Origin of the sequence: Nocardioides sp. Soil796 (assembly GCF_001429525.1) — a bacterium.
GTDB lineage: Bacteria > Actinomycetota > Actinomycetes > Propionibacteriales > Nocardioidaceae > Nocardioides.
Genome location: NZ_LMSQ01000004.1, coordinates 1 through 56609 on the forward strand (window position 1 = coordinate 1; position 56609 = coordinate 56609).

Annotated in this window: 54 protein-coding genes and 2 pseudogenes (1 of these 56 running past the window's edge); 15 read left to right on the forward strand and 41 right to left on the reverse strand. The window is 68.7% G+C overall.

The window, feature by feature from the left end; all coding sequences use genetic code 11:
- Positions 1 to 813 (forward strand): annotated as a pseudogene (locus tag ASH02_RS02055) (hypothetical protein); the annotation flags it as partial.
- A gap of 78 nt (positions 814 to 891) precedes the next feature.
- Here ASH02_RS02055 and ASH02_RS02060 read toward each other — a convergent pair.
- From ASH02_RS02060 to ASH02_RS26860, 3 genes are all read right to left on the reverse strand, one after another.
- Positions 892 to 1926, reverse strand: a complete 1035-nt coding sequence (locus tag ASH02_RS02060) for a PDDEXK nuclease domain-containing protein (protein ID WP_057294171.1) — start codon at positions 1924 to 1926, stop codon at positions 892 to 894.
- 303 nt (positions 1927 to 2229) lie between these two features.
- The gene (locus ASH02_RS02065; protein ID WP_057294172.1) at positions 2230 to 3045 is read right to left on the reverse strand and encodes a hypothetical protein; all 816 of its coding nucleotides are present in this window, start codon (positions 3043 to 3045) and stop codon (positions 2230 to 2232) included.
- Between the two features lie 22 nt (positions 3046 to 3067).
- On the reverse strand, positions 3068 to 3370 hold the full coding sequence (locus ASH02_RS26860; protein ID WP_235538939.1) for a hypothetical protein: 303 nt from the start codon (positions 3368 to 3370) through the stop codon (positions 3068 to 3070).
- Here ASH02_RS26860 and ASH02_RS26865 point away from each other — a divergent pair.
- The gene (locus tag ASH02_RS26865; protein WP_235538940.1) at positions 3369 to 3692 is read left to right on the forward strand and encodes a hypothetical protein; all 324 of its coding nucleotides are present in this window, start codon (positions 3369 to 3371) and stop codon (positions 3690 to 3692) included. The genes ASH02_RS26860 and ASH02_RS26865 overlap by 2 nt on opposite strands.
- On the opposite strand, the gene ASH02_RS02075 is transcribed toward ASH02_RS26865, so the two are convergent.
- The 8 genes and pseudogenes from ASH02_RS02075 to ASH02_RS26580 form a co-directional block, all read right to left on the reverse strand.
- Entirely contained in the window at positions 3682 to 4629 is a 948-nt protein-coding gene (locus tag ASH02_RS02075) for a ParA family protein (protein WP_057294173.1), read from the reverse strand. The two genes, ASH02_RS26865 and ASH02_RS02075, sit on opposite strands and share 11 nt — an antisense overlap.
- A 676-nt stretch (positions 4630 to 5305) precedes the next feature.
- Complete coding sequence (locus ASH02_RS02080; RefSeq protein WP_057294174.1) at positions 5306 to 5740, reverse strand: hypothetical protein; 435 nt, start codon at positions 5738 to 5740, stop codon at positions 5306 to 5308.
- 146 nt (positions 5741 to 5886) lie between these two features.
- A complete protein-coding gene (locus ASH02_RS02085; RefSeq protein WP_057294175.1) occupies positions 5887 to 7296 on the reverse strand; it encodes a hypothetical protein in 1410 nt (469 codons plus the stop codon).
- Positions 7297 to 7410: 114 nt separating this feature from the next.
- A complete protein-coding gene (locus ASH02_RS02090; protein ID WP_200959044.1) occupies positions 7411 to 7740 on the reverse strand; it encodes a hypothetical protein in 330 nt (109 codons plus the stop codon).
- Between the two features lie 9 nt (positions 7741 to 7749).
- Positions 7750 to 7890, reverse strand: coding sequence for a hypothetical protein (locus tag ASH02_RS26575; protein WP_200959046.1), 141 nt, complete (start codon positions 7888 to 7890; stop codon positions 7750 to 7752).
- A 43-nt stretch (positions 7891 to 7933) separates the two neighbouring features.
- Complete coding sequence (locus tag ASH02_RS02095; RefSeq protein WP_056689197.1) at positions 7934 to 8275, reverse strand: hypothetical protein; 342 nt, start codon at positions 8273 to 8275, stop codon at positions 7934 to 7936.
- Positions 8276 to 8442: 167 nt separating this feature from the next.
- Positions 8443 to 12918, reverse strand: a pseudogene (locus ASH02_RS27350) (SNF2-related protein); the annotation flags it as partial.
- A 788-nt stretch (positions 12919 to 13706) separates the two neighbouring features.
- Positions 13707 to 13982, reverse strand: a complete 276-nt coding sequence (locus tag ASH02_RS26580) for a hypothetical protein (protein ID WP_200959050.1) — start codon at positions 13980 to 13982, stop codon at positions 13707 to 13709.
- Positions 13983 to 14327: 345 nt separating this feature from the next.
- On the opposite strand from ASH02_RS26580, the gene ASH02_RS02105 reads away from it, so the two are divergent.
- Entirely contained in the window at positions 14328 to 15617 is a 1290-nt protein-coding gene (locus ASH02_RS02105) for a DUF1173 domain-containing protein (RefSeq protein WP_057294176.1), read from the forward strand.
- A 383-nt stretch (positions 15618 to 16000) separates the two neighbouring features.
- Here the strand turns inward: ASH02_RS02105 and ASH02_RS02115 are convergent, their stop codons facing one another.
- From ASH02_RS02115 to ASH02_RS02130, 5 genes are all read right to left on the reverse strand, one after another.
- Positions 16001 to 16927, reverse strand: coding sequence for a hypothetical protein (locus ASH02_RS02115; protein ID WP_057294177.1), 927 nt, complete (start codon positions 16925 to 16927; stop codon positions 16001 to 16003).
- A gap of 188 nt (positions 16928 to 17115) precedes the next feature.
- On the reverse strand, positions 17116 to 17274 hold the full coding sequence (locus tag ASH02_RS25885) for a hypothetical protein (protein ID WP_156409683.1): 159 nt from the start codon (positions 17272 to 17274) through the stop codon (positions 17116 to 17118).
- 20 nt (positions 17275 to 17294) lie between these two features.
- On the reverse strand, positions 17295 to 18350 hold the full coding sequence (locus ASH02_RS02120; RefSeq protein WP_057294178.1) for a DUF4192 domain-containing protein: 1056 nt from the start codon (positions 18348 to 18350) through the stop codon (positions 17295 to 17297).
- Positions 18351 to 18429: 79 nt separating this feature from the next.
- A complete protein-coding gene (locus ASH02_RS02125) occupies positions 18430 to 19038 on the reverse strand; it encodes a hypothetical protein (protein WP_057294179.1) in 609 nt (202 codons plus the stop codon).
- Between the two features lie 19 nt (positions 19039 to 19057).
- A complete protein-coding gene (locus tag ASH02_RS02130) occupies positions 19058 to 19765 on the reverse strand; it encodes a hypothetical protein (RefSeq protein ID WP_057294180.1) in 708 nt (235 codons plus the stop codon).
- A 322-nt stretch (positions 19766 to 20087) separates the two neighbouring features.
- Between ASH02_RS02130 and ASH02_RS02135 the strand changes: the two genes are divergently transcribed.
- Positions 20088 to 20561: a hypothetical protein gene (locus tag ASH02_RS02135; RefSeq protein WP_057294181.1), complete on the forward strand. Its 474-nt coding sequence runs from the start codon at positions 20088 to 20090 to the stop codon at positions 20559 to 20561.
- 255 nt (positions 20562 to 20816) lie between these two features.
- Here ASH02_RS02135 and ASH02_RS02140 read toward each other — a convergent pair whose 3' ends face one another.
- The 5 genes from ASH02_RS02140 to ASH02_RS02165 all read right to left on the reverse strand — a co-directional run bounded on the left by ASH02_RS02140 (position 20817) and on the right by ASH02_RS02165 (position 23284).
- The gene (locus ASH02_RS02140) at positions 20817 to 21119 is read right to left on the reverse strand and encodes a hypothetical protein (RefSeq protein ID WP_057294182.1); all 303 of its coding nucleotides are present in this window, start codon (positions 21117 to 21119) and stop codon (positions 20817 to 20819) included.
- Between the two features lie 112 nt (positions 21120 to 21231).
- Positions 21232 to 21423, reverse strand: coding sequence for a hypothetical protein (locus ASH02_RS02145; RefSeq protein ID WP_057294183.1), 192 nt, complete (start codon positions 21421 to 21423; stop codon positions 21232 to 21234).
- Positions 21424 to 21995: 572 nt separating this feature from the next.
- A complete protein-coding gene (locus tag ASH02_RS02155) occupies positions 21996 to 22313 on the reverse strand; it encodes a tudor domain-containing protein (protein ID WP_057294185.1) in 318 nt (105 codons plus the stop codon).
- Complete coding sequence (locus ASH02_RS02160; protein ID WP_057294186.1) at positions 22303 to 22908, reverse strand: hypothetical protein; 606 nt, start codon at positions 22906 to 22908, stop codon at positions 22303 to 22305. The genes ASH02_RS02155 and ASH02_RS02160 overlap by 11 nt, the downstream gene beginning before the upstream one ends.
- A gap of 70 nt (positions 22909 to 22978) precedes the next feature.
- On the reverse strand, positions 22979 to 23284 hold the full coding sequence (locus tag ASH02_RS02165; RefSeq protein ID WP_057294187.1) for a GntR family transcriptional regulator: 306 nt from the start codon (positions 23282 to 23284) through the stop codon (positions 22979 to 22981).
- A gap of 105 nt (positions 23285 to 23389) precedes the next feature.
- Here ASH02_RS02165 and ASH02_RS02170 point away from each other — a divergent pair, with 105 nt between their 5' ends.
- The 7 genes from ASH02_RS02170 (at position 23390) to ASH02_RS02200 (ending at position 31912) form a co-directional block, all read left to right on the forward strand.
- Positions 23390 to 23719: a hypothetical protein gene (locus tag ASH02_RS02170; protein ID WP_057294188.1), complete on the forward strand. Its 330-nt coding sequence runs from the start codon at positions 23390 to 23392 to the stop codon at positions 23717 to 23719.
- Between the two features lie 115 nt (positions 23720 to 23834).
- Positions 23835 to 25034 carry a DNA cytosine methyltransferase gene (locus tag ASH02_RS02175; protein WP_057294189.1) on the forward strand — a complete coding sequence of 400 codons (1200 nt, stop codon included), beginning with the start codon at positions 23835 to 23837 and terminating at the stop codon, positions 25032 to 25034.
- A complete protein-coding gene (locus ASH02_RS02180; RefSeq protein ID WP_057294190.1) occupies positions 25031 to 25492 on the forward strand; it encodes a very short patch repair endonuclease in 462 nt (153 codons plus the stop codon). Before ASH02_RS02175 ends, ASH02_RS02180 begins: the two co-directional genes overlap by 4 nt.
- A 372-nt stretch (positions 25493 to 25864) precedes the next feature.
- Entirely contained in the window at positions 25865 to 28207 is a 2343-nt protein-coding gene (locus tag ASH02_RS02185; RefSeq protein WP_057294191.1) for an ATP-binding protein, read from the forward strand.
- A complete protein-coding gene (locus ASH02_RS02190; RefSeq protein ID WP_057294192.1) occupies positions 28204 to 29880 on the forward strand; it encodes a DEAD/DEAH box helicase family protein in 1677 nt (558 codons plus the stop codon). Before ASH02_RS02185 ends, ASH02_RS02190 begins: the two co-directional genes overlap by 4 nt.
- Positions 29880 to 30455, forward strand: a complete 576-nt coding sequence (locus tag ASH02_RS02195; protein WP_156409684.1) for a hypothetical protein — start codon at positions 29880 to 29882, stop codon at positions 30453 to 30455. The genes ASH02_RS02190 and ASH02_RS02195 overlap by 1 nt, the downstream gene beginning before the upstream one ends.
- Complete coding sequence (locus ASH02_RS02200; protein WP_057294194.1) at positions 30452 to 31912, forward strand: sigma factor-like helix-turn-helix DNA-binding protein; 1461 nt, start codon at positions 30452 to 30454, stop codon at positions 31910 to 31912. The genes ASH02_RS02195 and ASH02_RS02200 overlap by 4 nt, the downstream gene beginning before the upstream one ends.
- Positions 31913 to 31984: 72 nt before the next feature.
- On the opposite strand, the gene ASH02_RS02205 is transcribed toward ASH02_RS02200, so the two are convergent.
- The gene (locus ASH02_RS02205) at positions 31985 to 32941 is read right to left on the reverse strand and encodes an ATP-dependent DNA ligase (RefSeq protein ID WP_156409685.1); all 957 of its coding nucleotides are present in this window, start codon (positions 32939 to 32941) and stop codon (positions 31985 to 31987) included.
- 62 nt (positions 32942 to 33003) lie between these two features.
- On the opposite strand from ASH02_RS02205, the gene ASH02_RS02210 reads away from it, so the two are divergent.
- Complete coding sequence (locus ASH02_RS02210; protein ID WP_057294196.1) at positions 33004 to 33309, forward strand: hypothetical protein; 306 nt, start codon at positions 33004 to 33006, stop codon at positions 33307 to 33309.
- 8 nt (positions 33310 to 33317) lie between these two features.
- Positions 33318 to 33575 (forward strand): hypothetical protein, encoded by a 258-nt coding sequence (locus ASH02_RS02215; RefSeq protein ID WP_156409686.1) that lies wholly within the window; start codon positions 33318 to 33320, stop codon positions 33573 to 33575.
- 79 nt (positions 33576 to 33654) lie between these two features.
- Here ASH02_RS02215 and ASH02_RS02220 read toward each other — a convergent pair whose 3' ends face one another.
- The 7 genes from ASH02_RS02220 to ASH02_RS02255 form a co-directional block, all read right to left on the reverse strand.
- Positions 33655 to 34032 carry a hypothetical protein gene (locus ASH02_RS02220; RefSeq protein WP_057294198.1) on the reverse strand — a complete coding sequence of 126 codons (378 nt, stop codon included), beginning with the start codon at positions 34030 to 34032 and terminating at the stop codon, positions 33655 to 33657.
- Positions 34033 to 34385: 353 nt separating this feature from the next.
- A complete protein-coding gene (locus tag ASH02_RS02230; RefSeq protein WP_235538943.1) occupies positions 34386 to 35552 on the reverse strand; it encodes a DNA cytosine methyltransferase in 1167 nt (388 codons plus the stop codon).
- Positions 35549 to 35812: a hypothetical protein gene (locus ASH02_RS02235; protein WP_057294200.1), complete on the reverse strand. Its 264-nt coding sequence runs from the start codon at positions 35810 to 35812 to the stop codon at positions 35549 to 35551. The genes ASH02_RS02230 and ASH02_RS02235 overlap by 4 nt, the downstream gene beginning before the upstream one ends.
- On the reverse strand, positions 35809 to 36168 hold the full coding sequence (locus ASH02_RS02240) for a hypothetical protein (protein WP_057294201.1): 360 nt from the start codon (positions 36166 to 36168) through the stop codon (positions 35809 to 35811). Before ASH02_RS02240 ends, ASH02_RS02235 begins: the two co-directional genes overlap by 4 nt.
- 288 nt (positions 36169 to 36456) lie before the next feature.
- A complete protein-coding gene (locus ASH02_RS02245) occupies positions 36457 to 37017 on the reverse strand; it encodes a thermonuclease family protein (protein ID WP_057294202.1) in 561 nt (186 codons plus the stop codon).
- Positions 37014 to 37766, reverse strand: coding sequence for a hypothetical protein (locus tag ASH02_RS02250; protein ID WP_057294203.1), 753 nt, complete (start codon positions 37764 to 37766; stop codon positions 37014 to 37016). The genes ASH02_RS02245 and ASH02_RS02250 overlap by 4 nt, the downstream gene beginning before the upstream one ends.
- The gene (locus tag ASH02_RS02255) at positions 37766 to 38134 is read right to left on the reverse strand and encodes a hypothetical protein (protein WP_057294204.1); all 369 of its coding nucleotides are present in this window, start codon (positions 38132 to 38134) and stop codon (positions 37766 to 37768) included. Before ASH02_RS02255 ends, ASH02_RS02250 begins: the two co-directional genes overlap by 1 nt.
- Before the next feature lie 253 nt (positions 38135 to 38387).
- Between ASH02_RS02255 and mobF the strand changes: the two genes are divergently transcribed.
- Positions 38388 to 44309, forward strand: coding sequence for a MobF family relaxase (gene mobF / locus ASH02_RS02260; RefSeq protein ID WP_057294205.1), 5922 nt, complete (start codon positions 38388 to 38390; stop codon positions 44307 to 44309).
- 248 nt (positions 44310 to 44557) lie between these two features.
- On the opposite strand, the gene ASH02_RS02265 is transcribed toward mobF, so the two are convergent.
- The 4 genes from ASH02_RS02265 to ASH02_RS02285 form a co-directional block, all read right to left on the reverse strand.
- Positions 44558 to 45223, reverse strand: a complete 666-nt coding sequence (locus tag ASH02_RS02265) for a hypothetical protein (protein WP_057294206.1) — start codon at positions 45221 to 45223, stop codon at positions 44558 to 44560.
- A complete protein-coding gene (locus ASH02_RS02270; RefSeq protein ID WP_235538945.1) occupies positions 45207 to 45752 on the reverse strand; it encodes a DUF6650 family protein in 546 nt (181 codons plus the stop codon). The genes ASH02_RS02265 and ASH02_RS02270 overlap by 17 nt, the downstream gene beginning before the upstream one ends.
- Positions 45753 to 45894: 142 nt before the next feature.
- Positions 45895 to 47081, reverse strand: a protein-coding gene (locus ASH02_RS02275; RefSeq protein ID WP_156409687.1) for an IS3 family transposase whose coding sequence is annotated in 2 segments (ribosomal slippage) — positions 45895 to 46800 and positions 46803 to 47081 — 1185 coding nt in all. Because the reading frame shifts where the segments join, the coding sequence is not laid out codon by codon here.
- A 49-nt stretch (positions 47082 to 47130) separates the two neighbouring features.
- Positions 47131 to 48021: a hypothetical protein gene (locus tag ASH02_RS02285; protein WP_156409688.1), complete on the reverse strand. Its 891-nt coding sequence runs from the start codon at positions 48019 to 48021 to the stop codon at positions 47131 to 47133.
- A gap of 374 nt (positions 48022 to 48395) precedes the next feature.
- On the opposite strand from ASH02_RS02285, the gene ASH02_RS02290 reads away from it, so the two are divergent.
- Complete coding sequence (locus tag ASH02_RS02290; protein WP_057294211.1) at positions 48396 to 49223, forward strand: GIY-YIG nuclease family protein; 828 nt, start codon at positions 48396 to 48398, stop codon at positions 49221 to 49223.
- Positions 49224 to 49625: 402 nt separating this feature from the next.
- On the opposite strand, the gene ASH02_RS02295 is transcribed toward ASH02_RS02290, so the two are convergent.
- The 8 genes from ASH02_RS02295 to ASH02_RS02330 form a co-directional block, all read right to left on the reverse strand.
- A complete protein-coding gene (locus ASH02_RS02295; protein WP_057294212.1) occupies positions 49626 to 50120 on the reverse strand; it encodes a hypothetical protein in 495 nt (164 codons plus the stop codon).
- Positions 50121 to 50174: 54 nt separating this feature from the next.
- The gene (locus tag ASH02_RS02300; protein WP_235538947.1) at positions 50175 to 50846 is read right to left on the reverse strand and encodes a hypothetical protein; all 672 of its coding nucleotides are present in this window, start codon (positions 50844 to 50846) and stop codon (positions 50175 to 50177) included.
- 63 nt (positions 50847 to 50909) lie between these two features.
- The gene (locus tag ASH02_RS02305; RefSeq protein WP_057294214.1) at positions 50910 to 51614 is read right to left on the reverse strand and encodes a helix-turn-helix domain-containing protein; all 705 of its coding nucleotides are present in this window, start codon (positions 51612 to 51614) and stop codon (positions 50910 to 50912) included.
- Positions 51615 to 51619: 5 nt separating this feature from the next.
- Positions 51620 to 52306, reverse strand: a complete 687-nt coding sequence (locus ASH02_RS02310) for a hypothetical protein (protein WP_057294215.1) — start codon at positions 52304 to 52306, stop codon at positions 51620 to 51622.
- 14 nt (positions 52307 to 52320) lie between these two features.
- Positions 52321 to 53799, reverse strand: a complete 1479-nt coding sequence (locus ASH02_RS02315; RefSeq protein ID WP_082620774.1) for a type IV secretory system conjugative DNA transfer family protein — start codon at positions 53797 to 53799, stop codon at positions 52321 to 52323.
- A gap of 34 nt (positions 53800 to 53833) precedes the next feature.
- Positions 53834 to 54322 (reverse strand): hypothetical protein, encoded by a 489-nt coding sequence (locus ASH02_RS26870; RefSeq protein ID WP_235538951.1) that lies wholly within the window; start codon positions 54320 to 54322, stop codon positions 53834 to 53836.
- Positions 54319 to 54903 (reverse strand): ATP-binding protein, encoded by a 585-nt coding sequence (locus ASH02_RS26875; RefSeq protein ID WP_057294218.1) that lies wholly within the window; start codon positions 54901 to 54903, stop codon positions 54319 to 54321. The genes ASH02_RS26870 and ASH02_RS26875 overlap by 4 nt, the downstream gene beginning before the upstream one ends.
- 92 nt (positions 54904 to 54995) lie before the next feature.
- Positions 54996 to 56609: the 3' portion of an endonuclease/exonuclease/phosphatase family protein gene (locus tag ASH02_RS02330; RefSeq protein ID WP_057294219.1), read on the reverse strand. It continues 1041 nt past the right edge of the window; only the last 1614 of its 2655 coding nucleotides appear in the window; the start codon falls outside the window, past its right edge; it ends in the stop codon at positions 54996 to 54998.

Below are 56609 nucleotides of genomic sequence, written 5' to 3' on the forward strand. Positions count from 1 at the left end.
CACAGCCTGTGGCGCACTCTGCTGACCACCGGGGGCCCCCTCGAGCTGTCTGACCTGGCAGTGAAGGCAGGACTGGTGGAGAACCTTGCGGATGAGCCGTCGAAGTCCCAACGGGCCACCGCGAAGGCCGCACTGGTCGCGCTCAGCAAGGCCGGAATGGCCCGGGTCAACGAGCACGGATGTTGGCAGGCAGCCACCCGTCCGAGGTCGCTCCAGGTCGAACAGGACGCGGCCGCAGCGCACGCTCGCCAACTGGAGGTGATCGAAGCCGAGCGAGCCGCTTACCGCTCTGGAACGACGTCGAGCTGGACCGCGGGCCGGGCACGAGCGATCAAGGTCGCCAGGGCCCGGGAGAAGGCGTGGTGGGACAACCTCTCCCCCGCCGCCAGAGCCGAACGCGCCGCGGCGAAGCGTCTCGAATTCGACCAGATGTCCCTGACCCAGCAGGCACAACGGAAGGCTGAGCTCGCCGAGCGCCGCATCCGCGCCGGCCGCGACGAGCTCGAGAACTACCAGATGTGGCTACGCAGCCTCCCGGCCGACGAGTACGTCGCGCGCAGCCTCGACCGCAAGAAACGCTTCCAGGACCTCTCCCCCGCCGAACGAGGCGCCTCCGTGGCCGCATGGGACCGACACCGGCTCCGGTACGGACTCACGGTCCAGAGACTCGCAACCCCGCTCGACGAGCGGCCCGTCACCCCCGACGTCGAGCAGGCAGCACTCCTGCCCGAGGGAGCCGCCGTACGCGATGCAGCTTTCCTAGAGCGGCAGGGCAACCTTCTCGACGACATCGAACGCCAGGCCGCGGGCTAGGCCGAGCCCGGTCCACCATCGTGGACGGGTCAACCAGACGTCAGGTTTGTGCAACGCGTTTGTGCACAACCTCTCCACTCACTCGCCGGAGGGCAGCTCCCGGCGGGCGAGCCGCTCACGTGCGTCGCGCAGCATGGCCTGGAGCCGCTGCTCCAACTCGTGTTTGGGCGGTAGAGCCGTCCAGTACTCGGCCACCACGATCCCGTCCTTGTGCATCTCCAGGAGCTCGACCTGCTCGCGGCTGGCCTCTGTGCACAAGATCAACCCGATCGGTGCGTCCTCGTCCTCCTGCCGCTCGTGCCGGTCGAGCCACTTCAGATACAGCTTCATCTGACCCTCGAACCGAGCATCGAACTTCCCGATCTTGAGCTCGACGGCGACCAGGCGCCTCAAGGGCCGGCTGAAGAACAGTAGGTCGAGGTAGAAGTCGTCGCCGTCGATGACCATCCGCTTCTGGCTGGCAACGAAGGCGAAGCCACGACCGACCTCGAGCAAGAAGGCCTGCAGATCGCGCAGGATTGCGGCCTCCAGGTCCTTCTCCAGGTAGGTGTCCCTAAGGCCGAGGGTGTCGAGTATCAGTGGGTCGCGGAACGTGTCACGCGGCACCGCCGACCCCTCGGGGATCTGGGAGTTCGCAATCTCACGGCGCTCGTAGGCCTTGCGGCTGATCGCCGCTCGAAGCTCGCGGACGCTGAGGTGCTTGGCCGCAGCCTCCTCGGCGTAGAACGCCCGTGCCTGGTCGGACTTGATCGCCAGGAGTGCCTTGACGTGGGTCCAGCTCAGTTGACGCGCGAGAGCGGTGACCTTCTCATAGTCAGGGAAGAGACGGGCGAACATCACCATGCGGCTGAGGTTCGACGGGTCGAAACCAGAACCGAACCGCTCGCCCAATTCTTGCCCCACTGAGGCAAGAATCGCCCGTCCGTACTCAGCGCGGCCGTCGCGCAGGATGTTGACTGAGATGGCCCGTCCGACCAACCAGTAGGTCACGGTCAACGTGGCGTTGACCTGGACGGCCGCGACCCGGCGCCCTTCCTCGACGATGTGGACGAGGTACCCCAGCAGCGCCTGCTCGTCCTCTGGGATGTCATCGCCCGGCACCAACTCGCTCATGACTCACCCCGGTCGCCGACGACGACTCTTGCCTCGCCGGGGCAACAATCTGCCCGCAGGCACCGACACTTCGTCGTCGAGAGGCCCCAGCATGCTGCTGCACAAGTCGAACCCCTGGTAGACCCGTCGACCTCGATGTCACGTGCGTTCATGGTGGGGTCATCCTGCCTTCCGGCACCGACCGACCCTCGATCCCACCCCGTTCGTCCACCACCACGGTGGACGAACGCAGCAGATCGCCGACTCAGGGTGTGCATCACCCGCCCGGACCTATACGCACCGATGCGTCGACACACCGGCCAGTCACGATGGCGTCGGCGTCCAGTCCGGGGTCACCGCCAGAGAGCGGGGCTCCTTCGTCGACGCGAGCACACCGCGGCGGTGCAGCATGTCGATCATCGCCGACGCAAGTGGCCCTTGTACGCCGAGCGCCGAGGCCAACTCGCGCCAGGTCGGCCCCGCTCCCGTCTCGGCCCACACCCGCGCTACGTGCTCCCGAGCCGCCTCCGCGTGGTCGTCAGCGAGCGCACCCGCCTGCTTGCGCATCGCGGCCGCGCGTGCCCGCTTCGCCTCGCGACGGCGCTTCTCCTCGCCATAGATCTCCCGCACGTGCGGCACTTCGCTGCGGCCTTGCGCGCCGTTCAGCAGCGCCACCGCGGCCTTCCACCGTGGCAGCCCCGGCTTCCCGGCATGCGTGGCGAACCAGCGATGCGCCTCGAGGACCTCCGGAGTGATCGCCCGGTTATATCCGGCGGCTTGCAGCAGCTCGGCGACACGCTCGTCACTTGCCTTCGGGCGCTGCGGCCTCCCCCGCCGACCGTCGCCGGCGACCACCTGGTCGTCGACATCCGCGTCAGCCGATGGCGCCGTCTCCGCCGACGGTGCTGCCGCCGCAGGCTGCGCCGGCAGCCGAGACTGCGTGAGCCGTCCCTTGGCGGCGTGACCGCAGGTCTGGCATACGGCGTACGGCCACTCCCCCGCTCCACCCGGCCGGGAGCCGTCAACCTCGCGTCGCCACTCGACCCAGGTGCTGGTCGACCCGCAGGAGCAACACGGCTTGCCCAACGGTCGCGGCGCATGGCTGGACCGCGTCGTCACCTCGTCGACTCGTGCGCTCACCCGTGCCCTCCCCCTCCAGTGTTCAGCTGAGGTACGCCGACAGGGCCGCGGCCACCAGTTGCGACCGCGAGTCGGCCCCATGCTTGTCGGCCAGCTGATCGATCACCTCGAGGTTGCCCGCCTTGATCCGCAGCGAGACACCGACGAACCGCTCACCCTTCGTCCCCGGGGTCCGGTCGAACAGGCCGTCGCTCACCGTCGGCTTCTCGCTCCGCGCCGCCACCAGATCCGCCAACTTGTCCTGATGGGCCACGAGCGCGTCGAGCAGCACGTCGACCTGCGAGGTGCGGTCCCGCTTCGCCCGGTCCCGCCACGCCTCCGCCATGGTCAGTGGCACCGACACCGACACCGGCCGCATCGTGTCCGCGCTCGCACTGCGTGCCGTCGCGGTCGCCTTCTCGGTGCGCGACTTCCGCGGCCGACCGGCCGACTTGGACGACGGCTCCGCCTTCGCCGTGTCCCCAGAGGCCTCCTTCGCCCGGGACGGGCTCGCGGCGAGGTCGACCGGCTGCTCCTCGACCGGGTCCGGGCTCGGCGCAGGTACCGGCGCCAAGGTCCGCGGCCGGGCGCTCGGAGAAGGAAGGTCTGTGGGCTTCTTCAAGCCTGCGATCGGGGACATGGGTTCGCGACGGGTGGTCATGCGCTGACCTCCTCGCGGTTCGCCGACTCGAGCTTGTCGATCCGAGTCAAGATCGCGTTGGTCAGCAGCAGGTGGTCATCGGCGAGACCGCCGACGCTGCCCGGGATGCGCTCCGGCCGGCGGCCCTCCCGAAGAGCCTTCCACCACGGTTCGCCGGCTTCTTCCTCCTTCGCGATCTCCGCGAGCTCGTGTACCAACTTGCCGGCGTTGCGTGCGTCGACCGCCGCGCTGGAATGACGAATCGTGATGACCTCGCCGTCGTGGTCCAGGAACAAGCTCGAAGCTCCATCAAGAACCGCGTTGATGTCCTCGACGGCGTTGCGGCGAATGCGGGCGCCGCTGGTGTCGAAGTCGAAAGGAACCACCCCGAGCACCTCGACGTGTGGGTTTGCCTGGCGCACCTCGGTGAGCTCGGCGGCCAGTTCCGCCAGGTTGCCGATGCTGGACCGGTCGCTCTTCGTGGGGACCACGACCCACCTCGTAGCACCAAGGACCAGCTGCAGGACGATCGGCCGGGTCGGAGGCGTGTCGATCACGATCAGGTCGTACTCACGCGCCAACGGCGCCAGCGCCTCGGCCAACATCAGCCGATACTCGGTGCCTCGCCGCTCCTTGCCCCACAGAACATCCTCGATGTCCTTCAGCGCGTCGCGGCCCATCGGAATGACGTCGAGATTCGGACGGACCTCGCGCAGCACCGGCTTCAGAGGCTGGTGATCGTCGAGGACACCGAGCATGTGGGCGCCGCGGTCGTTGTCCGGGCTGTGCTTGTAGCCCAGATCGTCGCCGGCATCGCCCTGAGCGTCGAACTCGATGAACAGGGTGCGCCAGCCCGCCGCCGCACTCAGGCCGGCGAAGTTGGCCGACGTCGACGTCTTGCCGACGCCACCCTTGCCGTTAGCGAACGCGATGACTCTGCTGAGCACATCTTGGGTCAAGGCCATTGGGGGAAGAGCCCTCTCTGTGCGAACTCCAGGGACCAGGAACGAGACCGATCATCCCCCGGCGCACCACCGCAGAGCAGTAGCGACACGCGGTAGCGCGGTGCGGTAGTGCGGCCACCACCGCACCGCGCTATGGCCACACGGCCCCGCGCAGCGGCAGCGCCACGCACTACGCCTACGCAGGACCGCCCCGCACGACTGCACACGGCAACGCGGCCCAGCATCGCGACGAACCACCGCGCCGCATGACCGCTTCGCGATGGTGAGCACGCGGGTTGGCGGCGGCACCGCATCCCACCGACGCGGCGCGGTCGTGTCATGCACCAACGCGGCGCGGTAGTGGTGTGCGGCAGTGGGCCGCATTAGCGCTAGGCGGTGGGGCCATGCGGCAGCGTTGAGCAGTAACGCTGAATGCGGGATGGGCGCTCTCAGCCGTTGGCCTCGTGAGGCGTGGTCTTGCCCGCCGTGGGTCTGTTCGGCGCTCAGAGGCCGGTTCTAGAGCGTCTGATGAGGCCCGTGGTGCGTGGCATCACCCACGAGTTGCAAGACGGGCCGATGAGCCTGCGATCAGATGTTGAACGACACGGGTGATCGGGGGAGTGAGTCGCCGGGGGAAGTGGAAGGACTTGTGGTTGCGGGAGGGGGTGGTCGTAGTTGTGAAATTGCGTGTCATCTGTCAGGCCGGGGGAGTCCTGTCCATGTCGGGACCCGGCGAGCGGACCGGCCGGTGAGACGGTGGCGCGTGCGCCGGTGCGCGCAGCGCAGCCGCCTGCAGGGCCAGCGACGGGTCGGGCGCCCAGCCCGGCTGTTGGGGGAGCGGCTGGCCCGCCGGCGTCGCTACCCGCTCGTCGAACAGCGCCCGGTCCGTCGTGCCGCCCATTGCCATCGGCACCAGCGACCTAGTCTCCATCCGCACCGCCTGCCAAGTCGCGAGCCGGTCGGGAGGCGCCTCCTTCTGCTGCAACGGCATGATCCGGTACTCCCGGCGCAGGTCCATCACCGCGAACGCGGCCGCACGGTGACCCGACACTGTTGCAGTCTCCCGGACGACGCGACGTACGTGGTCGACTGCGGTGTCGGGGTCAGTGAACCGGGACTCCTGCTCGGTCATCGGGACCTCCTTCGGTCTCGACTACTGGTGTCGTTGTGTGTGCCCCAGCCCCGCAGGTACACCTCCCCGGAAGACGGGCGGGGATTGTGGGTGCCCTTCGTGGATGGCTGACCGCGTTGACGGGGCCGGGGCAAGCTGTTGAGTGCTCAGAACGCCGGAGCTCCGTAGGTGGCGCTGCGCGCGGCGGGGAACGGCGTCGGGGTTCTCGGCGACGAGGTGGGGGTCAGGTTCAAGGTCTGTTGGAGGGCCGCACGCTGGAGCGGGTTGCTGAACCGGGCCACTGGCTCGCTGGGGGCGGGCAAGTTGACCAGGTCGGTGAGCGTGGTCTCGAGTTGCGACCGGCGTCCGACCCGGACCGGGCCCTCGCGGTGGCGCGGGTGGGCGTCGATCAGGTTGCTGTTGCCTCGCAGCAGTTCGCGGCGTAGAGCCTTGCCCAGGTTGTGGGTTGCCTCGTGGGTTGCCTTGGCCAGCTCGACCATCTGCGTGGGCTGCAGCCTGATCGGCACCCCGTGGTCCTCCATCCGGGCCACTGCGGTGGTGAGCTCGCTCTGCTGCCAGAAACGCCGCATGTTCGGCTCCTGGTCGGCCTTGACGTCGGAGAGGTGGCTGATCTGGGGCTGCAACGACTCCAGTACTTCGGCACGCTCGGTGAAGAACGCCGCGAACATGCTGGTCTTGGCTGACTGCCCGGCGGCCTCCGCGAACAATCTGCATAGATAGAGCTGGCTGGCGGTGACCTGCCGTGCTGAGTCGGCGGTGATCTCCGGCTCATCGGCGTGGAACGCGTCGGAGGCGTGCATCGGGCGCAGGAATCGGGCGAGCCGCTGCTGCGCGGCCGCGAGGTCGTCCGGTGTGGAGACCAGCGACACCGGCTCAACGACGCTCGATGGGGCGGCTCGCCGCAGCCGTGGTGTGGCTTCTTCGGGGCTGGCGCTCGTGGCGTGCCAGGTCGCCACCCGTGCGGTCTGGGAGAGCACCATGCGCTTCTCGTCCAGGCCCATCGCGAACTCCGGTCGCTGATGCTCTGCCAGCAGCCCGACTTCGTCGAGGCGGGAGTCCAGCACCAGGACCGCCTCCAGGGCCACCGCCACGTCGCGCATCACCCACCAGCCGGCGCCCGGATAGGTGCGCCACGGCTGTTCCTCGGCCGCCGACAGTGCGTGGGAGGCCGACAACAGCTCGATCGCCGCCGTCCGCCACGACTCGACCGTCGGGTCCTCCGATGCGGGGGTGAGGTAGTCCGCGTGGGGACGGCGCTCGTCGAGCGTCAACGTGGGCAGTGCGAAGGCGATGTTGTCCACCAGGCTCGCGAGCTTCTCGTCCAGTCCGGCCAGCATCGGCTTCGGCGTACGGGCCGGCAGATGGTCCGGCGGCGGGTACCAGCTGTCCTGGCCGACGTCGTAGAGCCGCTGACGCAGCGCGTCGACCACGGCCTCCCGACAGTGCAGCAGCTGGTCGACCGCGTGCTCGTCGGCCGGGATCACGTCGTCACGGATCAGGGCGTTGAGTGCCTGGGCGGCGTGCTCGGCGTGCTCGGCGTACGTGGAGACCGTCATCGCGGTTCACCGGCCGGTCGCTGGTGAGGACAAGTCGTTGCCATGCCCGGAGAAGCAACCGCCGCGGTGCCAGATCGGACACCGCGGCGGGAAATGATTGTGGAGAAGGGGCGACTACCTGCTCGGTGAACTGGGGGAGTGGTCGGCCGGCTCCGTGACCTCTCGAGTGGCCGGGCGGCTCTCGTCCGAGCCGGGGATGTGCAGTGCGCCGGCCTGCAACCTCCCGCTGCGAGCGGTGACCATGAGTTCGGGGTCGGGGCCTCCGAAATGGCTCGGGTCGCCGGGGTCGATCAGAGTGACCCGGGATCGGTAGTCGGCGCACATGCGGGCGATCGAGGCAGGATCAGGGTCCACGTACACGTCGTCGAGCCACTCGTTGCGGTTGGTGTCCTCGGCGAGGCCGTCGACGAGCAGCGAGTCCTGCATCGCAGCCACGGCCTGCATGTGAGTGGGCTAGGGGCCGACGACCTCCGGGCGCGGGCGTGCCGAGTTGGCGTACCAGCGCAGGGTGACCCACCACCCTGATACCTCGGGTCCACCGTGGGCGTTGACGTAGTCGGTCCAGGTCGCATCGCGAGGCAGCGGGTTCGTCATGCCTGGAGAAGCAACCGCCGACTCGCCGGATCGGACATCGCAGTTAGGCGACCGCGGCCACGCCGCGGCGCAGCAGCCGACGGGCTGAATCGAGGCGCAAGGTGTGCTGGAGCACCTGCGAGTCCGCCAGGAGCGCGGTGAGGCGCTGCTCGAGGTCGGCCAGACCGGACCGCAGGTCGCCGATCTGCACCGGAACGTAGTGCGCCGGACGCCGCTGCCCGAAGTCAGTGAGCTCGGCACGGGCCATGCCCAGGAACGGCAACACCATGGCGTGCCCCTCCTGCCCGGTCGCGTCCTCGAGCGCGGCGAGCAGCGAGACCGCATAGACGAAGTCCGGGGTCGCGTCGTACACCTCACTGGTGCGATACGTGGCGGGACTAGTCATCGGGAGTGGTCCTTTCGAGAGAGGTCGGCCGCAGGTTCGACCCCGCAGACCAGTGGAGCAGAGTCGGCCCGGCACGGCGCATCCGGCGCGCCCGAACCGGTGGAGAACAACCGCGTCTGGCCGCCTGTGAACAGGAACGGGACCTTGTGCCGTGCTCACCGCGACCNCGCGATCGCGGGCCGCCCGGCCTGGCCAGCCGGCTCGGGCAACGTGGTGGGCGTGTGGGGCTGGGATCCGTTAGGCGCGGAGGCCTTCTCGGCGCTGTCGGCGGCCAGCTCGGCCGAGAGCCGGTCCCGCTTCGCGCGCACCTCGGCCAGCTCGCCGGCACGCGGGAAGACATCGACCAGGCCAGCGTGGGCCTTCTCTGCCTCGCGGTTGATCTTGGTGGTGTCCATCTCAACGTCGTCGAGCACCCGCTCCAGGCGACGGGGGAGGTTCTCGACCCGCGTCACTAGGCCGATGTTCGGTTGACGCACGTCGCCGGCCTCGACGAGCAGGTGCACCCGGGGTACCTCGACGAGCGAGACGACGTACCGGGGCTGGCCCATCCACGAGTCGGCGGACACCTGCAGATGTAGGCCGCCGACGTCGCCGAGCGGTTGCGGGTCGCGCTGGTACGGCTGCACCGCTAGCAGGGCCCGCTGCAGCGCAGGGGCGGCATCGGCACGCTTGTCGTACGCCGCGCCGTTGATCCTCATTGAGAACGCATCCCCGTCGGTGTCGCGGCGCAGCGGCATCGCCGCGATCAGCTGCTCGCGGTCGGTCGCCAGCCGCTCCAGCCGCGGTTTGGCCTCCCGGATCGTCGCGGCGAGGCTGCGCTGGGCTGCCGCCCAGGCGCGCTCCAGGCGCTCCAGCTTGGTCGCGTCCGTCTCGGCCTTGGCCAGCTCCATGATCCGTGGGTCACCCGATGCGAGGGCTTTGACCTCGGCGTAGGAGAGGGCAGAGTCGCCGATGTCCTCGATCTCGCGCACATCCAGCCGGCCGCGCATCAGCTGGTTGATGAACTTCGCCTTCCGCTCCACCGTCTGCCACAGGTAGGTGTCGAAGCTCGACTCGGTGACATACCGGTACACCCGGACGGACGCGTTCAGGTTGCCCTGCCGCATGATGCGGCCGTCGCGCTGCGCCAGGTCGGCGGGTCGCCACGGGCAGTCGACGTGATGCAACGCGACCGCGCGGCGCTGCACGTTGGTGCCGACGCCCATCTTCTCGGTCGACCCGATGAGCACCGCGACGTGGCCGGTGCGGGCTTGCTCGAACAGCCGCGCCTTCGCGCGGTCGTTGTTGGCCTCGTGCATGAAGCGCACCTTCGGCGCCGGTACGCCACGGGCGACGAGCTGGGCCTTGAGTTCCTCATAGGCGTTCCAGCCTGCCCCGGTCGGCGTACCCAGGTCGCAGAACACCAGCTGCAGGGCGCCTGGCTCCGGGTCGTTGCCGAAGGCGACGTCGGCGTGGTCGTGGTAGATGCCGGCGACGCGTTCGGCAACCGCGTCGACCTTCGAGGGCTCCCGGTCCAAGAACGCGGCCAGGCCGTCGAGCTGGTGGTCGACGAGCCGCAGGTCGAGCGCGGCCGCGCGGCCGTGGCCGCTGATCTTGAGCATGTTGTCCTCGCTCGGGTCGACCGCCCGCGACGAAACGGCGTCGGCGCGCTGCGCGAGCAGGGCCATGAAGTCGACCAGCTCCTGGCTCGGCGGCACCACGACCGTTTCCGGTGCTCCGCCCTTCAGGTCGGGGGTGGGCAGGTTGAGGTCGTCGGCGGTCTTGACGTCGGCGACCTGGTGCCACAACCGCAGCAGCTCGGGGACGTTGTTGAACTTCGCGAACCGGGCCTTCATCCGGAACCCAGTCCCGGACGGGGAGAGCTCGAGGTCGGTGACGACCTGGCCGAAGGTGGCGGCCCAAGTGTCGAAGTCGCTGATCCCGGCCGCCTCCAGGTCAGCGGGGGCGAGGTAGCGCAGCATCGTGTACGCCTCGGCCACGCTGTTGGCGATCGGGGTCGCGGTCATGAACGTGGCCACCCGCCGGCCGTGGCGGCCGCGCAGGTAGGACATCTTCAAGTCCAGGTCTGTGGCCCGGTTCGACCCGTCCACGGCGACACCGGGGATGTTGGAGGCCAGCCGGAGGTTCTTGTAACCGTGCGCCTCATCCACGCACAGGTAGTCGATCCCGGTGGCCTCGAAGGTGATCGCGGGGTCACGCTCGACGTCGCGCAGCTTCTTCAGCCGCTCCTCGGCCCGCGCCAGTGTGCCCTCCAGCCGCTTCACCGACAGGCCGCGCTCGGACTTCGAGGCGGCCAGCCACATCCGCAGCTGCGTCAACTGCTCGTCGAGGTAGGCCTCCTCGGTGTCCTTGGAGACCGGGATCTTCTCGAACGCCGAGCGGGACATGATGACCGCGTCCCACTCGCCGGTCGCGGCTCGGGCGACGAACAGCTGTCGCTTGTCCTTGACCAGGTCCTCGGTGCCACAGGTGAGGATGCGGGCCTGCGGGTAGGCCTGCAGCCACTCCCGGCTGAACTGCTCGAGCATGTGGTTGGGCACCACCACCGCCGGCTTGCGGACCAGGCCCAGCCGACGCAGCTCCGAGACACCTGTCACCGCGGCGAGAGTCTTTCCCGCTCCGACCTCGTGGGCCAGCAGCACCGAGGGCTGGGCCACCATCCGTGCCACTGCGGCGTGCTGGTGCGGTCGCAGCCGCAGCTGGCGTCCTTCGTGGACGCGGGCCATGCCCGGGTAGTGCTTGTCCTCGTCGACGTCGTAGGAACGCAGCACGATCGCGTTCAGCTTGTCGTTGTAGGCGCGGACCAGTTGCTGACACCGGTCGGGGTCCTCCCACAGCCAGGTCGCGAACCGCTCCTGCAGCTCCTCGGCCTTCTCCTGAGCGGCGAAGGTGGCGGTCTCGTTCGGGATCCGACGACCGTCCGGGGTCTCGTCGGTGACCCGGATCTGCCGCTGCTCCAGACACGCCTGGACGATGTCGATCGCGCTGGCCCGTTCGGTGCCCCAGGTGTTCCGGGCGGCCACCGAGTGTCGGTTTCCGCGCACCGACCACACCGACCCGCCCGGATGCTCCACCTCAACGGTGCGGTCATCGAGCGTCTCGCGCAGGAACTGCTCCACCGTCTTGGCTGGCACCCACGGCACGCCGAGCTGGGCGACGATCTCGGTCGGCCCCAAGTCCTCGGGCAGTACCTCTGTCAGCGCCGTCTCGGCCGCCTGGAGTCGGCGCACCATCGGCTGTGCCGACTCATCGCCCGCCGCGGCAGCGCCCTCGACGAGCTGCTCGAGGACCTCTCCGACCCGGGTCAGCCGGGCACGGACGTTCCCGGAAAGGAAGTCCGCGCGTGGCACCCAGGCGGCCGTCCAGCCGTCCTCGGTGCGCTTGACGGTGTCGGGGTCGACAAACGCGAACGCCTCCAGCTCGGTCTCCGCCTGCGTCTGGTCGACGCCGAGCAGCCGGGCGACCTCGATGGTCCGTAGCTCGCCGTAGGTGTCCAGACACAGCGACACCGCATCGGCCGGGGAGTCCGCGCGAGTGCGCAACACCCGTGGCGCGACGACCCGCTCGGTGAAGATGTCGGCCTTGCGGGCAGTGCCGGTCGCGGAGTCGTAGTGCTCGAGTGCGAACACGGCAGGGGAGTGGGGGTCGCCGCGGAACCCTCCCTGCCGCGGCCGCACCTGCGCGAGCACCGGTTCACCGGTCTTCGGGTCGATCCGGCCGGTGTTGCGGCTGGTGACCCGGTTGATCGGCCCGTACCGCTTGACGTAGGCGTCGTACTGCCGGTTCAGCCGCTCCCGCAGCGCCGTCATCCGCTCCTCACCCACGGCGCTCGGCCCTTTGGGCAAGGTGGCGGCCGTCGGCAGGTCACCGGGTAGGGGCGTGGTCGCCTCGGCCTCCAGCAGCGTGACGACCGTGTCGCGCAGCCCGGTGAGCATCCGCAGCTCGTGCGCCTGCGACTTCGGCACCTCCAGCGGCTCAGGGACGCCGTCGCGCACGAGCAGCCAGCCGCCGTCCGCGCCCATGCTGATGTGGCCCTCGGCCCGCACCACCGCCCCAGGCAGCACCAGCGGCTCCTCCTCGCCAGCACCGCGACGAGGATGCGGAACCGGCGTAGCCGGCATCGACGGACCGGCAGCAGGGTTCGGCGTCGACGACGTGGTCGCCGGGGCGCTGGTGGGCCGAGCCGGGGCCGGGGGAGGGGTGAACAGGGGCCGTACGTCGGCGTAGTTGGACAGGTCGAAGCCCAGCTGGCGCTCCAGATCCGCCGCGACCCGCTCGGCGAGGCTCTGGCCGTCGCTGGTCAACGGTGGGCTGACGGCGACTTCGGGCCCGAACCGGCCCGAGCGGGACGTGAGGCGTCCCAGCACACGGGCCGGCTGCTGCACGAACAGCGAGTTGAGATTGACGTCGGCGTCCTCGAGCCCGGTCCCGGCCCGGAACGACGGCAACCTCTCCAGATTCCGCCACCCAGGCGTGAGATCCAATGGCTCCTCGCCCTCGAGGCGTCGCCGGAAGACCAGCAGGTCGGTGATCACGTCAGTGCCGGCCGCCTGGTGGTGGGTCTGGTTCGGCAGTCGATACGCGGTGACCAGGTCCGCCATGTCGGAGAACGCGTCCCGGGCGGCCGGGTTCGCCGCGTCCATCGTCCATCGCGAGGTCAGCACCGCCACCACACCACCGGGGCGGACCAGGTGCAGGCTCTTGTAGATGAAGTAGTTGTGCAGGCTCAGCCCGAGCCGGTTGTGAGTGGAGTCGTGCGGGACGACGTCGGCGAACGGAACGTTGCCGATCACCAGGTCCTGCTTTCCCTCGGGCAGCCGGGTCTCGGCGAACGACTCGCCGCGGATGTCCGCGGCCGGATAGAGCAGCGATGCGACCCGGGCGGTGGTCGGGTCCAGCTCGACGCCGACCACGTCTCGGGCATGGTCGGGCGCGAACCCGATGAAGGTGCCCGACCCACAGCCGGGCTCCAGGACACGGCCGCCGGAGGCCTCGTCGAACCCGGCTCCGCCGAGTGCCGACCACACGGCCTTGACCAGCGCGGCGTCGGTGTAGTGCGCGTTCAGCGTGGTCCGTGCCGCAGCGGCACGGGCGCGGCCCTGCAGCAGCTCACGAGCCCGCGCCGCGGCCTCGTTGTGGTTGGCGGTGTCGTCGAAGACCTCCGGCAGCGACCCCCAGCCCGACCAGCGCGCCAACACACCCTGTTCCTGCGCCGAGGGGAGCCGGTTCTCCTCGTCGAGCTGGGCGAGCAGTTCCAGCACAGCCACGTTCGCGGTCAGCCGCTCCCGTGGTGTCGACGGTGCCAGGTCCCGCTGCGAGCCCGGCCGGAACCGCGGCGACTCCCCGGAAGGAATCAGCCCGGCAGGTTCCACCGCCGGCGCGCCCGTCGCAGTCGGCGGCTGTACGTCGACCACGGGGTCTGCCGCGGTTGTTACGTGTTCGGGGGAGTCGTCAGGCCCGGCCTCATGTGCTGCCGCAGGACCTCCGACTCCGCCGTCGTCCTCGCCTCGGTCAGCCGGCCAACCCGCTCCAGGTAGCCCTCCGACGGGTCCGACGGGCCGGCGATCTGGTCCGCCAACGTGTCGATCTCCGTCTCGATCTGCAGCCCCAGTTCCTCGAAGAAGCTCTCCGGATCGGCGATCGCCGCCAACTCCGTGGGCCGATGCTTCGCGTAGTGCTCCCGCATCCGCGTCCCGTACGGGTTCATCCCGAGCCCCTTCCTCCGTCACGACCTGCAGGGAGCTGCCCGTGTGGTGCTCGCCCTCGCTGGTGACCTCACCGGCGGGGTCACCAGGTTCCTCACCAAGATCCCACAGCGCCAGCTGATCAGAGTCAGCAACACTCGCACGCCGTCGCGCCACGCCCGGCACCTCCAACCCGTTGGTGAGGACGCCGGCCGCGGCACCCACGCCACGGCTCACCACCGCCCTCACCACGAAAGGCACCCACTCGGGCCGCAGATCGGACACCTCGGCGAGAAAATGTGGAGAAAGTTCCGGCCGGTCCGGCGCAAGGCGTCCGATTGGCGCGTCGGTTTGTTGCTTCTCCGGGCATGACCACGACACACAGCGCCCCGCCAAGCGGCCGGGCAGACCACGGCAGCGACCACGACGGTGACCGGCAGACCTTCGAGCTCTACGGCCGCCGGATCACCCACATCAACAACCGCGACGTCCAGCAGCTCCTCGCGGCCGCGCACACCGACCGGGTCCGGCCCCTGTGCCTGTGCCGCCCCGACGGCGTGGCCATGTACGTCGCCAAGATCGGGCCCGACAAGTACGTCATCAAACGCATGCCCGACTCCGGCCTCGAACACGCGTACCGCTGCGCCTCCTACCTGCCGCCCGAAGAGCTCTCCGGGCTCGGCCAGGTCCTCGGCTCGGCGATCACCGAAGAAGCCGACAGCGGCCTGACCGCCATCAAGCTGGGGTTCCGCATGTCCAAGGCTGAGCGAGCAGCCCCGGCCGGTGCCGGGGGCGGGGGAGTAGCCGACTCCGTCGCAGCCGACCCCAACCGCCTCACCCTCCGCGCCGTCCTGCACTACCTGTGGCAAGAAGCCGACCTGACGACCTGGACGCCCGGTATGGACGGCAAACGCAACTGGCGCATCGTCTCGTGGTACCTGCGCCAGGCCGCCCGCGGGAAATTCGCCAAGGGCAAGCCGCTAGCCACGAGGCTGTACATCCCCGAGCCGTTCAACGTCGAGAAGAAGACCGAGATCGCCGCGCGGCGGCTCTCCGCGTGGGCGCCGATGCAGCAGCACGGCGCCGGCCAGCAGTTCATGATGCTGATCGGCGAATACAAGGAGATCGTGCCGGCCCGGTTCGGGCACAAGCTCCTCGTCAGGCACCTGCCCGACGCGCCGCTCATGATCGACGACAAGCTCTTGGCCCGCCTCAACAAGCGGTTCGGTGACGAGCTCGAACTGTCGCAGGCCGACGACGACGGCCACCTGATGGTGATCGCGACCTTCTCCGTGGGACGCGCCGGCCTGGCCACCGCCGAGGAAATCTCCCTGGTCATGACCGATGAGCACTGGTTGCCGTACGAGTCGCTCCTCGACAAGCTGCTCCTCGACGCCGCGCTCGCCGCACGTCGCAGGTTCACCAAGTCGCTGCGCTACAACCTCGCTCCCGACAAGCCCATGGCCTCCCTGGTGTTCACCGACACCGAGACCCCTACCGCGGCGTTCGTGCTCACCAGTGAGGAGGACCGCGACACCGCCGCCCAGATCGCCACCGACACCGGCACGGACGTCTGGACGTGGGTTCTCGGCGAAGACATGCCGCCGCTCCCGCCCGTCGCTGACCCTCGGCCCACCACGCACCATCGCGCCCACTGAGCGACGTCATCGCCTAACGGTCGACCCGAACGCCTGGTCCCCGCGAAGTCGGCGACCCGCGCTACATCCGCGACCTGCTGGCCCGTGTCGTCACCGTCTCGCTGGAGACCAGGACGATCGTCGACTCCCTGCCGCCACTGGACATCCGCGACCAGCAGTAGGGGCCTGTGGTGGCCTGCTATTCGTCGCCGTCGCTTCCCACGGCGCGATCCTCGCTGTCCCGGACCAGGCGAAGATGCCCCCGCCCGGGCCAGTCGAGGTCCAGGCGTGCCGTGCGGTCGGTCGTCGGCCTGGAACCTGGGCACGCCGGGTCGTTGCAGGGCCCGAAGATCCGGTCGGCCTCCAAGTGCAAGTCATCCATGGTCGTCGCCTTCCTCCCTGGTTCAACGTCGTGCGGTGGGGAGGGTCAGCACCTGAGCGCCGGCCGCCGCATCGACCGCCGGTCCCTCGGCGCGCTCTGGCGGCGTGGACGGGACGCGCTCGGCCGCAGCCGCACGGATCCGCTGCACTCGCTCCAGCGAGGCGGAGCCGTGCTGCCACTGCGCGAGCTGGATCAACGAGCCAGCCAGCCCGCGCTGAGCGACGATGCGGTCGGCGTCGCGCTGTACCACCGAGCGCCAGGCCCGATCGGCAGCCGGTGCGATGTAGCTGATCGCCACCAGCACGCCGGCCGCGACCCCGATCGCAGGATCGCCGCCCGGCTGGAAGCCCTGGAAGACGGCGATGACACCGACCACGATCCGCAGATGCCACGCGAACCCGCCGGCAGGCACCCACGAGAACATGCGCGCGATCTGCCGCACAACCACGAACACCAGCGTCCAGGGCAGCGCCCACAGCCGCGCCGCCAGGTCGAACCGGGACGGGCCGACCCGCTGGCTCGCGACCGCGTGCCCGATCGCCGTCGCGGCATCCTCGGTCGTTAGCCGACGCCCGTACAGGCCCTGCACCAGCCACGGCTCCACGATCACCGTACGGCGCCCGATCGGCGTTGCGGGCAACCTCGCGTCGTCGTCGAGCCGCACCAGCACCCGCCCGGGGTCGAGATCGAGCTTCTCAAGGAGGGCCAGCGACGGGTCGAGGACGGCGCGCTGCCCAGGACGAAGGCCGCGCGCAAACCCGAAGATCCGGGCAGTAGGAGACTCCAACCAGCCGCACGCCAAGACGAGCGAGACCAGCAGCGTGCCTAGGAACGCGAACACCAGGCCCTCGCCGGGCAGGAAGCCCAGGCCGATGACCGCAACGAAGCTGCCGGCGAGACCAGCCGGCACGACGGCGCACAGGCGGATCAACTTGGTCGACGTCCGCATGTTCCTCACGTCCCCTCGTGGCGGGATTCTTCATGAATCCCCACCAGCCGGCACGACCCGAACGCGCCGACACTTCCATCTGAGTGTGCCGCGAACCACCGACAGCGCAACCGCAGCGCCGTCGGCCTGTGGATACCGGTCGCTATCCACAGGTTCCGGGTCGGATCCTTGACAAGTGCGCCGAGGGCCTACTCGCCCAGACACCTGTCCAGGCGGTCCTGGTCGGCTCCGGAGAGGTAGACGAGGTCGATCCGGGGCTGTCCCGGCGCAGGTCGCGCAGCGAGTGGGGCAGTGGTGGCGAGGAGCTGCGCGAGGCGCTTCTCCAGTCGAGAGCGAGTGTTCTGCACGGTCTGGTCTCCGTTCCTTCTCAACGGCCAGGGGTCGACGGCTCCGGGCCGTCGACGCCGTGGGCGTTGTGGTCGTCGTGGGTGCGGCGCTCCGGCGGGGTCCTGTCGCGCAGGGCCGCCTGCTGCATCAGCGAGCCCGGGGCCTCCGGCTGCAGCGCACGCTCCCACTCCCGGGGGTCGATCGCCTGCTCGAGGGCGGTCGCCACGAGGTCGGCCAGCGGCGGACGCGCCTCGGAGATCTGATCGAGCGCCACCCACGCCTGCGCGCCTTTGCCCTCTAGGTACGAGCTGAGTGCCAGCATCGCCGCCGGAGTATCACGCACCTCGTCCGGCGCGCGACGGACGAGGTCGTGCCAGAACTCCGAGTAGACCGGTGCGTTCTCACGCGTCATCCGCGTCTCGGCCGCGTTCCTGGCTCCGCTGTCGTGGATCACGGCCAGGACGCGGGCCGCGTCGACGTCGGAGATGTATTCCCGATCGCTCCGGAACTGGTCAAGCCGGGTTCCCAGCCACCCGACCTCGGCATGGAGGGCAGCGGCGTCCATGTCCAGAACGCGGGCCTCGGCAGCCGGCAGATGCTCGGCGACCGCACTGGGGTCGCCCTGCATCGCGGCGGCGAGATCCTCCCGTGTGGCGACTGGCCTGGCCTGGCCCATCAGGGCGAACTCTGCGGCCATCCGGACGCGGGTCGCCGGGTTGACGGTCCCGCTGGTGCCATCGAGGACGTCGAACCACTCCTCGCCGTTGACCCAGAGCATGGGGCCGACGTTGGGACCGCGGTCGCTGTCGACCAAGGTCTCGCCCAGGGCGGAGAGAGCCTCGATGCAGGCCCGGCCGTCCTCGCCGAACGCGATGAGTGCGACACGGCGAGTCGGGTGCCGATGGAGGTAGACGTCGGACATCTGGTCCAGGAACTGCCTCATCGCCTCGGGGGAGTCCGGAAGGTCAAGGCGCGCGGTCGGTCCGCCGCCGATGGCGAGGCACACCATGCTCGACTCGATTCGCTGGAAGCCCAGCAGGTGCGGGACGTAGGCGATCAGTTCGTCATGCGATCGGATCGTGAGCGTGTTGTTCATCGAGGGCCACCTGTTCAAGTTGGCGCGGACGTTTTCTGGAGAAGCAACCGGCGAACCGGCGGATCGGACAGCCGGGCGGCTACCGATCTGGGGCCGACGTCGAACGAGCCTGACCCGGCGCGTCGGCGGGCATCCACCGCGACGGTCCGGCAGCGAGCTGGTTGAGCGCGACGGCTTGCAGCGGTGCTGAGGCGGGCGGAGTGTCGCTTGGGATCACGATCCCCTTGTTCGCCTCATCGAGCTGCTCGAGCGCGATCTCCCAGGTGCGGCCCGTCAGGTGCCCGAGCTGAACGCGGTCTGCGTCGGTGCGTTCGATGAGGCGGTCGAGCTCCTCGCTGGTGAACACCGGGCGACCCTGCGCGTCGCAGTCCGCGACGAACACGCCCAGGTCGGGGTGATTCAGGTGCACCTCCCCGAGGTGCTCGTACTTCGGGTCCTCCCAGAGCTTCCAGGCCGCTTCGGCGGGCAGGGCCGCTGCGATCTCCGCACTGGAACCCACGGAGATGTCGCTGTGGGTGTACCCCCGGCCCAACTCGAGGCTCCGCTGGTCGCTCGGGCCTGGTACGGGGGTCGCCGGGAAGCCCGACTTGTCTCCCAGGCCGAACTCCTCGAAGACCTCGAGGACCGCGTTCACTCTCTCCGGCGGGCAGGAGTAGACGATGACTTCGATCGGTGTGCGATCACCCATGGCGCGTGCACCTTTCCTTTCAGATGGCGATGCCGGGGTCGGCCGGCTTGTCGGACTGGTGGGTCTGTTGCGGAGGACCGCTGGACCACGACTGGCTGCTCGTGTGGGTGGCCGTGTAGCTGAGGGAACCGGCGAGCGCCGCTGAGGTCCGCGCTCGCGACTGTGCGCTCTCGATCACCGAGCGCATCATCGACACGCCCTCGTCGGCCCGGGTCACCTCCTGCCCGGCGTGGTGGACCCGCGAGTCGAGGAGCATCAGTGCATCGGTCGCGGCCGCTGACTCAGCGGCGTGCTGGGCGTGGCGGGTGATCTGTTCCGCGACCGGCCGCGCCAGCGTGACGACCTCGGTCAGGATGTCGATCTGGGTGCGCAGTGCCCGGACGTCCGTGTCACGGTCATCCCCGTCGATGCCGCGCGCGAGCTCGTCGCCAGCGCGCTCGATGGCGCTGCCGGCGGCGGTGAGGTGGCGGGTGAGGTCCTCGCCGAGCTCGTTCATCAGACCTGACCTGTTGCGCAGCCGCGCCAGGTGGTCGCCGGCGGACTCCAGGTAGAAGTCCCGCCGTTCCTCCTGGTGCGCGTAGAAGGCGTCGGTTGCGGCATCGTCGAGGACCCGCAGAGACGACGCGGCAAGGTCGCCGAGCTCGTCGACGGTGTCCGCGGCCAGCCGCAGCGCTCGCTCCGCGTCGAAGACGGCGTCGGCGGCCGCGAGCACCTCACGCTCGTTCATCGGTGCTCACCGAGCCTGCGACCAGGGTCGTCCACCGTGGCGAGGATTGACCTGAGCTGTTTCGCGGCCGTCATGGTTTGCGTCAGCTGATCCCGCAGCGCGACCGGGTGGAAATGGGGACGTCCGGCGGGGCCGGGCGAGTCGTTCGGGGGCTGGTTCATCAAGGTTCTTCTCCTCGTGAGACGTGTGCTCTGCTGCGGAGAAGCAACCGGTCGCGCACCGGATCGGACAGCCATGGCGAACTTCGTGGACCCGGGGGAGTGGGGGAAGGGAGCCGCGTGTGGTCTTCCGTGTCGGCGCCCGGTCGTCGACACTTCTGGCCATGGACGACGAGGCGGCCCTGCTCGAGCGGCAGGTGGCGATGGCGGCATCCGCCTGGCGCCGCGCAAAGGCCGACACCGAGGCCTACCGCCGTCTGGTCGTGGCCACCAGCGCGTGGGACGCGTACGTCGCTCCGACACTCGACGAGCCCGCAGCGGCCGATGTGGCCGCCCAGCTACGCCGGGCGGCACGTGAAGTACTTCGGGCCACGGACGACGAGGCGACCCGACTCGCGCACCTGGTAACAACGACCGCTTCCGTCTGGCTGCACGCGGCAGCGCGCACCGACTCCGAGGCCTACGCACGATTCGACCGAGCCACCGAGTTGTGGGACGCCTACGCCGCCCCACAACTCGGAGAGCCCACCGAGGAACTGCTCGACCAACTCGCGGATGACTCCGCACCGGTCTCCCTGGGTGAGGTCGTCGCCGACGTCTCCGCGCAGATTCGCAAGGCGGCCCGCCGAGGCAATTGACCCGTCCACGCTGGAGGCACGTTGTTGGGGGAGTGCGAGCGCGCCCAGGCCGTCGCACGGTCTCCCTCGGCCGCTACTTGGATGGGCTGAGAGCCCGCGGGCGTCTCGGGTCGCCAGCGGGCTCTCAGGCGGCGAAGCCTCGCACACGCCACCGACACGTGTCTGCCTATCGCTGAAACCTCAGCGCGACGAGGCCGGCCCCCGCGCGGGAGGCCTGGGCACGGGGCGGCGCTGTGTTCGGCAGGGGAGCGGCTCTTACGGCAGACAAGTCCAAAGACGCTGGACCAGATCCTCCAACCAAGCGACGGCTTCCTCGCGTGATCCGAGTTCCTCGTGCGGACCCTGACCGACAGCGGTCGGGAGCCAGTCGCGCACCTGCCAGCCCACCGCCCGGGTCGTCGACTCCAGGTCCACATCAGCGTCGTTCAGGACGACCAGCAGGGCATGGGCGGCATTGCGGGCCGCCACGACGTCGGCCCAGCGCACCAGCAGCGGCTCGTCAGGGTCGTAGGGCTGGCCGTTGCTTCCGCGGTCGAACTGCTCCGGATGCCGAGTCATCAGGAAGGCCTCGCTGTCCTCGTCGGTGTGCCGGCCATGATTGCCGGACCCACTCGGCCTGGTCGATCAGGACGGTACGGCATTCCGGCATCGCGGATTGGACGCCGGAGGCCTAGTCGCGCTCGACCCTGAGGGCGATGATCCGCCAACCCTCCGGCACCAGCCGCTGAGCGGCCGCCAGGGCCTGGTCGTAGTCGCTCTCCTCGACGACGAGCTCGTCTCGGCCGAGGGCATAGCCGCCACGGTGATCGGGCGGGGCCTCCTGGACCGTGGCGTACAGGGTGAGCGGCCTGGCCTCGTTCACGACCTCTGCCCCGTTTCGGCCATGGTGCGCAGCAGATCGACGTCGCGGCGGAATGCCGTCGGCAGGCCGGCGCTCTCCTCGGGATCCGCCTCGTAGCCGACAAGGCCAGCCTCCACCAGGTCGGCCGCGGTCTCGAGAGAGCGTGCCACGCGCAGCAGGAGGGCGGGTGGCATCTGAACCGAGGGCTCGTCGTAGAAGTCGATGGTGGCCACCTGGTCGGTGAGCAGGAGGCCGAGGTGGCTCTGTGAGTGGGCGATCTGGGCCACCCGGTCGCGGGTGTGCTCGAGGTCGTCGCGCTCGACCATGAGGATGCGCTGGACCTCGCCCAGGCCCGCAACAACCCGGNCCTCGACGAAGCCGAAGACGATCTCGCGGGCCATGCCGGCCAGAGTCTCCTCGGTGAGGTACTTGCGCGCGGTGGCTGGGGTGACGCGCATCTGGTTGGCGACGTACTCCACCCGGTCATCGAGCAGGTCACCGGCGGCCGCGCGCGACATCGTCATACCGAGCTCGGAGACGGCGGCCAGGAGGTCGTCGACGCGCTGATCGCGCCAGGATCGAGCAGACACCCGTCAGCCGGCCTCGGGGGAGTAGGGGCGCAGCTCGTGATGGTCGCGCCAGACCTGCTCCCCGTCGTGGAACTCGACGGTCCACTCATCGACCGCAGTCCGATCGATCACCGTGGCCGGCTCCCAGCCCTCGCCGTCGCGGCGCACAACCTCGACTTGCGCGCCGTCAGGGAAGGGGTTGTGTGCCCCCAAGTACTCCCCGATGGTCTCGGCGAGGGGAGTGGTGCCGCCCTTGGGTGCGTCGTTGATCCACTGCTCCATCGGGTCGACCCGGGCCCAGCGCAGCGCGAGGCCAGCGACGTAGTTCGCCTCAGTCGGCATCGTCGATGTCCTCGCCCTGGCGAAACATCGTCTTGGCGCGCCCGGGGCTGACATGGCCAGTTGGGTCGGTGCCCTCGGTCCACAGTTGCTGGCGGTAGCCGTCGCCTTCGGGTGTCGCTCCGACGTAGTTCGGGATCGACCCGTCGGCCAACGGCGGGTAGGTCGCCGAGATGCCGCGCTCGCCCTTCACGACTGCATCGAGAGAGAAACTCAGCGCGCGCGGGTAGTGGCGACGCACCCAGGCCTCCGCCCGGCTCCAGGCGGCGTCATAGGCGTCCTGGTCACCACGGCCGTCGTTGGCCTCGACAGCGGCGCGGTAGTCCTGCCAGATGTCGTAGGCCTCGCGGGCCTTGGTGCGCTCCTGGATGAGGGCGGGCAGGCACCCGCACTCCTCGTGCTCGTCGTGGTGGTAGCCGATGCACCGGTCGTCGGTACAGCCGCACTCGTCGCCGCGCCACTCGGTCTCCGGGATCCACTCGCGATTGCCGGCCTCGTCGGTGACGTCGGTGAGCCAGCCGCCGTAGGTGATCCAGTCGCGCACGGTGATGCCCGCGTCCGCGAGGACGCGTCGAGCTTCACTGTTCAGCTTCGTCATCGTGGATCTCCTGGGTGAAACGGCTAGGGCCAGTTTGACTGACGCCTCCGACAGTTGTGCGCATGACTGTTCAGCTCTTGTTGCCGAGCGCAGCAAGGGCTCGGTCGATCGCGGCCCGCGCGGTGCGCAGTTCGGCGGCTACATCGACGGCGCGCGGCTGCGGGTCGTTGCGCAACACGAAGGCGCCGACGCCCTGGCGGGTCTCGACCAGGCCGTCCTCGACGAGCAGCTGCTGCGCCTGGCGGATCGTGTTCAAGCCGGGCACGTCGTAGTGCTCCTGCAGGGCCGCGATCGAGGGGAGTTGCTGGCCGGGGGAGAACTCGCCGGCGCCGATGCGGCGACGGAGGTCCTCGGCGATCTCACGGTATCGAGCCATGCCGACATGCTAGCATGTCCCTACAGGTTATCTAGTGGGGTTCTGGGCACTAGTTAACATAAGGTTAGTTATCGGCGCTCGACGACCCCGAAGACGAGGAAGGCGATGAAGGTCTACATAGACAGCGCTCCGGAGAACATGGTCGACGAGTTGGCCCTGAACGCTGAGGGTGTCTTGGAAGAGCGCTGGAACGGGTGGGTGCGACCCCTCGCGACCGCAGAGGCGCTCGGCGAGTTCCTCCACGCCTGGCGGGCCAACGACCCCAACGGCATTTGGGGCTACGTCACCGAGGTTGGCGACACGCTCGTCTGCACCCGGTCCGACGCCGACGACTACGTCGACGAGTTTCCAAAGGTTGGTACCACCGCTGACGGCCGAGCGGTTTACGACCTCTCAGGTTGGGTCTGGGTGCTCCCCCAAGACAATGACGGGTGATACGACGGGTCAACCTCGTTCAACCAGCTAGGGTGCCGTCCGGGTCGCACGATGCCCTCTTAAAGACGCGTGTTCACGCCCCTCATGTCGGAGGTCCGCGGTAGCGTCCCGCGGTATGGTCCACGACGCTCCGGAGGCAGCCGACGACGCCGACTCTGGCACTTCTATCGAGCTCTTTTCCGGTGGTGGTGGGCTCGCGATGGCGCTGCACGAGGCTGGCTTTCGCCACCTTCTGCTCAACGAGCTGAACAAGCGTGCCTGCGCGACCCTCAGGGCCAACAACGCCGTGGACTACCTGCCCGACGAGACACCTCCCGCGACGCTCGCCGACCCGTGGCCCCTCATCGAAGGAGGGATCGGGGAAGTCGACTTCACGCCGTTCCTCGGAGACGTCGATGTCGTCGCTGGCGGCGTACCTTGCCAGCCGTTCAGCCTTGGCGGGGCCCACAAGGGTCACCTCGACGAACGCAACCTGTGGCCTGAGTTCAACCGTTGTGTCCGGGAAACACGACCACTGGTCATCCTCGCCGAGAACGTGCGGGGCCTCCTCCGGCCCTCCTTCGAGCCCTATTGGGACTACATTCGCCGAGAACTGGCTGCCCCATTCGAGCAGCGCGTCGACGGGGAACCATGGGCCGATCATGACCGCCGTCTGGTCAAGGCGTTGCGCGGTGGCGGCGGCGATCCGACCGAGCGATACGACATCGCGTTCAAGCTGGTCAACGCCGCCGACTACGGCGTCCCGCAGAATCGATGGCGAGTTGTGCTGGTCGGTTTCCGCAAGGATCTAGGGATCTCGTGGAGCTTCCCCAACCCCACTCACAGTGCCGGCGCTCTTCTGCGCGCCCAACTGTCCGGAGAGTACTCAGATCGGTATCCGCACGCGCCGATCAAAGAGCATCCCGGCGTCACTCCACCCGAGGACGGTCTTCGGCCATGGAAGACCCTGAGGGACGCCATCCACGACCTGCCTGAACCGGTAGAGCGCCAGGACACGCCGGGCTACATCCACCACATCGGCTGGCCAGGCGCTCGTGAGTACCCCGGGCACACCGCCAACGTGCTCGACAGGCCGGCCAAGACCGTCAAGGCAGGCGTACACGGCGTTCCTGGCGGTGAGTCGGTTCTCCGGCGTGATGACGGGAGCATCCGCTACCTGACTGTCCGCGAAGTCGCGCGCATCATGACGTTCCCTGACGATTGGCGGCTCGAGGGCCCGCGGGGCGAACAAATGCGCCAACTCGGGAATGCCGTCCCCGTCGGTCTCGGTGCAGTGATGGGTCGCGAGATCGCGAAGGTTCTGCGGGAACGATGACCAAGACCAAAACGCAAGTAGTCCAGCCGCGCGATCCGGCCGTGACCAGTCGCATCATGAGCGCGGTTCGCGCGAAGGACACCAAGCCCGAGCTCCTCCTCCGCCGCGCCGTGCATGCGCGCGGCGGCCGATACCGCCTGCACGCGGCGGACGTGCCGGGGCGCCCAGACCTTGTGGTTCGCGGCAAGAAGATCGCCATCTTCGTCGACGGCGACCTTTGGCACGGCAACCCCGCAGAGTGGCGACGTCGAGGCAAGGACGATCTGGCTGGTTTGTTCCCCACCCGGACCCAGTGGTGGGTGGACAAGATCGAGCGGAACGTCCGACGAGATCAGGACGTCGACCGAGAGCTGGCCGCACGGGGATGGAGGGTGCTGCGCCTTTGGGCGAGCGACATCATCGCCGATCCAGATGCCGCAGCCGACCGCGTGATCATCGCCCTGCGGGAAGACTCATGAGCCGACGCGTCCGGGCAACCAAGCCCGACCCCGCCCTGTACCGGCCCACGAAGGGACTGACAAGCAGCGAACGCGCGGCGGAGCAGGATTTGGCTGCCGGCGGCCATGAAGCCCGCCTGATCAGACGCCAAGACGGCACCACGGCGCTTGGAAGCGTCGCACTGCGCTGCTACAGCGACAGCCGGCGCGTCTACGCATATCTCCGGTGGTCGGACGGCTCCGGAGGGACCGCTGAGCGGTACATCGGAGACGTCTCCGACAACGCCGAACGGTTCAGCGCGCTACGCGACGCATGGAACCGCGTCCACGCAGACAACCCACAGGGGCCGACTGTGGCCCTGAGCCCCACGACCTGAAAGGGCCACCGCACTCATGGACATCACCCCCTCACCACGCATCCTTCGGATGCTCGGCGAGATCGAGTTTGACGAGTGGCAGTGCATCGCCGAGCTCGTCGACAACGCCTTCGACGACTTCACAGACATCATCGAAGGCGGTCACTCCTGGCCTGGGGGCTACAAGGTCAGCGTGACCCTCCCCGGGCCTGGCGCGAGCCTCGCTGGAGCCGAAGTGGTCGTAAAGGACACGGGCCGGGGCATGACCCGGACCACGCTCGAGCAGGCGGTGAAAGCCGGGTGGTCCAGCAACGACAGGTTCGACAAGCTCGGGCTGTTCGGCATGGGATTCAACGTGAGCACCGCTCGGCTCGGACGCCGCACGCGCGTCCTCACGACCCGCGAAGGCGACCCGGAGTGGATCGGTGTCGAAATCGACCTCGACAAGCTCGGCCCCGACTTCGAGGCACCAGACATCACCGAGCCCAAGGACGACCCGAGCGAGCACGGCACCAAGATCATCGTCAGCAATCTGCATCTCGCTCGAGCCGAATGGCTCCAACGCAACGCCGAGAACCTCCGCACGACCCTGGGGCGGGTATACGGCTGGCTCCTGGACAACAAGCCGTACGAGCTATGGGTCCAAGGGACCAAGGTCAAGCCTCGGAAGCTATGCCGCTGGGGCGACGACCGATTCATCATCTACGGCAGCGGGGCGAGCGCCGAGAAGATCCCGGCGTACATCGACATCGACCAGACCTTCCAGCCCGCAGACGCCTGCGAGATATGTGGCAACTGGCAGAACCTCGGCAAGGACACCTGCGACCAGTGCGGCAGTTCCCAACTCCGTCAGCGCGAACGGCGCCTGCACGGCTGGCTCGGCGTGCAACGACACCTCGACAAGCGCGAGTTCGGGATCGACTTCCTGCGCAACGGACGCAAGATCCTGCAGTACGACAAGCGGCTGTTCAACTGGACCAATCCGAACGACCCGACCGCTGGCGTGGACGTCGAGTACCCGATCGAGCTGGTCAACCAGGGCGGACGGCTGATCGGTGAGATCCACCTCGACTACGTCCCGGTTCACTACGACAAGACCGCTTTCGAGTACAGCGACCGCGCTTGGAAGGCAGCTGTCGACTACCTGCGCGGAGAGGCCCCGCTTCAGCCTGAGAAGGCCAAGGCAGCCGGATACCCGGAGAACAACTCCCCCCTTGCCCGGCTCCACAAGGGATATCGCAGGAACGCCGCCGGGCGCAGGTGTCTGGTCCCCGGCGACGGTAACCGGCCGCTGCACGAGGAGACTCGACAGTGGGCGCGCAAGTTCTGGGCCGGCGACCCGGACTACCAGGCAGACGAGAAGTGGTGGGCACAGGTCCTCATCCACGAGGAGCGCGTCGAGGCAGCCAAGTTGGCGAAAGCCACCGGCGACTCCAAGGACCAGGCCGATGAAGATGCGGTGATCGCCGCGCTGGGAGGAGAGGGCTCCACTTCTACCGAGGAACCTTCGACGACGGAGGAACCCACACCCGAACCCGAACCCAGCGCGCCGGCCAAGCCGGAAACGGTCCAAGAGCGGCTCGCCCGATACGTGGGCTCCAGCGAGATCATGCCGGAACTGAGTCGCATATTCGGACTACCCGACCTGGGACAGCTTCAGGTCGAAACGCGCACCCTCCATGAACACATCGCGGACGCCGACAACCACCCGACGCCGATCTGGCTCGCGCTCGGGCCAGGAGGGACCGCCACGGCCCTCATCGACCTGACGCACGAGGCGTTTACCAAGCTCGGCCTCGAGCCCGCCGAACTGGTGGTGGCCGAAGTGAGTGCGGCACTCAAGGTGAAGGCCGACAGCCACCTGACCCACTCGCAGATCGCGGCACGGCTGCGCGCAACTTGCTTGCCGGACACGGCAGTCGACCCCGCCGTCATCCGCGCGCAGGCCGCCGAGCTGCTGGCCGACATCCGACAGCGCATGGCGGACAACGTGAACTCGGACACTCAGCGGGCGTTGAGTTACCTCGACCCCGACGAGCAGACGCAGACCGAGAACGCCCTGATCGCAGACGGGGGCGACACACTCACCGCGTCGCTGGTAGGAAGCGGCCGGTTCCTGCTCTACGCCCCTCCGCTCTACCTGGTGAAACTGCTGGAGAACTGGCCGGAACCCTTCATGGAGGGGAACGTCTTCGCGGGTCCCTACACCTCCCTGACGTCCCCCTCTTCACGGCGTCTCAGCCTCGCGCGCGTGGTGGGCTACCTGAACGACGTCGCTACACTCCTCACCTTCCAGGCGGCACCGAGCGTCAGCCAGCTTCGCCGGACGCGGTTGAGCCTCCAACTCCTCCAGCAAGAACTCGCCCCGGAGGAGCAGTGAGCGGGTTCCTTGCCCCTCGCGCCCTCCTCGCGGGCGGCCCACGAGGACTTACCCTCGCAACCGAGCGGGCGCTTTGGCACCTAGGGTTCACCGACGTCCGAATCATCGACGGCGCAGGCGACGAGGGAGCGGACATCCTGGCGGTCCGGGACCGCGAGCAGTGGGTGCTGCAGTGCAAGTTCTCGAGCAGAGGCGCCGTGGACCGCACGGGCGTCGACGACGCCGAGCGGGCCCGGTCGCGCTACGGAGCGGACCATGCCGTCGTCGTCACCAATACGAGCCTCAACGCCACCGCCGAGGCACGTCGCAAGGCCCTCGGCGGGATCGGCATAAAGGTCGACGCGTGGGCTGGCCCGACCCTTGAGGCCATCTACGCGAAGATGCCCGAACGCGTCCCATCTAAGTACGAGCTGCGCCCCTACCAGCTTGAAGCGGCGGAGCGGATTCAGCAGGACCTCGAGGACACGAACCGAGCCCTGCTCGTACTGGCGACCGGGCTCGGTAAGACGGTGGTCGGTGGCGAGGTGATACGGCGTCATCTGGAGAGCCACCCAGACGCCAGGATCTTGGTCGTCGCCCACATGAAGGAACTCGTCGAGCAGCTCGAGAAGGCCCTGTGGCGTCACCTGGACAAGTCAGTGCCAACCCAGGTCCTCACCGGCGACACCAGACCCACTTCATTCGAAGGCGTCACCGTGGCGACGATCGATTCAGTGCTTGGCCTTGTCAGAACGGACTGGCGTCCATCGCTGATCATGATCGACGAGACCCACCACGTCGGAGAGACGGGCATGTTTGCCCAACTCCTCGACGAGTGTCAGGACGCCCGCCAGTTCGGGGTCACGGCTACGCCCTGGCGAGGTGACAAGTTCGACATCACGTCCAGGTTCGGTCAACCTTCGTACAGCCTCGGCATTGCCGAAGGCATGGCGGACGGTTATCTCGCCCAAGTGGACTACCGCATGTACGTCGACAACCTCGACTGGGACTTCGTCCGCCACGCCAGCGAGCACGGCTACTCCATCAAGGAACTCAACAAGGCACTCTTCCTTCCGCAGCGCGACGAGGAGATCGTCGACGAGTTCAGGCAGGCCTGGCGGGAGATCCGCGACCCGCGGGCCATCGTCTTCTGCCAGACGATCGAGCATGCGGAGCGTATGGCCACTCTGCTCGCTGGCGCGGATCAGAGCTGGCGCAGAGCCTCGTATCTGCACAGCGGGCTCAGCAGGCAACAACGTCAGATCCTGCTCAATGCGTTCCGGCTCGGCCGGGTTCCCATCATCACGTGCGTCGACGTGTTCAACGAAGGCGTCGACGTACCCGACGTCAACCTCATCGCGTTCCTCCGTGTTACCCACAGCCGACGAATCTTCGTCCAGCAGCTCGGCCGCGGCCTCCGTCTGCGCGAGGGCAAGGAGAGTCTGAAGGTGCTTGACTTCGTCACCGACGTGCGGCGCGTCGCCGCCGGCCTGGACCTCAAGCGAACCCTTGCGGCGATCCGGGGCGGAGACATCGAGGAACTCTCACTCCCGCTCTCCGGTGGCTCACAGATCACGTTCAACGACGAGACCGCCGGCACGCTCCTCGACTACTGGATCCGCGACGCCGCCGACCTTGAGACAGCGGCCGATGAGGTACGCCTCCAGTTCCCAACAGCGATCGGTCTCGAATGATGCGCATTCCTCGTGAAGTAGAGACGAAGGTGGTCACGCGCCTATATGCCGACGCAAAGAAGCTCGACTGGGCGAGCCTGACGCCGCAGGAGCACTCGGCCCAGTACGCCAAGTGGGTGGATGATCCTGAGGTCGGCGGCCGCCTGCGGGAGTACCTCTCCGACGGCGACGCGCGCGTTTGGATCAAGGACGGACCCATGAAGGAGTGGAGTCGGTCCCTCAGTGGTGTCGGCAAGTACGCGGGGCTGGTCGACGGCGCCGAGGACGTGCCCATAGCCCTGGTACGTAAGGTGCTGGGCTCAGATTGGGAACTGGACCCCGACACCATCCGCTCCAAGCCACTCCGCCTAACCGCCCGCAAGGGGGAGGAGGAAACCGTCCTGACCTGGGCTCAGGCCCGCGACCTCAAGCACCTGTGCTGGGCCGCCCTGATAGCGAGTGCTGAGGGCGATCATCGACCGTGGGTGATCTGTGTGATCGAGACCTTCACCAGGCCCATTCCAGCCAACGAGAAGAAGGCGCACTTACGACTCGCGGGGCGATGCGACCTCCGGCTCGTCCACGTTTCACTATGAGCGACGATCAGCCTGCCGAACCCGACTGGGTCGCCGTGTTCTCGCCTCGATCGGCGGATGACTCCGCCCAGGATCAGCGCAGCCGCGCGGTCGCGCCCAGCGCTGGCGGCTGCGCCGAGACGGTCGATGACCTGGGCGACGGGGACCTCGGCCCTCGCGCGTGGCTCGACGACGCTTGGGCGGCTCTCCCTGAACGCAGCCGAGACATCCTCCGTCGGCGCCTCGCTGGGGAGACACTGGACGAGATCGGACTGGCTCTGAACCTCACCCGCGAACGCGTCCGGCAGGTACAGAAGGCGTCTGAAGGCGCGCTCGTGCGCGCGATGGAAAAACGAGCCCCGCAACTCCTCTCCGCCTTGCACACGGAGCTCGGCGACTCCCCGGCCGTGGCGGATCGTCACATCGCGACGCTTGTGGACGCTCACTCCACGACCGCGCTGGGGTGTTTGCTCAAGACCTTGGGTGTCAGCCATCCCCGCACCTGGGCTGGGGCGCTCTCCGAGTTCTGGACCTTTCGGCCGAACGAGCTGCGACAACAACTGGGACGAATGGTCGAGCTCGCACCCCTGACCCACGAGGAAGCTGATCAAGCCGCCGCCGAGCTTGGCCTTTCCGAGGACCTCGATTGGCGAAGCGTTCTCGCGCACAGCAACAGCAAACTGGCCGCCCACGATCTGGGTTGGATTCGACCCGCGCGACTCACCCGAGACGTGGCGTATCTCTGGCTCAAGCTCGAGGGCGAACCACGACCTGCGGACGAGATCGCAGTACAGGCTGGATGCAGTGAACATGCCGCGCGGGAGAACATGCGACGAGACCCAGCCTTCTCACAAGTTCGACCAGAAGGCACTTGGGCGCTCTCCGATTGGCGTGTCCCCGGCTCAGAGAACCGCTATAGCTCCGCCGTTGATGCCCTGGTTGAAGTTCTCCGAGATCTCGGGCCGCTGCCTGTTGACCAGCTCCGCGTTGAGACACAGCGCCGTTACCCCGTCAGTGATTGGCGGGTGAATCAGTGCCTGTCGAGCAACCTCATCGGGCTTAACGCCGCCGGCCTGTATGACCTGGCCGAACGGGGGGCTGTCCCCGTCGAGGACACGGAACCCAAGCAGCCTTCGAACATCAAGACCAGTGGAGACGTGGTGGGTATCGAACTCGTAGTCGACCGCGAGATCCTTCGCGGCAGCGGCATACCCGTGAATCGCTGGCTCACTTGGCATCTGGGCCTCAGAACCGCTCCGTCGACAAGATATTTTGCCCTCCCCGAGGGACACGGCGAGGTGCGCGTCACGCGGATGACCAGCAATGCTCAGGTCTCCAGTTTGCGCGCGGTCGCCGCCGAGTTCGGCCTCGTTGAGGGCTGCAAGTTTGCGCTACTGCTTAACACGAGCACGGACACCGCCAGCGTCCGCCACGTCTGCCCGCAGGACGCGTGTGGCGCGCGTACCGCGACGCACTGATCTTCAGCGCCGTAGCGCGCGCATACCCCGAAGAGCTGGCCGCATGCTGCGCACTTCCGCCGTCGACCGCAGCTAGCCGCGCAGATCCCACCGCACGCGGCGGTAACGGGTCAAATGCCGCCACCGCCCGTCCTCGAACGCCATGTCTGCCTCGACCTCGACGACCACCGTCGGAGCCACCCGAGTGATCGCAACCGGCTCGCGGCTGAACCGCCCCAGCTGGCGGGTGCTGAGCTCGAGCGGCCAAGGGTGGTCATCGGCGCCGACGAGCACCGCGGCAAGCTCGGCCGACTCCCTCAAGCTGAGCGGATGGGTCGCACCGGCCACACGCAACGTGCCGGCGTCGTCGACCAGGCCGAGGATCAACCGCTCTGGCTGGTCGACGCGACCGATCACCGCGCCGACGATGGCCTCGCGGGTGTTGCGGATCCGCAACTTCACCCAACCCCTCTGACCGGGGAGGTACCGCTGGCTGGCGCCCTTGGCGACCAGGCCCTCAACGCCGACGTCGGCCGCGGCGTATTCCTCCAGCCACCGCCTCGCCTGGGCGGGGTCGGCGGTCTGCGGGGTCAACTGCAGCGGCGGCCGCCAGTCCGCAGCGCACTGCTCGAGAAGCGACCGCCTCACCCGCAACGGCTCCCCCCGCACGTCGGCGTCGTCGGCGGCCAGTAGGTCGAAGGCCAGAAAGGTCGCAGGCGCCAACCGAGCCGGTGGCCGGCGGCGGCCGCGGTAGGCCAGCCGCGGGGCTAGAGCGGCGAAGTCCAGGCGCCCCGCGCTCCACACCACGAGCTCGCCGTCTACCACGGTGCCCGGCGGCAGCTGGGCGCACGCGGCGTCGACGATGTCGGGGAAGCCGGCGGTGAGGTCAGCGCCGTTGCGGGACCACACCCGACAGCCCTCAGGTGTCCGCTCGAGGATGGCCCGGTAGCCGTCCCACTTGGGCTCGTAGACGGTGCCGCCGGGCAGAGCCGAGCCGGCCGGCAGCGTGGCTGCAGGCTTGGCCAGCATGGGCTCCCAGCGGGTGGGCACTCATTCAGCGTACGAACCCGCTCCGGCGGTGCTGGTCGAACACCTGTTCTACTCTAGGAGGCATGGCAGGCGGTTACGGGCGCGGGGCTGGCATCCCTTTGAAGGACCGTGTGCGCGTCGACCAGGCCCAAGAGCCAGCGCGGCCGCCGGCCCACAGCAGCGCGGCCGGAGGGCAGGACCACCCCGGGCGGCACTGCTGGGTCAGCGTGCCCGTCGACGGCTCGCAGCCTCTCCCCGGCCTGCTCCTGGAGTGGCGCCGCGCTGGCCACCTGTGGGAGGGCCGAGTCGTCTACGTGGCGCAGCTGCGACCAGGGCGCTGGGCCACGGTCGAGGAGTGGGTCCCGGCCGAGCTCCTCAGCACCGAGTGAGTGATGTCGTGTCTGCCAACCCGCCGAAGAACGACGCGTGGCGACCGTACGCCGACGTGCGGTTCGTCCTGATACGCAACGCCGGGCGCCTCAAGCCGTCCCGCGGGCTCATCCTCGACTGGAAGCGCGACGGCCGACACTGGGAGGCCCTGGTGGTCTGGCACGACGACGCCTCTCTCAAGCCCGTGGTCAAGATGGACTGGCTCCGCATCGACCAGCTCATACCGGTGCCTGTCGACCCGAACTGGACCGCGCCGGACCGCTAGCGACCAGGCTGAGCTGTGTGGTCGGCGCAGACGAGCTCGGAGGCGGCGGCCCGGGGATGGTTAATGAGAATCGTGGTCGTCAGGAACGCCAGGCGCCGGGAGTCGCGAGCCGCGCGAAGGTCCCGGACCCGCTCGTCGAATCCTCCTGGGCGCGGCGCATGACATGTTGGACGGCACCCTTGGTCACGCCGAGAAGCCGCGCGATCGTCAGCAGCGACAATCCCGGATGGGTGCGTAGGTAGACCACCGTCGCGGCTCGCAGCTCGGCGTTGGTCTTCGTCAGCTGGGCCAGATGGTCATGCAGAGCGCTCGTCAGCTGTGCAACGCCCTCCGGCCCGCCGTACCGAGACGCCCAGCCTGGTGCTGCTTCCGCGGCCGCGGCGAGGAAACCTGACGGGTCGCGAAGCACGTCCTCCACCACCTCGGCCGGCACGGCGGTCACATCGGCGGGCTGCATGCTGCCGACCTTAACGGCCCCAAGCGCGCGCCACCGACGTCCTGCTCAGTCACGTCGAGCCTCCCGCATCGCGGCCATGAAGGCTTCGGGGTCAAGCAGGTCGTGCTCGCTCTGCGGTACTCGGCGCTCATCGGCCTTCCCCGCCAGACGGGTGGCGATCACGCCACGCCGCCGTGAACGACTCATAGACCTCGACGCCGGTGAAGCCCCGGAGTGCGCGGGTGATCCAATCGTCCTGCGCAGTGCTCATCGGCTTACCGGCCAACAGATCGAGAGCGATGGACTGGGGGATTCCCTGGATGTCGCACAACACGGCCACCGCGTCCGTTCTGCTCGCCAGCGGGGCGATCCGGTCAGGGTCCGTCCAGAGCCCGTAGCGGTTCGGGACGTGCGGGAACGCCGCCACCAGGTAGGTGTTGCTGACAACTGGATGGACCGGGAGCGCCCACCAATCGCCCCGGTTGCCCCGGACGTCCCCCACGGAGGTTCCGTCGATCCGCACCTCGTAGCGCCCTCGTTGCTTCTTCCTGAGACGCAGCCGCTTCGGCATCAGTCATCCCTCCCAGGGGTTCATCGGGATGGCGGCACCGCTCGGCGCGCGCCATCGTCGCGGCGGCGAGGGGCTTGGCCCGATCGCCGATCCGGGTGCCCAGGTTCGACAGGTCGAGGGCGTCGAGCGAGGGCGTGGACGGCGGGATGACCTCGCGGTAGCACGACGGACATCGGTAGTTGTACTGCTTGCCATACCGGACCGAGCCGGTCGGCGGGACGCCGGTCTTCCACGACCACACGGCCTGGACGATGGTCTGGCACTTCTCGCACCAGGACTCGGGACGGTGATCCAGGTCGGGCGCGGGCAGCTTCTTGTCCCAGAAGACCCAGTATCCGCGGTCGCGGGACTGGCCGACACCGAAGAACATCGAGTTCAGGTACAGGACCTTGTGGTTGTACCCCAGCAGGCCGAGCTGCTTGAGCCACCACCGGTAGGTCGACCCGTCGCCGACCTTCCGCTTGCCGGGAACGAGCTGGCCCCAGGACGCGAACTCGGTCGTGCACTCGATGAGCATCACCCGCGGGTGGTGCTGGGCGGCGTACTGCAGAACGCAGATCGCCGTCGCACGGTCACGCTCGGACCGGGTGACGCGGGCTTCGTACTCGGCGTCCTCGAGGTCGAACAGCGTCAGGCCCTCTTCGTACGCCTTCTGCGTGTTCGCCTGGCTGTGGTTGACGCAGCTGATGCCCGCAGTGAAGAGGTCCGCGGCAGGAAGGTCTCGCGCGGAGTGGTAGTCGGAGGCCTCCCTGTTGACCAGGTCGGCGATCCAGTGCTCAGCGTTCGGGTGGTTGGCCTCGTGAACCCGCACCTTGTACTCGTTGTGGTTCGCCGCCATGATCACGTCGAAGCCGGCCAGCTCGATCCCCTGCGTGAGCCCACCGAAGCCCGAGAAGGCGTCGACAGCCACGAGGGTGTCGTGCTTGAACCGACGTCGCTGCAGCGCCGGGCGCCACTGTGCGGCGGTCATGACGCACTCCCCGAGAAGGTAAGCGCCGCGACGTGGCCGTCCTTGGGTACGCGGCCAGCGTGCTCGCCGCACAAGTGCCCGCCGCTAGCGCGGACCCAGTCAATGGGCAGCTCTGCGCACGACGGATCGAGCCAGAGTGCGCCTTGGTTGGATCGAACCGTGATGGCGGCACGGCACGCCGAGCGGTGCTCGGGCTTGCCGCCGATGAAGTCGCAGGTGAAGTACGCGGAACCGTGCTCCGCAATGACGTAGATGCTCACGGGGTCACCCCCAGCAGTCGGCCGAGCTGCTCCCACAGGGTGAGGAGGTCGAGGGTGTCGGTGTCCTGGTTGCCCCACTCACGGTGGAAGTCCCGAATCTCGATCAGCCGCTCCGCGTCGCCCAGCAGCGCGGCGATGTCGGTCGGGGCGTGCGCGATGAGGTCGACGTCGGCCGCGACACCTGTCGTCTTGAGGCCGAGTCGGTGGTCATGGCCGGTGTAGTAGGCGACGAGGATGTTGTCTTCGATCAGTGCGTCGGCGGCAGTGGCCCGGACCTGGTCACCCACCCCGCGCCACGGGCCGGAGGTGGCGGCGTCCAGGCGCCGGCGGATCGAAGCGAGGTCCTCGGCGTTCATGCGACACCGCCATCAGCGACCGCGGCGATTGCCGTCCAGTACGGAGCCGGGTCGGCCTCAGGCGCCCCATGCCGGCAGGTACAGGTCTGGGCGCACATCGGGAGACCCCGGTTTGCGCACTCCTCCGGCCCGTGTCCCTTCTGCGCACATCCCTCGCAGCTGCTCATCTGGTGACCTCCTACGCCTAACGGATGCGGCCCGTGCCGCTGGGGTATAGCCTCCCTATACGGTATAGTCCCCCTATACCGTCTGTAAACCCCTTCGCCGTCATCAGTCCCGGCGTGTTGGTCAGCGACATGCCGTCCACATCCCCGCCCCGCGCTCCCGGGCCTGGTCTTCGACCTGCGCGTACGCTGCGTGGCGCGAGACCGGGTCTGAGCTGTCCCGGGCCGCGGCGGCACCGGACCGGATCTGCGCCCGTCCGATGTCGCGCCCACCTACCTCGACGTAGCGCAGCCAGCGCCCGTAGGTGTCGACGTCGTCCTGCGTCGGGTCGCTCACGAGCGTGACCTGCGTGCCGACCGACAGGAGCTGCCTGAGGTGTCGCGTGGATGGGGAGCCGTAGCACTCCCCCGGCTTGCCCGGATGCGGGAGCTCGGGTGCGCTGATGCCGAGCAACCGCACTCGGACGTCCCGGCCATTGGGAGTGGTGACCTCGACCGTGTCGCCGTCCAAGACGTAGGCGACGACGCCGGGTGTCCGCTTGCCGGCGCCCACGGAGTCGGCGCCCGCGCCCTCGAACAGGTCGCCGCTGGACCCGATGCCGCCGACGATGCCCCGTACGCCGGCGAGGACCACCAGTGCCACGATCGCCAGCGATAGGAGTCGGACCGGCTTGCTCGCGATCATCGGCCCACTCCTCCCGTGGCTGGCGCGATCGGGCTCGACGATCCCGTTGCCCGCGCCGCAGGGGTCGTGCCGGGTGAGGGCGGTCGCAGCGCCGGCCGATCCGTCGACGACGGCGGCCCGGCCGCGGCCGCGGTGCCCAGCTTCTCCGCGCTCCCGTCGACCTTCTGGTCGTCCAGCAGCTCGAGGAGGTCACCGGCCTCCGAATCGGCGTCCACGGAGAGCGCCCGGGCGTGCAGGTCCAGCCGCTCCGCGTCGAGGACGGCCCGCTTCTGTTCCCAGGCCGGCAGCACGCCGCTGGCCTCGAAGGCCTCGTGCTCGCGCACGTAGGCCTCCTGACGTGCCGTAAGTGGCTGCCCGGGAACGATCGGGCCACACCCGATCGCGTCCGCGCTCGCGACGAAGCGCGGGTAGGCGACCTGGTGGTCGCGCCACCTCTCCCGGAACTCCACCAACTGCTGACGGACCTCATCAGGCACCGCCCGCGCGATCGCTTCGACTTCTGTCCACGGGATCACCGCGACCGGGTTGTGCCAGCCGCCGTCGACGCCAAACCCGAGCCCGCCAGCCGTGCCGACGATCCGCTCCCCCGTCTCCGGGTCGTGGTGATTGGTGCCCGACCAGCCGGCCTCCCGGGCGTGGGCGACCTCGGCAGGGTCGATCAGGATCGAGGTCAGCGGCCAGCCCGACCACGACCGCAGCAGTTCGTGCTGCCGCCTGCGGCCGGTCACGATGGTCGGCTGGCTCGCCATCACGCCACCTCGACGTCGGCACCCTCACCAGTGGTGCCGGCGTCGTCGTTGGAGTCGGTCTCGAGCTGACGCAGTCGACGTACCGTCGCCTGGTCGAGTCCGGTCAGCTGCATGACATCCTTGACCGCGAGCCGCTCCGCGAGGAGTCGCTCGATCGCGGCCGCAGCCGCGATCTCCGCATCCGTGACCGCCTGCTCGGCCTGCGCCCTCTCCTCCCAGGCGACCTCCACGTCGACCGACGCCTCGTCGATGCGCCGCTCCCGGGCCAGCTGGTCCGGGTCCAACTGCAGTCGCCGCTCCCGCGCCGCCTTCAGCCGGGTATCCCGAGCCCGATCGCGACCCGCCAGTGCCTGCGTCGCCTTCCCCATCGGGGATCACCTCTTCCTTGATCGTCACGTCGCGGAAATCCACCGCGACCCCTTCACAAGCAAGAAGCAACCTCGACCGACCCAGATCGGACACCTCGACCCCGACGAATTTCGACCACCACCAACCCCAGCCAGAAACTCGACTTTCAGATTTTCCAGACTCACCAGATCCCTCGCACCCCATGCACTGTCGGAAATTGGTGCCGGGCAGGTGTCCGAAACCGGGTCGCCGCGGTTGCTTCTCCATGGCGTGATGGGTGTGCACAAGCTGACCGCGGGCGACGGGTACACGTACCTGACCCGTCAGGTCGCCGTGCACGATGCGACCGACCGCGGCCATGCGGGACTGGCCGACTACTACGCCGAGAAGGGCGAGTCACCGGGCCGTTGGTTCGGTGCGGGTCTCGGTGCGCTCGACCTCGAGGTGGGCTCGCAGGTCACCGAGACCCACATGCGGAACCTGTTCGGCGAGGGCCGTCACCCGGACGCGGAGCGGCTGGAAAACGCCGCCCTGGACGCAGGCAAGAGCATCGAGAATGCCAAGAAGGCCTCCCAGCTCGGCCGTGTGTTCGCCCGGTACCTGGGCAACCAGCCGGAGTTCATCCAGGAGACCGCGAAGCGCTACGTCGCCTACAACCTGGCCCACGGTGAGCATTGGAAGACCCTGGTTCCGGCCGACGTGCGGGCGAAGATCCGCACCGAACTGGGCAACGAGCACTTCCTCCGTGAGCACGGTCGGGCCCCGATCGATGACCGCGAGCGCGGCTCCTTCATGGCCAAGGCCACCCGCCAGCAGACCACCGCGGTGGCTGGGTACGACCTCACCTTCGCCCCGGTGAAGTCGGTCTCGACGCTGTGGGCGCTGGCCGATCGCGACGTCGCCAAGGAGATCGAGGCCGCCCATCACTCGGCTGTCGAGGCCACGCTGTCGTGGCTGGAGAAGGAGGTGTTGTTCACGCGCCGCGGCCGCGGCGGCCTCCAGCAGGTCAAGGCGAAGGGCCTAATCGCGGGCATGTTCACCCACCGCGACGCACGCTCTTCCGACCCGCACCTGCACACCCACGTCGCGGTCAGCAACAAGGTCCAGGACGAGACCGGCCGCTGGCTCGCGGTCGACGGACGGGTGCTCTACAAGGCCAACGTCACCCTCGCGGAGATGTACAACACCCTCATCGAGTCCGAGCTCATCGCCCGGCTGGGGGTTCGTTTCGAGAACCGCAGGAGCGGTTTGGACAAGGGTGTCGACAAGCGGCCCGTGCGCGAGATCGTCGGCGTCGACGAGCGGCTGGCCAAGACCTGGTCCAAGCGGCACAGTGCCATCGAGGCCCGCCGCCGCGAGCTGGCGGCCGCGTTCCAGACCGAGCACGGTCGGCCGCCGACCGAAGGTGAGGCCGTTACCCTCGCGGAGAAGGCCTGGGACCAGACCCGCCAGGCCAAGCACGCCCCCCGCGCCGAGGCCGACCAGCGGGCCGCGTGGCTGGCCGAGGCCGCCGCGATCATCGGTGGTGAGCAGGCCGTCCGGGACATGGTCGAGGACTGTCTCGGCCACCGCCCGGACGCCCAGGACGTCACCGACGAATGGGTCGCCGAGACCGCGCAGCGTGTCGTCGCGCGGGTCGCCGAGGACCGTGCGACCTGGCAGGTCTGGCACCTGCGCGCCGAGGCACAGCGCCAGGCCCGTGCCCATGGCGTCCGGCTGCCCGACCTCGACGCCGCCGTCGACCGCGTGGTGGCCACCGCGATCGGCGATCACTCCATCGCCTTCAACGACCCTGACCCGCTCACCCACGCGACCACTGCGGCCGAGCAGGACGTGCCGATCCCCGCTCCGCTGCAGCGCCCCGAACACGGAGGCGACGGTGAGGAGATCGTCAGCGTCTACAGCCTCGCCGGCGTCCGCCAGTACACCTCCCAGGCCGTGATCGACGCCGAACGGCGCATCGTCGAGTCCGCCCGACGCACCGGCGGCCGCACCATCAGCGAGGTGCGCGTCGGCATCGCGATCGCCGAAGCCGCCGCCAACGAGCTCCAGCTCAACGCCGCCCAGCAGTCCCTGGTCCGTGAGATGGCCACCAGCGGCCGCGCCGTCCAGCTCGCCCTCGCGCCCGCCGGTACCGGCAAGACCACGGCCATGCAAGTCCTCACCCGCGCCTGGCAGGACTCCGGCGGCACCGTCATCGGCCTCGCCCCGTCCGCGGTCGCCGCCCAAGAACTCGGCGCCTCCATCAACCCCGAAGCCGGCGACGCCGGTGCCGCGGCGAGGGCCAAGGGACTCCTGAACGGGCCGTGGCGCCCGGGCCGGAAGAAGGTTCGCGCCGACACGCTGGCCAAGCTCGTGTGGCACGCCAACAACGGCGGAGCACCCACGTGGATGGAGAAGATCAACCCCAAGACCCTCGTCCTGATCGACGAGGCGGGCATGGCAGCGACCACCGATCTGGCGGCCGCGATCGACTACATCACCTCCCGCGGCGCCCAGGTGCGGCTCGTGGGCGACGACCGACAGCTCGCCTCGGTCGCCGCCGGCGGCGTCCTACGCGACATCGCCCACCAGATCGGCGCCGTCACCCTCAGCGAAGTCCACCGCTTCCGCAACCCCGACGGCAGCCTCAACCACGCCGAAGCAGCCGCCACCCTGGCGCTGCGCGACGGCGACCCGTCGGCGATCGCGTTCTACGCCGACCGGGGCCGCATCCATGTCGGCGACCTCGGTGCCTGTGCCGACCAGGCCTACGCCGCGTGGGCTGCCGACCGTACCGACGGCACTGACTCAGTCCTGATCGCGCCCACCCGCGACATCGTGGCCGAGCTCAACACCCGCGCCCGCAACGACCGCCTCGCCGCCCTCGACGAGAAGGAGATCGGACCCGTCTTGACGCTGGCCGACGGCACCAAGGTGTCCGAAGGTGACCGGATCATCACCCGCGAGAACGACCGCCGCCTACCCATCAGCCGCACCAACTGGGTCAAGAACGGCGACCGCTGGCACGTCAAGATGGTCAACGCCGACGGCTCCCTGACCGTGGTCCACGACCAACTCGGCAAGACCATCACCCTGCCCGCCGACTACGTCTCCAAGACCGTCCAGCTCGGCTACGCCACCACCGTTCACGGCGCACAGGGCATCACCACCGGCACCTGCCACGTCGTCCTCACCGGTGACGAAGACCGCAACCTGCTCTACGTCGCGCTGTCGCGCGGCAAGTTCGCCAACCACCTCTACCTCAACGTCGCCAGCGACGGCGACCCGCACAACCTGATCAGGCCTGAGGCACTGATCCCGCCGACCGCACTCGACCGGATCGCCGAGATGCTGCGCCGCGACGGCTCGCCGGTCTCCGCGACCACCACGCTGCGCGAGCAGACCAACCCGCACCAGCTGCTCGGCGACATGGCCGCCCGCTACCACGACGCCGTCACTGCCGGCGCCGAGAACCTCATCGGCCCGCTCGGCATGGACAAGATCGACGCGCACGCCGAAACACTCCTCACGGGACTCACCGAGGCCCCAGCCTGGCCGACACTGCGCTCCCACCTCGCGCTCATCGCGCTCGACGAGCACAGCCCCCTGAAGCTGCTGACCGCCGCCGTGGGCGTCGGTTCGCTGGCCGATGCACGCGACCCCGCAGCCGTGCTCGACGCCCGCATCGACGACCTCGTCACCGAACTCACCGCGGCCCGGCCACACGACCCGGACGCTCCCCCGCCCACCGACGGGCCGCTGCCCTGGCTGCCCGGCATCCCCGCCCGGCTGGCCGAGGCCCACGACTGGGGACCGTTCACGGCCGCCTACCACCAGCTCGTGCGTGAACAGATCGACGCCGTACGCGAACAGGCTCGGGGATGGACCGGCGCCACCGCACCCGTGTGGGCACAGCCCTTCCTCGAGGACGAGGACGCCGACCTGCGGGCCGACCTCGCGGTCTGGCGAGCCGTTGCCGGGACCGACGAGAACGACCTGCGCCCCACCGGCGACCGCACCATCGGCGCCCCCGGCGCCTACCAGGCCAAGCTCAACCGGGCCGTCCGCGCGGCACGTCCGAGCTACCCCTTCTCCCAGCGCACCTGGTACCAGGTCCTGCCCGACAACGTTCGCGCCGACCCGTGGATCACCCCGCTGTGCCAGCGACTCGCCCGGCTCGAGCGCGCCGGGCTGCCCGTGACCGACTACATCAAGCAGGCACTGGCCACCGATCCATCCCTCTCGGGCGACCAGGACACGGACACGGACACCGCCGCGGCCGCTCGGCCACTGCCCGACGAGCAGCAGGCCGCCGCGCTGTGGTGGCGCATGGTTCCCCACCTCGGGCCGGCTGCACTCGGCGCCGACGAGCACTCCGCGAACCTGCTGCAGCCCCCATGGCGCACCGCACTGGCCGAACTCGTCGGCACCACCAAGGCCGACTACCTGCAGAACGCTCCCGCCTGGCCCGCGCTCGTGGCGGCGGTCGACGAGGCCTGCGAGCACCACGGCTGGACCCCGACCGAGATCCTCTCCAGCGCACTGGCCGGCGTCCCCCAAGACGGGAGCCTGACGGGCGTCGAGGTGGCCGACGCGCTCGTACTCCGCATCGCCATGCTCACCGACCAGCCGACGGAAGCGCCGCCGCCCCGCGACGACGAGGCGCCGTACCCCGAGGCCGACATCCCCGCGGACCCCGACCTGCTGCCACCCGAGGACGCCGACGAGTTCATGGCCGCCTTCTACCGCGACCAGCCCCACAACACCGACGTCCCTCTCGCCCACTCCCCCGCCCCGGACGACTACGACATCCTCGCCACCGAGCCGATCGACCGGGAACCGCCACCGGACGAGCACGACCCGACGTCGTACGACGCCATCGCGGCCATCGACTACCCGTACGTCGAGGACCCGTACGCGACGCCCCTGCCGTGGGAACAGACCGACGAGGTCACCGCCGAGAACGCCTTCCCCGACCCGAACGAGATCCCTGCCGAGCGGATCCACGAACTCAACCAGCAGGCACTGGCCTACTTCGAGTCCTGCTACCCGCGCTCGTGGGCGCCGGGCTACCTGCGCGAGCGGCTGCGGACCGACCTCGGCGACCACCCCACCTACACCGTCGGGTACGCACCCGGAGGTGGCCGCAGCCTGATGCGCCACCTCACCGACCAGGGCGCCACCCTCGACGAACTCGCACAGGCCGGCCTCGTCGCCCAGCGTGAACGCGACGACGGCACGACGTACTACCGCGACTTCTTCCGCGACCGACTGGTCATGCCCATCCGCGACCCCCACGACCCCGCAGGAGCGGCGCTCCTCGGGTTCGTCGGCCGCCGCAACCCCACCAAGACCGACGACGACTTCGCCGGACCGAAGTACCTCAACACCCGCAACACCAGCATCTTCACCAAGGGCGAGGCACTCTTCGGATACGCCGAAGCCCGCGAACGCCTCGCCCACGGCGCGCTCCCAGTCATCGTCGAAGGCCCCATGGACGCGCTGGCCATCACCCTGGGCAGCAAAGGCGCCGCCGTCGGCATCGCCCCGATGGGCACCGCGCTCACCATCAACCAGATCAAGCTGCTGCGCACCCACATCGACATGGTCAACGGCCGCGACCGCATCGCCGTGGCCACCGACTCCGACCCGGCCGGCTGGAAGTCGGCGCAGAAGGCCTTCTGGCACCTGACCGCCGCAGACCTCGACCCCACCCATCTCGACCTGCCCGACGGCCTGGACCCGGCCAAACTGTTCGAGACCCAGGGTGCCGACGCGATCACCGCCGCTGTCGAGAACCGGTCCCCGCTCGGAGACGCGATGATCGACCACCTGCTGCGCACCGCAGGACACTGGTCCGAGACCGACGTCCGCCAGAAGCTCATCCACCAGACCGCGCGCATCCTCGGATCCCGCGGATCCGAACACTGGCTCGACGGCTTCGAGCGTCTCCGCCAGAAGCTGCACCTCGCGCCCGGCATCCTCGAACACCAGACCGTCACCGAGAGCATGGAGCGCGACCAAAACCGCCCGGCCTACGCCCAGGCCCGCATCGATGAGATCAACGCCGAAGAGCGCAAGAAGACAGCCAAGGCCGATCCCCAGTCCCGACGCCGAGCAGCCGAGCAGCGACTCGCAGCGCCAACCACCCCGCCCCGGCCCGGCCACGACGTGCCGCCAACAGGCCCCGATCACGCGGGGCCCGCGCGGTGACAGCACCTCGCTCAGAATCCCTCTGGACGAACTCGGGGCAACCAATGGTCGCCTCAAGGCCTGAATCTGCCCTCGAACCTTCGCCAGGAAGCGCTCTGGGTGAACTGCGAGCGCATCTCGGCCCGAGAACGCCGCCGCCTCCCGGGTCCACCAACAACAACCGATGTCGAGATGCAGCCAATCTCGAGCAAACGTAAAGTTGCTCAAGATCTACTGGCCGAGTCGACTTTGATCGGGTCTGGTGCGCCCTAGAGGTCGGCGGGGCTATCAGGGATCTTGACTCGACCGGACAGAGGGTCTTCGGCACGCCATTGTCGGTATGTATCGGGCAGGTCGCCTTGCGGCGGGAGGTGCTCCACGAGCGCGTCCGCGCTCGGAATCATCTTGAGGACGGCAACGAGCAGGTCCACCGTCTCGGTCAAGTGCATACCGAGGTCGGCCATGAGGATGCTCGGGTGAACCTTGCCCGTGTGGTTCGGAAGGAGCCACCGCGCCGATGGGTTCGGATGACCTCCCCACGTGCAGTGCTGCTTGTACTCGCTGGGGCTGAACCCGCCTGCCTGTCGCATCTGGCCCGGTCGGAACGACTTCTCGATGCGGTTGGTCGACGCGGATAGCCACCGACCCCGCTGCGATGCGTCGTCGCGGAACACGGCCATGAGGTAGTGCGCCTCCACGATCTGCCGCGTGAGGGCGGTTGCCGCGTACCAGCGCTCACGGTCGAACGCGTCGGCCGCCTCCTGACCGAGTTGCCCGACCATCTGCGTCAGCAGCGCAACGGCTTCGGTATCGCTGTCCTGCGTAGCCCATGCGGTCACCCACAGACTGTCGCCCGCCCCGGCAAGCCAGTCAGCAGCAAGGTGGCAGATCTGAGAACGGAGAGCGCTGAGGTCGTCGTCAGTCACGGCCACCATCCGGTGCGGGCAGGGTCTGAGCCAGGTCGTCGTCTACGTCCAGCCCGAACGACGCCGCGATGATCGCGACTTGCAACCCCACGCCTGATCGAAGTTCACCTAGCGCCTCACCGAACCAGTAGTCGTTCATGCGCCAGTCGGGATCGCGGAACAGGTGCCGTGTCGCGGACTCCGGTCGCTCGACGGCTCCGACGCGTTCGAGGAACCGCACGCAGTAGCGGCGCATCAACTTCAAGGGCCCGGACAACTCGTCGGCGATGCGACCCTGCCCGATCAAGTCGCTGAGGAATGCTCGAATCTCCAGCACGGACGTCACACACTGCTCGGGGACCTCGTTCGTGTACGTGGAGAAGAGCACGCGCCGGGTCTCCACAAAGGCGATCACCTTCCGGGCGACTTCGACGTCTGCAGTGCCGGGGTCCCACTGCACGCCAGAGATCGGGCAACTGACGCCGTTGACCCGGTTGATGATCTCCTTGAACTTCATGCGCCGATGTTGCCATTGCCGAAGGTCCACCGCTCCGGGCATCGGCGGCAGGCCATCCACGAATGGCGGGTCACTCGTCGCTGGGGTCGGGCTCGACAGCCTGGGTCAGCACGGGTTGTCGCACCGCGAACTCACCAAGCGCAGATGCGTCCGGGACTGCTGCACGAACAGGTGACAGTTTTGGTTAGGCCGCCTGGGTGGCAGTTGTCGTCATGATCAACTCGTATTCGACCGGGGTCAACCGTCCGAGAGCAGCCTGCCTGCGGCGGCGGTGGTAGGTCTTCTCGATCCACGTGACGATCGCGATCCGTAGCTCCTCTCGGGTGTTCCAGGGACGCCGGTCGAGGACGTTCTTCTGCAGCAGTGCGAAGAAGGACTCCATGGCTGCGTTGTCGCCGGCAGCTCCGACGCGGCCCATGGACCCGACCATGTCGTGACGGTTGATGGCGTGGACGAACTTCCTGCTTCGGAACTGCGACCCGCGGTCGGTGTGCAGCACACAGCCGGCCACTTCGCCGCGCCGGGACGCCGCGCTGTTCAACGCCGCGACGGCCAACCGGGACTTCATCCGTGAGTCGATCGAGTAGCCGACGATCCGGTTGGAGTAGGCGTCCTTGATCGCGCAGACGTAGAGCTTGCCTTCCGCGGTCCAGTGTTCGGTGATGTCGGCCAGCCACAACTCGTTCGGGCCCTCAGCCTTGAACTCGTGGCGGGTCACGCCGTGCTTGTCGACGAAGGCGCAGAGGTCGTCGTGGACCGGCGGCCCTGGCTTCTTGCCGGTGCTGCCGCGCTTCTTCCCGTGCGACGACCACCAACCCAACTCGGAGCAGATCCGCCAGGCGGTCCGCTCAGCCATCGGCTCGCCGGCTTCGGCTGCCTCGTCGACCAAGAACCGGTACCCGAACTCGGGATCGTCGCGATGGGCGTCGAACAGGGCGTTGGCGCGGTAGGCCGCCGCCAGCTCAGCGTCGGTGACCGGGTTCGCGAGCCAGCGGTAGTAGGGCTGGCGTGCGATGTTGAGGACCCGGCACGTCACCGTGACGGGGACACCGTCAGCGGCCAGCTCGCGGACGAGCGGGTACATCATTTTCCCGGCAGGTTGGCCTGCGACAGGTACGCCGCCGCGCGGCGCAGGACCTCGTTCTCCTGCTCGAGGAGCTTGATCCGCTTGTTCGCCTCACGAAGCGCATCAGCCTCGACGCTCGATCTGCTCGACGTCTGGGACGACTTTCGCTCGTCGATCGTGAGCCACCGCTTCAGGCACGACGGCGAGATGCCGAAGTCCTTCGCGACCTGGGCGACGGAGGAGTCCGAGTCCTTGTAGACCCGGATCACGTCCTCACGGAACTCCTTGGGGAACGCCTTTGGCATGGTGCACATCCTTCCAGCGCCGACACATCGACGCAGATTCAGATGTCACCTATCCGTGCAGCAGTCCCTCCGATGGCTGCAGCGCGGCGATCGCGTCAGCCTCATCGAGTTGACCCGCAGCCGTGAAGTGCTCAACGAGATCCTGCTGTCGACGATGGGCGTTCAACGCCTCCAGGGCTTGGGCGTTCTGAATGCGCTTCGCAAGTAGTTCCTGTTCTGCGATCTCGTTGGCCAGTCGGGCCTGTCGCAATTGCTCCTGCTTGAGGGCGACATCGAGATGGGATGTCTCGACACGGTCCTCAACCGTAGCCTCCGCGACCGCCGCCTCCGCTCTCTTGATCTTCTTCCGATCGCCGAGCGTCGCGGCTGTCTCGATGACGCCGGCGACCTTCGTGAGCGCTTCTGCTCCCGCACCGACGGCTGCGAGCTCTTCACCAAACGGGTTGCGATAACAAAGCTCGCGGACTGTCACTTCAGCGGGGGCAAGGCGGGCGACCTCATCGGCGACTAGGGCGAGGTACAGCTCGGGATCGAGAACATCCAGCCCGGTCGACATGCCTCCCAGCCAGGGACCTGTCGCTCCAGCGAACGCACGTTCGTAGCCCGTACCCGATAGCTCAGAGAAAGCGGACTTCGTGCGCCGGCGCCGCCTGTACCAGTAGTCCCACCAGAGATCCGGCGGCAAGTCCCGCGCTTCCTGTTCGAGGTAGGCGCGGACTTCGAGCAACCGCTGGGCGCGATAGAACGGGCTCGACTCGCTCCCCTGCGGAAACCGCTCAAGCGCGCTGCCCAGCTCCTCATCGGTCGGAAACTTCAAGCGCTCGGACGCAGCGCGACGCACGCGACGCAACTCTGCGGCTCGACCAACGTCAGTCGCTACACGGACCGCCTTGACCAAGGTTTCGATCTGCGCGGGGGTCGCGCCGGGACCAACGTCCATAGCGACCCGAACGCTACCGAGAACGACGCCGCATGTGTCGAAGATCCGCGCTGCCGCGACCACGGATGTGGAAATGGCCGACCGGCCGCGTGACCTAACAGCCATGCGAGCGCGGCAAGCTTTGGGCTCCGGCCGTGCCCGAGCCAAGGCGCGGCGAGGCGCGGCGGCGAGAGACGGCATCGTCTGCAGACACAATTGACGACCCCGACGGATCGAGACGATTTCGCTCGAGTCCCCCACGTGGAGTCCGCCGATCGCTTCTGCATGTCGACAACCGACGATGGTTCTCGTGGAAGTGCGGGCGAACGTTTCGGCGACGGCCGAGCAGGCGAAACCTGAAGGTTGAGGTCCGCAGCTCTCCGTAGGATCCGGTCATGCAGCCCATTCCGCTTGCTTCCCTTCTTCCCGGGGACTTTGACCCAGGCACTTGCAAGCTGCACTGCGCGGTCTACAACGGCAAGCACTACCCGATCGACGTCCTGGCCAACGACCCCGAGGAGTGGCGGCGCTGGAACTCATGGCGCGGCCCCAAGGACGATTTCAACCGGCAGTTCGTCTTCTCTCTGGCCCAGGATCGTTACGACCCGACTCTTTGGCTCTTCGGCGGCATCTGGGAGGTTGTAGGCCGGCGTCCCGAGCCCAGGACCTACTCGTACGAAGTCGTGCTGCGCGAGGACCTGATGGGGCCGTTCATACGCCGCCTCTACGTCCGGATGAAGCTGGCAGGACGTCAGCGGCGACGGACTATGGAGTCATGCCTCGACGAGATGACTGTGTCGTCCATCCTCGAGGAGCCGTTCGTGGGAGAACCGTTCCCAGGGCACGATCGCATCAATCACACACTCGCGGACCTCCAGGTGATCGTGAACCAGAAGCGCCCCGACTGGCGAATCGCTCTGGAGCACATGAAGGGCGTCTACGTCATCCACGACCAGGAGACGGGCGCCCGCTACGTGGGGTCCGCCTACGGCGACACCGGCATCTGGCAGCGCTGGAGCACTTACGCCGCAACCCTCCACGGGAACAACGTCGGTCTCAAGGAGCTGCTGGCGGAGAAGGGCGAGGATTACTACCGCGCGAACATGCGGTTCGCTCTCATGGAGTTCTGGTCGATGCGCACCGACGACGGACACGTCTTGGACCGCGAGTCGTACTGGAAGGAAGTCCTCCACGCTCGATCCCTCGGGCACAACAAGAACTAGCGCGCGACTGCCAGCGCGACCGTTCTGGCAGGTCGAGCGGATCATGGCCGTCTCGTCACTGGTCCCTGCCGGAGCTTCGTCAGGCTTAGCCGTGGATCGACACCGCCGCCGCCGCGTCCGTCGCCGTCGGTGTTGTCGTCGGCCACATCAGTGGCGACATGGAGTGTCGGTGCGGGGTGGAACACTCGACAGGCATGGAGATGGACCTCTTGCTATCCCGGCTTCGTCCCTGCCGCGGAGCACCTGTGGGCAGAGGTCCTCTATGCGACTGGGCGCCTCTACTTGGGCGAGCGAACCAGTCTGCTGGCGTCGCTCGACGAGGCTCTGTGCTACGCGGCCGGACTCGCCAGCGACTGACGGCTGGTTGAGGGGCGCCCTGGCTGGTCCCCGGCAACAGGTGACTCAGAACAGCGCCATCTGCGCCTCGTCGACCGACGCCAGCGCGCGGGCGATCCGTTCGTCATCCCAGCCGTCCGCAACCGCGGCTCGCAGCGCGAGCGACCGGCGGTACATCGCCTCTCGGCCGAACATTCGACTGCGGTAGCCGCGCGCACCGCGGCGGCCGTGCTGCGCGATCCGGGAAAGGTTCGCTGCTTGTGTGGACCCTTCGAGGTGATCCAGCAGGGTGCCCTCGGCGCGTACGCAGATCGGGTTGTCACACACGACGTGCTCGACCACCGGGGGAAGGTCGATCGACACTCCCTCGGCAAGCGCCCAGGCCACTCGATGGGGCCTCAGCACCCTCTGGCGACCTTCCCGGGATATCCAAAAGCGCCCGTACCCGTCGTCAGCGATCGCGGCTGTGCCGCCCCCGGCCCACAACCAACAATCGGTCTCCCGAGGGCCCTTCACGACGCGCGACCAGAACCGGTCGACCTCGTCCGCCGTGAGCTGCATGCGGCCAACGTAGACGGCGGCACCGACACTTGGCTGCGGTCCTTGCCGTGGTGCTCAGCGGCCGGTGGCCGGACTGGGGCCCGGGAGGGTGAAGAGTCCTTCGTCCGCTGCCACCGTCGGCGACGGAGCGGTGGTCGGGGCCAGGAGCGCGCCGGTCTGCAGGGCCGTGGATCGGGTCGGCGCGGCCGGTGCGGCTGGTTGCTGGTCGAGGAGCTCGAGGAGGTCCACGGGTTCGTCATCGATGGTGAGCGGGAGCGCGCGCGCGATCGCCGCCTTCTGGCGGTCCCGCACGTCACGCAGTGCGACGAGGTGCTTGCCGTAGGCCTCGTCCCACTCGGCCTGAGCCTCCTGATGCTCCTCGTCGGAGTCGAAGCGTCTGCGCCAGGGCCAGCCGCCGCGTGCATCGCTGAACTCGCTCCAGCTGCGGTTCTCCTCGCGCTCGTTGCGCCGCAGTGTGTCCAGCTCGGTCCGCAGCTCCTGCGGCAGGGTCGCGCCGTACTCTGCGGCCTCGGCCCAGGTCACCTTCAACACGACCGTCGGCCTGATCCGGCGCCAGGCCTTCGCGTCGGTGCCGGCTGCCTTCATCGCCTCGGAGAACCCCGAGTGGTCTTCGAGCCAGACCGCCTTGCGGTTGTAGTTGATCCAGCAGCCTTCCTGCGGTGCCGAACGGCCGCCTTCCAGTGTCCCGCGTTCGCGGAGGCGATCCAGGAGAGCGTCGGCTGCCATTGCGGAGCCCAGTGCACCCAGCAAGTTCTGCTGGTCCCGGTTCAGCATCGCGCTCGGGCCTGCCTACCTGACGGGCGCGGCCGAGACTGCGAGCCGCTGGCCGTCTTCGCCGTGGTGCCGACGGGCGGTCTCGTTGTGGGCCTGGTCGAGGGCGGCCAGCTGCAGCGTTGTGCTGCGCCCGCTCTCGGGGGCGGCGGGGTCCTCGGCGGGGATGCGGGTCGGCTCCGCGTAGTGCTCATCGAGTTGATCGACGATGCGGGAGCACACTGCGTTGAGCCGAGGGTTGTTCGCGACCTTGTTCTGGGCGTACATGACGCTGGTGTGGTCCTTGCCGAAGTAGGCCGCGATCGCCGGCAGGGTCAGGCCTCCGCGCCGGGCTGCCGTCATGGCCACGGCGCGGGCGTCGGTCACCGCGCGGTGGCGGTCGGCGCTGAGCACCGCGTCGCGGGTGGTGCCGAAGGACTGCGCGGCGGTGGCGATCGCGATCGCGCAGATGCCGTCGGGTCCGACGTCGGCCACCTCGCCAGTCGCGGTCTCGGCGGCGTTGACCTGGGTGGCCAGTGCGATCGCGAGCGATCGCAGCTGTTCAGCGTTCATCTGGTCGAGCGTCCGCTCGACGGTGGACTGATTCGCGTTGGCGACCAGCGCGGCGAATGCCGCCGCCTGCTTGGCGGTGAGTTCGCCATCTGGTGCAGCCGCCTCGGCGGGCTGGTCCTGCTGGTCATCGACGAGCCGGAGCCGCCGAGTGCTGTTGTCTGGAGTGGCCATCGCGGCTACCACCTTTCGTGCAGGTCGTCGTGGTCGGGCTTGGCATCGTCGGGTTGAGGGGTGGCCGCGGCCAGTTCACCGGCGCGGTCGACGTCGTCTCGGTAGCGCTGCTTGCGGCCGCGGCGCACCGGCGTGGACGCGTGGCTCTCGTCCCGTTCGCGCCGGGGCCGGGGCTGGTGCTTGCTTGGCTGGCAGCCGTCGCCGAGCCGGTCCCGCAGCCGCTCGAGGAACCCCGGCAGCCCGTAGCGGTGCCAGTCCTCCAGCGCGGCCGGAGTGATGGCGAAGCTCGTGAAATAGCGGCTACAGGCCAGCACCGCCAGGTCGTGCACCAGGTGCGGGTGCGCGGGCCAGCACTCAGGGATCCCGGGGCGGGTCACGTTCCACAGATGCTGCTCGTTGACCCACATCGCGACCAGGTCCAGCCACGCCCACAGTTCGGAGCGCATCAGCCCGGTGCATGTGGCCGGGTCCCACGGCCGCGGCATCTGCGCGAGCTCGCGCAGCTCGTCCTCATCGGCCGGCGGTTCGACGGTGGCCTGCTGCAGCTGCTCCATCGCCGTGCGGATCGTGGGACCGGGCTCGGGAAACGGGCGCACCATCAGCCCGACCAGCGGCATCATCCCGTTGCCCTCCCGCGCGGCGGTCCCACCCGCTGCGCGGGAGGCGACCTGAGAGGGGTGCATCGTCGTCATCGGCTACTCCTCGCCTACTTGGGCATCCCGAGCCGCTGCCGGGTCCTGGCCACCGGCTCGGTCGGCGGCGCCGGGGGCTCCACGGTCACCGGGTGAATGGGCTGTGCGACGGTCTCGGGGCCACGCGCTGCGAGCCGGGCACGCTTCTGCGCGGCCAGCAGCTCCTTGCCGCGCTTGCCGTCGATGCAGCGGTGCAGGTTCGCGATGATCGGGTCGTACATCTCCGCCAGCACCAGGGCCTTGCGCTGCTCGATGCGGCGCAGCTCGGCCGGTTCGAGGATCGGCACCCGCCGCTGGTCAAAGGACCGGTCCATCACGCCGAACAACTCGTGGCCGCGCGCCGAGTACCGGGTCTCGGTGTGGCTGGTCGACCCGATCAGGTCGGAGAGCTCTTGATAGAAGCGGATGTCCTTACCGCCACCGAAGACCACCAGGTTGTTCGACAACCCATAGATGGTGCGGGCCTCGTCCTCGCCGTAACAGACCACGAACTGCCGCCAGGTCTGGGCAGCGAGGATGAAGGAGAGCCCGAGGGCACGTTCGTTGGCCATCCGGGTCGACAGCGTCGGGATCGGCGCGGTCGACGGGAGCTCGTCCAGACAGGCCAGGAACGGAGGGCACAGCCGCCCGTGCGGGGAGGTCTCCCCAAGCCGCTTGGCGGTGTCCAGGATCTGCTCGGTGACTGCCGTCATCAGCGGCGACGCACTCGCGTACGGGTCGTCGCGGCCGAGCAGATAGAGAGTGCCGCCCGCCCGAATCAGGGCCTCGAGGTCGGTCGCAGGTCGCGTCGCGGAGGGCACGCAGCGTTCCCGGATCGAGCGCTGGAAGAACAGCGCCATGGACTGCTGGACGGTGGTGATCGTGTTGCCGGCGGTCCGCTCGTCGCCGTACAGGGCTCCGCGCAGCAGACCGTCCCACAGCGGCTCCGCGGCCGGGTGGGTACGCAGGATCTCCTCGGCCTGCGGGTACTCGCGCGGGCTGGAAACCCACATCAGCACCTCGTCCAACCCGATGCCGGCGATCGCCGCGGCGTGGAAGTAGGCCTGCAGGACCTTGGCGCATTCGCCGGCGTAGAACCGGGCGGCCTGGTCGGAGGACTGAGAGGTGGCGCCCTTGATGGTTCCGTTCGCGAACGCCTTTGCCCGCCGTTCAGCGAGCATCGCGTCCTCACAGCCATTGATCGGGTCCCACACCAACTCCGGGGTGCCGGGGGCGGCGTTAAACGGGTCGAGGACCGCGACCGGTCGGCCGTCGCGCTGCCGGGCCTCCAGGGTGAGGAACAGATCCTCGGGCTTCGTGAGGGTCACAAGCGCGCCACCGGGCGCATCGAGCAGGGCGGGCACCAGCAGGTCTAGGGTCTTGCCGGAACCCTGGGGGCCGATCACGCACGTGGTCCGGTCGAAGGGCACCCACAGTTCGGGTCCGCTGCGCCCGGCCTGGCCGAGCCGCCAGCCCACCTCGTGGGGGTTCACGTGCTTGAGGGCTGTGGTCACGTTGGCTTCCTTTCCGCTGTGCATTTGGGGTCGGCTACTTGCTGCCGACGGGGGTTCGGCGCCCGGAGCGGGCGTAGAGGTCTGGCCGGATCACCGCTGCGCTCTTGCGCAGTCGCGGCACCCCGAGGGCCTCCGCGGCCTGCGTGGGGGTTGCAAGGCCGTGCCGGGAGCCGGTGCCGGTCAGGTCGCGCATCCACATGCCGACAACGACGGCGGCTCCGAGCACCAGGACCTCGCCGAGGAGCGTGAGCACCCACATCACGGCATCCGACGGCAGCGTGTCGGCGACGCCGCGGTGCAGGCCCGCACCGAAGTGGCCGTGCAGCAGCCCGGCGTAGGCGTCCAGGAGGTGCCCGTTCGGCAGCGCGAAGCCCCCTGAGGCGGCCCACGCGACACCGCCCTGGACGACCAACGGCGTGATCAAAAAGAAGAAGAGCCCGGCCAGGAGGACGGCCACCTTGAACTCGCCCGCCGTCGGGGCGACGTTGGTGAACCGGGCGCGCCGGGAACGCTCCATGCTCATCGCGCCACCGCCCATGCACCGGCCGGTGCCTGCCAGCGGTGACACGGGAAGTCCATCGGCCCCCGCTGATCCGGGATGACCGCGACAGTGCCGATCGGCCAGTCCAAGCGACCCTGCCCGTCCAGTACTGCGGCCTCGGCAGGGTCGGCGTGATCGGGTCGGACCAGGCCCAGGCAGTCGATTTCGTTGTCGAGCAGGGCGCGACCGGCCAGGCTGTTGCCGCCGTGAGAGGTCAGGATCGTTCGCGCCCTTCTCAGCGGCAGGAAGGAGATGCGGCTGTCGTCGAGCAGGTCCATGTCGTCGACCACGACCAGACAGGCTCCCGGACCGCAGTCGCGGCCGACCGGGTTCTCCAGCTGGTCGGGGTGCTCGGGCTCGCAGCGCAGGTCTGCCCATTCGCTGGGTGCTTGGGCGTACACGTGGGCATGCCGCCGGGTGTTCGCCAGCCACCACCGGGTGAGGTAGCGCGCGGTGGTGGTCTTGCCTCGGCCGACGTCGCCGACCAGCAGCAGCGGCCGGGCGGTCCTGGTGTCGAACCCGGCGGCCTGGCCGTCGACTGTGGTGCCGATACGTACGTCCATGCTTGGAAAGGCAACCCAGAACGGCGCCGATCGGACACACCAGCGCGACCGATTTCGACTTTCCGCTGCGATCGCCTGTCTTCCGTCGCGGCTTAAGCGGCCACCGCCGGCATCCCGCCCAGGTCAAACGCCTGCTTGGGCAGGGCCCAGGTGACCGAGCCGCCGGGTGTGTGGACGTCGGCGAACCCGACGCAGCCATAGACGCCGTTCGCGCTACAGCCGTAGTCGTTGCCGAAGATCTTGCCGCCGCCCACGTAGATCGCCACGTGGCCGACGCCGTTGCCGGTGTTGTAGGAGACCACGGCGCCCACGGGCGGGAGCGGGTCGAGGCCTGTCCCGTGGGACTGGGCCAGTCCGGCGTTGATGATGCCTTGGGCGACGTCCTGCCCGTTTCCGTAGCCCCGGCCGACGCCAGGGCCGCCGTAGAGCGCGTCGACGACCTTGGGGCACTGGTTGTCGTAGGTGCAGGGAGCACCGCTGGTCCACGACAGCCCGCAAAGGCCGTTGGAGGTGTTCATCATGGCGTCGAGGCGGGCCTTGAGTGCGGCCGAGAGCTCACCGGCGACCTGGATAGGCGAGACGGTGCAGCCGGTGTTGCCGACGTTCGTGGTGTCTCCGCCGGTTGCGGCGACCGCCTGGCGGGCGACGTCGAGGAACTGGTGATAGTCGGTCTTCTCGAAGGGGATCCAGTCGGCGAATTTGGCCTCACCCGACCCGGGTCGAGCGGAGTAGAGCGCGAAGGCGTAGCGGGCGTTGAGGAGCGGGTCGAAGATGTCGGCCTGCGTGTTCCAGCCGGGCACCTTGCCCTTGTGCTGCGCGGAGATCTGCCACAACCCGAAGTGGCTCCCGTTGGTGGCCATCGGATCCCAGGTCGACTCCACACGGGCGATGGCCACCGCGGTGACCAGGTCCTCCCCGCGGAAGCCAGCCTGGTAGGCGGCCGAGGCCGCAACCTTGGCGGCCTCGAGGTTGCCGGTCGCAGCGACCGGCTGGAGCAGGGTGCCGAGGTTCCCGGGGGTCGGGCACGGCGGGCAGCCGGCCGGCCGGGTGCCGATGGTTGCGTTCGTGCCGGGACCGGCACCATTCATGGCCATGCGTGTGAACAACGCGGGGTGATCCGAGTGGACGGCGGCCTGGCTGATCTCCCAGGTCTCGGTGACTTCCACGGGGGCGGCGTAGAAGTTGTAGATGACGCCCGAGTCCTTGGTGTACTGGTAGCCAGCCGCCGCCATTCGTGGCGCGGCCGCGTTCGGTCCGTCGTTGGGGTGGGAGTTCATGTCGCCACCCACCAGCACCGGCCCGTACGGGGCCAGGACGCCGACCAGGTCGATGAGGTAGTCCATGCCGAGGCCGTACTGTTCGGCGCGGCTCATCGACGGGTTCCCCCACTGGCGGGGGAACCGATAAACGTTCGTCATGTGGTGGACCGCGATGACCGAGACGACCGCGCCGTCGGACCGCTGGAAGATGCCCCAGGCGGCGAACCGGTCCCACAGCTTGTTCGTGCCCTTGAACACGGTGTGGTCGTCGTCGACGATCTTGACGCGGCCACCGTCGAGCATCGTCCAGGTGTCCGAGCGCCACATGATCGCGCTCCCCATGGCCTGCCCAGCATCGTTTGCGTCCGCCGGCTGCTCCTCGCGGTAGGCGTCGTAGCCGGGCGCGGCGGAACGCATCTGCGACAGCGGCACGTCCTCGACCTCGTT

Coding starts and splice junctions, on each gene's coding strand:
- ASH02_RS02060 (WP_057294171.1), bottom strand. CDS start 1,926: ATGAGCGAGTTGGTGCCGGGCGATGACATCCCAGAGGACGAGCAGGCG.
- ASH02_RS26865 (WP_235538940.1), top strand. CDS start 3,369: ATGGTCAGTGGCACCGACACCGACACCGGCCGCATCGTGTCCGCGCTC.
- ASH02_RS26860 (WP_235538939.1), bottom strand. CDS start 3,370: ATGGCGGAGGCGTGGCGGGACCGGGCGAAGCGGGACCGCACCTCGCAG.
- ASH02_RS02075 (WP_057294173.1), bottom strand. CDS start 4,629: ATGGCCTTGACCCAAGATGTGCTCAGCAGAGTCATCGCGTTCGCTAAC.
- ASH02_RS02080 (WP_057294174.1), bottom strand. CDS start 5,740: ATGACCGAGCAGGAGTCCCGGTTCACTGACCCCGACACCGCAGTCGAC.
- ASH02_RS02085 (WP_057294175.1), bottom strand. CDS start 7,296: ATGACGGTCTCCACGTACGCCGAGCACGCCGAGCACGCCGCCCAGGCA.
- ASH02_RS02090 (WP_200959044.1), bottom strand. CDS start 7,740: ATGCAGGCCGTGGCTGCGATGCAGGACTCGCTGCTCGTCGACGGCCTC.
- ASH02_RS26575 (WP_200959046.1), bottom strand. CDS start 7,890: ATGACGAACCCGCTGCCTCGCGATGCGACCTGGACCGACTACGTCAAC.
- ASH02_RS02095 (WP_056689197.1), bottom strand. CDS start 8,275: ATGACTAGTCCCGCCACGTATCGCACCAGTGAGGTGTACGACGCGACC.
- ASH02_RS26580 (WP_200959050.1), bottom strand. CDS start 13,982: ATGAACCCGTACGGGACGCGGATGCGGGAGCACTACGCGAAGCATCGG.
- ASH02_RS02105 (WP_057294176.1), top strand. CDS start 14,328: ATGACCACGACACACAGCGCCCCGCCAAGCGGCCGGGCAGACCACGGC.
- ASH02_RS02115 (WP_057294177.1), bottom strand. CDS start 16,927: ATGCGGACGTCGACCAAGTTGATCCGCCTGTGCGCCGTCGTGCCGGCT.
- ASH02_RS02120 (WP_057294178.1), bottom strand. CDS start 18,350: ATGAACAACACGCTCACGATCCGATCGCATGACGAACTGATCGCCTAC.
- ASH02_RS02125 (WP_057294179.1), bottom strand. CDS start 19,038: ATGGGTGATCGCACACCGATCGAAGTCATCGTCTACTCCTGCCCGCCG.
- ASH02_RS02130 (WP_057294180.1), bottom strand. CDS start 19,765: ATGAACGAGCGTGAGGTGCTCGCGGCCGCCGACGCCGTCTTCGACGCG.
- ASH02_RS02135 (WP_057294181.1), top strand. CDS start 20,088: ATGGACGACGAGGCGGCCCTGCTCGAGCGGCAGGTGGCGATGGCGGCA.
- ASH02_RS02140 (WP_057294182.1), bottom strand. CDS start 21,119: ATGACTCGGCATCCGGAGCAGTTCGACCGCGGAAGCAACGGCCAGCCC.
- ASH02_RS02155 (WP_057294185.1), bottom strand. CDS start 22,313: ATGCCGACTGAGGCGAACTACGTCGCTGGCCTCGCGCTGCGCTGGGCC.
- ASH02_RS02160 (WP_057294186.1), bottom strand. CDS start 22,908: ATGACGAAGCTGAACAGTGAAGCTCGACGCGTCCTCGCGGACGCGGGC.
- ASH02_RS02165 (WP_057294187.1), bottom strand. CDS start 23,284: ATGGCTCGATACCGTGAGATCGCCGAGGACCTCCGTCGCCGCATCGGC.
- ASH02_RS02170 (WP_057294188.1), top strand. CDS start 23,390: ATGAAGGTCTACATAGACAGCGCTCCGGAGAACATGGTCGACGAGTTG.
- ASH02_RS02175 (WP_057294189.1), top strand. CDS start 23,835: ATGGTCCACGACGCTCCGGAGGCAGCCGACGACGCCGACTCTGGCACT.
- ASH02_RS02180 (WP_057294190.1), top strand. CDS start 25,031: ATGACCAAGACCAAAACGCAAGTAGTCCAGCCGCGCGATCCGGCCGTG.
- ASH02_RS02185 (WP_057294191.1), top strand. CDS start 25,865: ATGGACATCACCCCCTCACCACGCATCCTTCGGATGCTCGGCGAGATC.
- ASH02_RS02195 (WP_156409684.1), top strand. CDS start 29,880: ATGCGCATTCCTCGTGAAGTAGAGACGAAGGTGGTCACGCGCCTATAT.
- ASH02_RS02200 (WP_057294194.1), top strand. CDS start 30,452: ATGAGCGACGATCAGCCTGCCGAACCCGACTGGGTCGCCGTGTTCTCG.
- ASH02_RS02210 (WP_057294196.1), top strand. CDS start 33,004: ATGGCAGGCGGTTACGGGCGCGGGGCTGGCATCCCTTTGAAGGACCGT.
- ASH02_RS02220 (WP_057294198.1), bottom strand. CDS start 34,032: ATGCAGCCCGCCGATGTGACCGCCGTGCCGGCCGAGGTGGTGGAGGAC.
- ASH02_RS02230 (WP_235538943.1), bottom strand. CDS start 35,552: ATGACCGCCGCACAGTGGCGCCCGGCGCTGCAGCGACGTCGGTTCAAG.
- ASH02_RS02240 (WP_057294201.1), bottom strand. CDS start 36,168: ATGAACGCCGAGGACCTCGCTTCGATCCGCCGGCGCCTGGACGCCGCC.
- ASH02_RS02245 (WP_057294202.1), bottom strand. CDS start 37,017: ATGATCGCGAGCAAGCCGGTCCGACTCCTATCGCTGGCGATCGTGGCA.
- ASH02_RS02250 (WP_057294203.1), bottom strand. CDS start 37,766: ATGGCGAGCCAGCCGACCATCGTGACCGGCCGCAGGCGGCAGCACGAA.
- ASH02_RS02255 (WP_057294204.1), bottom strand. CDS start 38,134: ATGGGGAAGGCGACGCAGGCACTGGCGGGTCGCGATCGGGCTCGGGAT.
- mobF (WP_057294205.1), top strand. CDS start 38,388: ATGGGTGTGCACAAGCTGACCGCGGGCGACGGGTACACGTACCTGACC.
- ASH02_RS02265 (WP_057294206.1), bottom strand. CDS start 45,223: ATGGTGGCCGTGACTGACGACGACCTCAGCGCTCTCCGTTCTCAGATC.
- ASH02_RS02270 (WP_235538945.1), bottom strand. CDS start 45,752: ATGCCCGGAGCGGTGGACCTTCGGCAATGGCAACATCGGCGCATGAAG.
- ASH02_RS02285 (WP_156409688.1), bottom strand. CDS start 48,021: ATGGACGTTGGTCCCGGCGCGACCCCCGCGCAGATCGAAACCTTGGTC.
- ASH02_RS02290 (WP_057294211.1), top strand. CDS start 48,396: ATGCAGCCCATTCCGCTTGCTTCCCTTCTTCCCGGGGACTTTGACCCA.
- ASH02_RS02295 (WP_057294212.1), bottom strand. CDS start 50,120: ATGCAGCTCACGGCGGACGAGGTCGACCGGTTCTGGTCGCGCGTCGTG.
- ASH02_RS02300 (WP_235538947.1), bottom strand. CDS start 50,846: ATGGCAGCCGACGCTCTCCTGGATCGCCTCCGCGAACGCGGGACACTG.
- ASH02_RS02305 (WP_057294214.1), bottom strand. CDS start 51,614: ATGGCCACTCCAGACAACAGCACTCGGCGGCTCCGGCTCGTCGATGAC.
- ASH02_RS02310 (WP_057294215.1), bottom strand. CDS start 52,306: ATGACGACGATGCACCCCTCTCAGGTCGCCTCCCGCGCAGCGGGTGGG.
- ASH02_RS26870 (WP_235538951.1), bottom strand. CDS start 54,322: ATGAGCATGGAGCGTTCCCGGCGCGCCCGGTTCACCAACGTCGCCCCG.
- ASH02_RS26875 (WP_057294218.1), bottom strand. CDS start 54,903: ATGGACGTACGTATCGGCACCACAGTCGACGGCCAGGCCGCCGGGTTC.